Source organism: Listeria cossartiae subsp. cayugensis, assembly GCF_014229095.1.
GTDB lineage: Bacteria > Bacillota > Bacilli > Lactobacillales > Listeriaceae > Listeria > Listeria cayugensis.
The window spans coordinates 57,672-115,342 of the sequence record NZ_JAARZC010000004.1; the positions used below are offsets into that span (position 1 = coordinate 57,672).

The following is a 57,671-nucleotide window of genomic DNA, read 5'->3' on the forward strand; positions in this document are numbered from 1 at the left end:
ACATGTGATAAGATGGTCAATGTTATTAATATAAGAGCCCAAAAAATAGCTTGTTTTTAGCATAGGGATAGAAGACTGCGCTCAGTATTCACTACAATCCCGCCGACGCTAGGTTTGCGTTGACTGAATTGGAATTTATACGGGCACTCTATATCAAAATGCAGCTCACGACAAGTGAGTCCGGCTGTTTTTTCCGTTCTTTTTCTTGGGAAAAGAACTTTCGGTCGCGAAATTTGCGAATAATCGTATCGAATTCTTTTACCAATCATGGTAGAAGTTTTTTTATTTGTACGAAAGGAAGTTATTTTGGCCTTTTTTGTGAAATAGCACACGAATGGTCGGCTGGTTTTTCCAATGATTACGGAGGTGTTGGTTGCTGTTAAATGGACAAAAATAATTCTGGCGTGGCAATCTAGGAAACAGAACGATTTTGAAATCAAAAAAATCTCAGAAATAATAGGCTATTCTTTTATGGATGGGTCCGATTGTGTTACTATTAGTAGTAGATGTACGCACAATTTGTGAAAGTGTATTGACTTTTCTCTTTTGGCTGTTGTATGCTAAGAACTGACACGCTGATAAGGCTTTCATGTGTGTTTGGGATTGGGATGAATTGGGAAAAATGTGCTTGTTTTCACAAACTGAACTTACTCCCTGAGATTTCAAAATGGTCATCTGGAAAGAAAAATCTTTTGAAAAAGAAAGGATTGCGCCCCGAATGTTAGAATCGCTAATTGGCATGTATCATCGTCATCAAAAGTATATGGTTCTTTTTATCGCTGTTTGTCTTTGTGGATGGTTTTTAACCCCGTATATACATATTTTCTTGGGACTTAAGTTGGGTTTAATCGTCGGCTGGTTTAACTACTGGCTATTAATGAGGCGTACACAATCAATGACTAGAGCTTTGGCTGAAAATCGTTCTTTTTATGGTATGGGAATGCCATTTAGAATGGGGAGCGTGTTATTTGCTACTATTATAGCGACGCAACTGCCGGAATATTTTCATGTTTATAGCATGGTAATCGGACTTGGGCTTGCATATGCAATTATTTTTCTAGATTTTTTTGTGTATTCCATGTACCGCAGAAAAAAGTTTTTAAAAAGAGAGGGGTGAACCTAATTGGAAGAGGAATTTCCAACGATAAGCCTATTAGGAATCGACTTTAATCTATCTAACATTTTGATGATTACTGTGACTTGTGTCATCGTTCTTCTAATAGCCATTATCTGTACCAGAAATCTGCAACGCCGACCTACCGGAAAGCAGAACTTCATTGAATGGGTTATGGATTTTGTCAGAGGTATTATTAATAGTAATATGGATTGGAAAACCGGTGGGAGATTCCATGTGCTTGGTATTACGCTACTAATGTTTATTTTCGTAGCTAATATGCTAGGACTGCCATTTCAAATCGCGATTAACGATGAAGTATGGTGGCGTTCACCTACAGCGGATCCAATTGTCACATTAACACTTGCGATAATGGTTCTTGGCTTAACGCATTACTATGGTATTAAAATGCGTGGTTTCAAGCACTATTTTGTTGGTACTTACTTTAGTCCAATGAAATTTTTATTCCCACTTAAATTAGTAGAAGAATTTGCTAATACTTTAACGCTTGGTTTACGTCTTTACGGTAATATTTTCGCCGGCGAAGTTTTGTTAACCATCATTGCAACACAACTTGCTCATATGAACATATTTGTAGGTGTGCTAGCAATAATTCCTGCGTTACTATGGCAAGGATTCTCGATTTTTATTGGGGCAATTCAAGCGTACATTTTCACTATGCTGACCATGGTTTACATGTCGCATAAGGTAAGTGACGAACATTAAACTAACTTTCAAATAAGTCATTTATAAAAGTAATAAAAAATAATATTTAGAAAAATTAGGAGGATAATTATATGTCTTTAGGTGTTATTGCAGCTGCTATCGCTGTTGGATTAGGTGCATTAGGTGCGGGTATTGGTAACGGTCTTATCGTATCAAAAACTGTCGAGGGTGTTGCGCGTCAACCAGAAGCGCGTTCTATGCTACAAACAATCATGTTCATTGGTATCGGTCTTGTTGAGGCCCTTCCTATCATCGCTGTTGTTATTGCGTTCATGGTTCTTAATAAATAATTTGAAGGAAGTTGAGGAAATCAAACCTCATCTCTTTCGTTTTGAACGAATAATTCAAGCGAATGTATAGAAAGGAGTGAAACTGGCGTGTTACAACCACATTTAGTAATTGGTTCCGCATTTACGTTTGGTGATGCATTCTTTACGCTTTTTGCTTTTTCGATTTTGCTAGTTTTAATCCGAATTTATGCTTGGAAACCTCTTATGGGAATTATGAAAGAGCGTGAAGAGCATATTGGTTCTGAAATTGATGCGGCGGAAGAAAGTCGCGCTCAAGCAGAACAACTACTTGCTGAACAAAAAAGTGTTTTACAACAAGCGCGTATTGAATCTCAAACAATGATTGAGAACGCAAAACAGCTTGGTGAAAAAGAACGCGAAGAAATTGTCAAAACTGCTAGACGTGAATCAGAACGTATAAAAGAAGAAGCAAAATCCGATATTGCACGTGAAAAAGAAGATGCTATTTCTGCTCTTCGCGAACAAGTCGGTTCCTTATCTGTTCTTATTGCATCGAAAGTCATCGAAAAAAATCTGGATGAAAAAGAACAATCTAACCTTATCCAAGATTATATCGAAAGGCTAGGGGATGACAAATGAGTAAAGATTTGGAAGTTGCAGGTCGCTATGCCAATGCGCTTTTTCAAGTAGCTCAAGATAAAGATTTAGTAGACGTTTTTTCAGAAGAATTAACTGAATTAAAAGCGGCCTTGAAAGCTAATAAAGATTTTGTAAAACTACTTGAAAATCCTACTTTCACGACCGAGCAAAAGAAAAATCTTGCCAGCGCTGTTTTTGAAAAAATCAATCCGACATTAAGAGATTTTATTTATCTTTTAATCGACCGTAGCAGAGAAGATTATCTTTCTGTTATTGCGGACGTTTACCAAAAACGCGTAAATGACTTGCGAGGGGTTGCGGATGCAGATGTTTATTCTGTTGTCCCACTTTCCGAACAAGAACTTACGGCGCTCTCGAGAGTATTTGCTACGAAAATGAACAAAACAAAATTAAACATTCAAAATCACATTGATAAATCCCTTCTTGGTGGAGTCAAAGTGGTTATTGGAACCCGTATATATGATGACAGTCTAAAAACGAAATTAAAGGACATGGAACGGCAAATTAAAGCCTAGTTTCCGTTTAACGAGGGGTGAAATCAATGAGCATTAAGGCTGAAGAGATCAGCTCAATCATAAAACAGCAGATTGAAAATTATCATTCTGAACTAAAAGTGAGTGATGTTGGTACGGTTACCTACATTGGTGACGGTATTGCGCGTGCTCATGGACTCGATAATGCAATGGCTGGTGAATTGTTAGAGTTCTCAAATGGTGTAATGGGTATGGCCCAAAACTTAGAAACAAATGATGTTGGTATCATTATTCTAGGTCCTTACACTGAAATCCGTGAAGGCGATGAAGTTCGTCGTACCGGTAAAATCATGGAAGTTCCTGTTGGCGAAGCGCTTATTGGGCGTGTAGTTAACTCATTAGGTCAACCAGTTGATGGTTTAGGTCCAATTGAAACAACTGGAACTCGTCCGATTGAAGCAGTAGCACCTGGTGTTATGCAACGTCAATCGGTAAACGAACCATTACAAACAGGTATTAAAGCGATTGATGCACTTGTTCCTATTGGTCGTGGTCAACGTGAGTTAATCATTGGTGACCGCCAAACTGGTAAAACATCTGTAGCAATTGATACTATTCTAAACCAAGCTGACCAAGACATGATTTGTATTTATGTCGCTATCGGTCAAAAAGAATCTACAGTACGTAATGCCGTAGAAACTTTACGTCATCATGGTGCGTTAGATTACACAATCGTTGTAACTGCTGCTGCATCACAACCGGCGCCACTTCTTTACTTGGCTCCTTATGCTGGTGTTGCAATGGCCGAAGAATTCATGTATAACGGCAAACACGTTTTAGTTGTATATGATGATTTATCCAAACAAGCAGCTGCTTATCGTGAGCTGTCCCTATTACTTCGTCGTCCTCCAGGTCGTGAAGCATATCCAGGGGATGTTTTCTACTTGCACTCCCGTTTACTTGAACGTGCTGCAAAATTAAATGATAGCCTAGGTGGCGGATCCATTACGGCTCTTCCATTCGTAGAAACACAAGCCGGAGATATCTCTGCTTATATTCCTACAAACGTTATCTCTATTACAGACGGACAAATCTTCTTGCAATCTGATTTATTCTTCTCCGGAGTACGTCCAGCGATTAACGCCGGTCTTTCTGTATCCCGTGTAGGTGGATCAGCGCAAATTAAAGCAATGAAAACAGTTGCCGGAACACTTCGTCTAGACCTTGCCGCTTACCGTGAGCTAGAATCCTTCTCACAATTCGGTTCTGACCTAGATGCAGCTACTCGTGCGAAACTAGAACGTGGTAAACGTACAGTAGAAGTTCTAAAACAAGATTTGCACAAACCTTTGAAAGTTGAAAAACAAGTATTGATTCTTTATGCACTTGTTCATAAATATCTGGATGATGTACCAGTTCATGATGTACTGCGTTTTGAGTCCGAAATGAATACATGGTTTGATCATAATCACCCAGAGCTTTTGGAAGAAATTCGTACAACGAAAAAACTTCCTGACGAAGCGAAACTTGAAGCAGCATTAAAAGAATTTAAAAATACATTTGTTCCTTCTGAAGAAAAATAATTTAGACTCGGAATAAATTCAAAGGTGGTGAAAATCTTTGGCATCTTTAATAGATATTAAACAACGAATAACTTCTACGCGTAAAACAAGTCAAATTACAAAAGCAATGCAAATGGTATCAGCAGCAAAACTAGGTCGTGCAGAATCTAATGCTCGTGCATATGGGCCTTACGTATCTAAAATCAAGGACGTAGTAACACATGTTGCTGGCACTGGTAACAGTAGCGACCATCCAATGCTTGTATCTAGACCTGTTCACCGTACTGGTTATATCGTACTTACTTCTGATACTGGACTTGCAGGTTCTTACAACAGTTCCGTAATCAAAGAAGTATTTCAAGAAATTAATAAAAAGCATACGTCAAGTGATGAATATGCAATAATCACTGTAGGTAGATCTGCTCGTGACTTCTTCAAAGCGCGCCAAATGAACGTGGTTTTAGAAGTGCAAGGTATTACAGATCATCCGATATTTGCGGAAATTAAAGATATTGCTAGTAACACAGTTCAAATGTTTGAAGATGGTGTTTATGACGAGGTTTTCATTTATTATAATCACCATATCAATTCTATTTCCAGCGAACTGAGAAAAGAGCAATTATTGCCACTGACAGAATTTCACGAAAAAGGCCAAGAAACAGATGTAGATCTTACTACATATGAATTTGAGCCTTCCGAACAAGAAATTCTTGAAGTACTACTACCGCAATATGTGGAAAGCCTAATTTTCGGAGCACTTCTGGATGCCAAAGCCGCTGAACATGCTGCTCGTATGACTGCCATGAGAAGCGCGACAGACAATGCATCCGATTTAATCAGTGACTTATCACTACAATATAACCGTGCTCGCCAAGCTGCGATCACGCAAGAAATTACCGAAATCGTCGGAGGAGCAGCCGCACTCGAATAGAAGTCGGCGTTTCTTGTAACGTCCCTATAAATGGGAAGGTAAGTGAGGAGGAATCATTGCATGTCTAAAGGACAAGTAATCCAAGTTATGGGTCCAGTTGTAGACGTTAAATTTGAAGGTGGAAACTTACCTGAAATCTACAACGCCCTAGTTATTGAATATAAATCTGATGCAGAAGAAGCACCAACTAGCCAACTTACTTTAGAAGTAGCCATCCAATTAGGTGATGACGTTGTACGTACAATCGCAATGGCATCAACAGATGGAGTTCAAAGAGGTATGGAAGTTATTGATACTGGAAGCCCAATTACAGTTCCAGTTGGTACAGTAACTCTTGGTCGTGTATTTAATGTATTAGGAAATACCATCGATTTGGACGAACCACTTCCAAGCGATATTAAACGTAATAAAATTCACCGCGAAGCTCCAACTTTCGATCAATTAGCAACAACGACTGAAATTCTTGAAACAGGAATTAAAGTAGTTGACTTGCTAGCTCCTTACTTAAAAGGTGGTAAAATCGGATTGTTCGGTGGTGCCGGTGTTGGTAAAACCGTTCTAATTCAAGAGCTTATCCATAATATCGCACAAGAGCATGGTGGTATTTCAGTGTTCGCAGGCGTTGGAGAACGTACTCGTGAAGGAAACGATCTTTACTTTGAAATGAAAGATTCTGGCGTTATCGAAAAAACAGCCATGGTATTCGGCCAAATGAATGAGCCACCAGGTGCACGTATGCGTGTTGCCTTAACTGGTCTAACAATTGCTGAATATTTCCGTGATGAAGAACACCAAGATGTACTTCTTTTCATTGATAATATTTTCCGTTTCACACAAGCTGGTTCAGAGGTTTCGGCTTTACTAGGTCGTATGCCATCTGCAGTAGGTTACCAACCAACTCTAGCTACTGAAATGGGACAATTACAAGAACGTATTACATCTACTAACGTTGGATCTGTTACTTCTATCCAAGCGATTTATGTGCCAGCCGATGACTATACTGACCCGGCTCCGGCTACAACTTTCGCCCATTTAGATGCAACAACTAACTTGGAACGTAAATTAACTGAACAAGGTATTTATCCAGCGGTAGATCCACTTGCTTCTACATCTCGTGCGCTTTCTCCTGACATTGTTGGGGAAGAACACTATGCAGTAGCAACAGAAGTACAACGTTTATTACAAAGATATAAAGAATTACAAGATATCATCGCAATCTTAGGTATGGATGAGTTATCTGACGAAGATAAACAATCCGTTTCCCGTGCGCGTCGTGTCCAATTCTTCTTATCTCAAAATTTCCACGTTGCAGAACAATTTACAGGCCAAAAAGGTTCTTATGTCCCTGTTAAAGAAACAGTTAAAGGATTCAAAGACTTATTAGCCGGAAAATACGACCATATCCCAGAAGATGCATTCCGTTCAGTTGGACGCATTGAGGATGTTCTTGAAAAAGCAAAAGACATGGGCGTTGAAGTCTGATAAAAACAGGAGGAAATACGTATGGGTTCATTAAATGTTAGTATTGTTACTCCAGACGGCCCTGTTTATGAAGGCGTTGCTCAAATGGTTATTGCTAGAACAAAAGCAGGTGAACTCGGTATTTTACCTGGCCATGTTCCACTAGTTGCTCCACTTAAAATCGACATTGTTCGCTTAAAAGTAGAGTCTGGTGAAGAATGGGTCGCTGTCAATGGTGGCTTTATGGAAGTAAACGGCGAAGAAGTTAACATTCTCGCAGATACTGCTGAACGCGAACAAGATATCGATATCGATCGCGCTGAAAAGGCAAAAGAACGCGCAGAAGATGAACTTAGCCGAGCAAAAGAACAAAAAGTGGACGAAGTAATGGCTCGCCTTGCACTACAAAGAGCTATCAACAGAATTCACGCAAAAGAACACAATTAATAGTCATCTCACTTCCTGGCCACCGCGCCAGGAAGTTTTTTTATATACCAATAAGTGTATTAACTGTTTTTTCCTAGCGGTATTTGTTAAAATGAGTAGTAGCGAAATATGAGGAGCGAACGCATGTATAATATTATTATGGAATCACCATATGTCATCATCATTTCACATTTACTATTTATTGTAATTACTTTTTGGGCACTACAAGCTATTAATTATGAGAAATTCATCAAGAAAAACCATGTAACACAAGCTAGACTGTTATTCGTGATCATTTCGATTGTATTAGGTTATACATTAAGCAGTTTTTTCTTAGATTATTTGGCAGCTTCCAAACAGTTAATTAATTTTTTTAGTTAGAAAATGGTAGTATAGTAGTCAAAAATTAATAGAAGCTTATAACAACTTTAATATTACGTTAAAATCAGTTGATATTTTAGGGTGATAAGTGGTAGAATTACTTAGATATGTTTTAAATTTAAATTTTGATTAATAAAATTCGATAAATGATTTAGTTATTAGTAACGCGGAGGGGTTCTTTTTGGAAAAAATTATTGTACGCGGTGGAAAACAGTTAAATGGTTCTGTGAAAATGGAAGGTGCCAAAAATGCTGTATTACCGGTAATAGCTGCTACATTACTTGCGAGTAAAGGTACTAGCGTATTAAAAAATGTCCCAAATTTGTCTGATGTATTCACAATTAATGAAGTTCTTAAATATCTAAATGCAGATGTTTCTTTTGTAAATGATGAAGTGACAGTTGATGCAACAGGAGAAATCTCTTCTGATGCACCTTTTGAGTATGTTCGTAAAATGCGTGCTTCCATTGTTGTAATGGGGCCACTTTTAGCTCGTACAGGTTCTGCTCGTGTAGCTTTACCAGGCGGATGTGCAATTGGTTCAAGACCAGTTGATTTACATTTAAAAGGTTTCGAAGCAATGGGCGCAGTAGTGAAAATTGAAAATGGCTATATTGAAGCAACTGCTGAAAAATTAGTGGGCGCTAAAGTCTACTTAGATTTCCCTAGTGTGGGAGCAACCCAAAATATTATGATGGCTGCAACCTTAGCAGAAGGTACAACTGTAATTGAAAACGTTGCTCGTGAACCTGAAATTGTTGACTTAGCCAATTTCCTAAATCAAATGGGTGCTAGAGTAATTGGTGCGGGAACAGAAGTAATTAGAATTGAAGGCGTTAAAGAACTAACTGCTACTGAACATTCTATTATTCCTGACCGTATTGAAGCAGGTACATTTATGATTGCCGCTGCTATTACTGGTGGAAATGTTCTGATTGAAGACGCAGTTCCTGAACATATTAGTTCATTAATTGCTAAACTTGAAGAAATGGGCGTTCAAATCATTGAAGAAGAGAACGGTATTCGTGTTATTGGGCCTGATAAATTAAAAGCTGTAGACGTTAAGACTATGCCACACCCAGGTTTCCCAACTGATATGCAATCACAAATGATGGTAATTCAAATGCTAAGCGAAGGTACAAGCATTATGACAGAAACTGTCTTTGAAAATCGTTTCATGCATGTAGAAGAAATGCGCAGAATGAATGCTGATATGAAAATTGAAGGACACTCTGTTATTATTTCGGGGCCTGCTAAACTACAAGGAGCAGAAGTTGCAGCAACAGATTTACGTGCAGCAGCAGCACTTATTCTTGCAGGTTTAGTTGCAGATGGCTACACACAAGTAACTGAGTTGAAGTACCTTGATCGCGGCTATAATAATTTCCACGGAAAATTACAATCGCTTGGAGCGGATGTTGAACGTGTAGATGATTCCAAAATTGATGTAACAAACTTAGCATCTTTATTCTAAATTTAAATGTTAAAAACCGTATCTTTTTGATGCGGTTTTTTTATTTATTGTGAAAAAAACCATGTTGTTCTAAAATATACATTCCAGCCTTAGATAAATTATGCTATAATTCAAAATGAGATGTAAAATTAGGTGTACACCACGAAAGGAGTTAAAGTATAAATGGCAAAAGATGTTGGTATCGATTTAGGTACAGCCAATGTATTAATTCATGTTAAAGGAAGAGGAATCGTTGTAAACGAACCTGCAGTTGTCGCTGTGAACAATAAGACAGGGCAAGTTCTAGCCGTTGGGTCAGAAGCAAGAGATATGGTTGGTAGAACGCCAGGAGACATTACGGCAATTAAGCCTATGAAAGATGGGGTTATTGCTGATTTTGATATTGTTCAAGAGATGCTGCGTTTCTTTATACAAAAGTTAAATTTAAAAACCTTTTTTTCACGGCCACGTATTTTAATTTGTTGTCCAACGAATATTACTTCAGTCGAGCAAAAAGCCATTAGAGAAGTTGCTGAAAAAAGTGGTGGAAAACAAGTATTCCTAGAAGAAGAACCTAAAGTTGCGGCTATTGGTGCCGGCATGGATATTTTTGAACCTTCTGGTAACATGATTATTGATATTGGTGGAGGGACTGCAGATGTTGCTGTATTATCCATGGGTGATATCGTAACTAGTCAATCAGTAAAAGTTGCTGGTAACAAATGGGATGCCGATATTTTAAATTATGTTAAACGTAAATATAACGTACTTATTGGTGAAAGAACTGCTGAAAATATTAAAGTAACAATCGGTACTGCTTCCCAAGGTGCTAAAGAAGAAAAAATGGAAATTCGTGGTAGAGATTTAGTAAGTGGTTTACCTAAAACAATTTCGATTACAAGTTCTGAAGTAGAAGAAGCGATTCATGATTCGTTACACTTAATGGTACTAGCTGCTAGACAAGTATTGGAGCAAACACCTCCAGAACTTTCAGCAGATATTATTGACAGAGGAATTATCATGACTGGTGGCGGATCTTTACTACATGGTTTAGATGAATTAATGTCTGAACAATTAAAAGTTCCGGTCTTAATTACTGAGAATCCTTTAGATGTGGTAGCTCTTGGTACTGGCATTTTACTTGACTCACTTACAAATAAAAAACGTAATAAATTCTAAAGTTGAATTTGGGGGATGTATATGTTAGATATTAAAAAAATCAAAGAAATCTTACCTCATCGTTATCCATTTTTATTAGTAGATAGAGTTATTTCTGTTGAAGAAGGCAAAAAAGTTACTGCTATAAAGAATGTAACGGCAAACGAAGAATTCTTTAATGGGCATTTTCCAGAGTATCCGGTAATGCCGGGTGTACTAATTGTAGAAGCATTAGCCCAAACAAGTGGAATTGCAATGATGCAAAATGAAGCCAACAAAGGAAAAATTGGTTTGTTTGCTGGGATTGATGGTTGTCGTTTTAAACGTCAAGTTGTCCCAGGTGACCAATTATTACTTGAAGCTGAAATCACTCGCATGAGAGGCGCGATTGCAAAAGCGAAAGTGAAAGCAACCGTTGAAGGCGATTTGGTTTGTGAAGCTGAAATTATGTTTGCTTTATCAGATGTACCAAAATAAAAAGATTAGCACTGAAGCCCAAATGGGTTTTGGTGCTTTTTTCATGTACTCAGAATAGCATGGGTTTAAAAAAGTTACAAAGTACTAAAATGATATTTTAGAGCAAAATACCCCCTGGAAAACGTATTTTTCTGTTAGGTGAAAACATCCTTTTTGCTACTCTATACCTAGTGGAAATGCAGTTTTAGCTATTTTACAAAGAAATTTTTATCCAATATAATCGCTATACACCAAAAGAAAGAGGCGATTAGATGATTAATCAAGTAACTTTAGTAGGACGATTAACGAAGGAACCAGAATTGAAATGGACTACGGAAGATCGAGCTGTGTTGAACTTAACTCTCGCTTTGAACCGTTTCGGTAAAAATAAACGAGTAGAAAGTGATGCAGATTTTATTCAATGTGTTGTTTGGGGTAAAAGAGCAGAAGCAACGGCGGAATTTTGTAGTAAAGGTCAATTAGTAGGGATTGTCGGTGAACTTCAATCACGTAATTATTTAAATAAAGAAGAGCAAAAAATCTATATTACCGAGGTATTAGTTCATCAGATTAGATATTTATCAAGCCGTAATAAAGAAGAAAATGTAGTGAATATTCCTCAGGAAGATGAGGAATGATGTAATACTTTGTTATAAAGAGCCGTATTTCATCATGAATTTTAGAGGAAATGGATAAAAAAACCGCAAATAGAGACAATTTTAGTTTCTGTTTGTAATGGAAAAATTTTCCAATTCAGTGAAATAAAATTATTTTATTCACTTATTGAACTATCCTAAATAATGTTAGTGAGCTACTGAACCACAACTGCAAGCTAGGATAACTTGAACTCCCCAGAAATAGAGCCAGACGTAATAAAAATCAGACAATAATGGCAATTTACAAATATTGCAGGAAAACGGATACTATTTGAAGCCGTGTCATATATGCTTAATTTTTTAGTAACCAAGCTGCTAGTTTCGTATGGTACGATTGTTCTCGAAAGTTATCAAGGAGGGAAAATAAGTACATGAAAAAAACAGTAGTAGCCATTGCGGCTGGTTTAATTATTGCAGGATCTGGTTCAACTCAAGCTTTTGCGGCTGAGTATAAAGTACAAGATGGTGATTCGCTTTGGAAAATATCAAATGAAAATAATGTTTCTATAAAACAATTGAAAGAAGACAACAATTTGAGTTCTAACTTGATTTTTCCAAATCAAACACTACAAGTAAACAGTGGGGAAGAAAAAGCCACTGCTAGCAATGATTCCAAATATACAGTTGTTGCAGGAGACACACTTAGCCATATCGCTTTAGATTATGGCGTAACAGTTAACCAACTAAAATCATGGAATAATCTTTCTTCTGACTTAATTATAGTCGGTCAAAAATTATCTGTTGGTAATAAGGCTGTAGCGAGTGAAAATAACGCAACAGCGGATAATTCGGATAATAAAGTAACCGAGCAACCAAAAGAAGAAAAAGCAGCACCAGCAACTCAAAAATCAACCTCATCTAATGAAGCATCTTCAAACAGCTCTTCTAACTCTTCCGCAGCTCAAGGGAATGTTTCAAAAGAGATTACAGTAACGGCAACTGCATACAGTAAAGCTGAGCCTGGCTTGAGCCATATGACAGCAACTGGCATTGATTTGAATGATAATCCTCGTGTTATTGCGGTCGATCCATCTGTTATTCCTTTAGGTTCAAAAGTATATGTTGAAGGATACGGACAAGCAATTGCAGCCGATACTGGTGGCGCGATTAAAGGAAATAAAATTGATGTACATTTAAACTCAGTTCAAGAAGTTAACAACTGGGGTGTAAAACAAGTTAAAGTACAAATTTTAGATTAATTTGTTCCATATTGAGGGGCTGTAAATGGCATTATGCTGTTTACAGTCTTTTTTGTAGATTAAAAATAGGAAGCGTCCTTGTTTTATGATAAACTTATACATAATAAAGTTTTTTAGGAGATACATATGAAAAAGCAGGAAATTTCAATTTTAAATATACCTTTTTATAATACAACACAAGCGGGATTTGTGGAGGAACTGTATAAAGCAACGCAAAATGAGGAACGTCGATTTGTTGTTACGGCTAATCCAGAAATTGTTATGCATGCTCGGACGGATAAAGAGTTTGAGGCTATTTTACGGCAAGCTGATTATATTGTGCCTGATGGTATTGGGATTATAATGGCTTCTGAAAAACTTGGGGAGCCTTTAAAAGAACGCGTGACTGGTTATGACACAATGGTTGGGTTGTTGAATAAGCCGCTGCGTTGTTATTTTCTAGGTGCGAAACCGGAAGTTAGTGAATCGGTCGAAGCAAAAGTGCACGAAAAGTATCCACAAGCTATCGTTTGCGGTGTGCATCATGGTTATTTTGATGCGTTAGAAAGTGAAGCAATTGCGAAGGAAATAGTCGTTGCAGAGCCAGATGTAATCTTTGTTGCACTGGGATCTCCTGCACAAGAAAAGTGGATTTTGTCTCAGATAGCTAATTTCACTAAAGGGATTTTTATTGGTGTAGGAGGAAGCTTTGATGTTTTAACGGATAATGTGAAGCGCGCACCAAAAATATGGATAAAATTAAAACTAGAATGGGTATATAGATTACTTTCTAATCCTTCTCGCTGGAGACGTTTTTTCGCAATACCTCAATTTATGCTTGTTATTCGAAAAGAGCGCAAGCGTTTGAAAAAGGGTGAGTAAATGTATTTTCAAAAGGCAAGACTAATTCATGCAGAACTGCCGCTCATTGCCCCATTTAAAACAAGTTATGGGGAATTGAAAAGTAAAGATTTTTATATTATTGAGTTAGTGAGTGAGGATGGGATATGTGGATACGGGGAGTTGGAAGCTTTTCCAGTACCTGATTATACGGAGGAAACTTTAGACACTGCTATTTCTATCGTTAAGCAGCATTTGCTTCCACTCCTTGCTCAAAAAGAAATTCAAAATCCAGAAGAAGTGCATCAGCTGTTTAGTTGGATTCAAGGAAATGAAATGGCGAAAGCGGCTGTTGAGCTTGCTGTTTGGGATGCTTTTGCAAAGAGTGAGCAGCGTTCTTTAGCTGAAATGATTGGCGCGACAAACCGTTCGATTGCGGTTGGTGTGAGTGTTGGTTTGCAGCAGGATGTGGCGGAGTTAGTCCAATTAGTTGAGCGTTACGTGGATGAAGGTTATGAAAGAGTGAAATTAAAAATCGCGCCGCACAAAGATATTCCATTTGTAGCTGCTGTTCGTAAAAAATTTCCAAATCTAAGCTTGATGGCGGATGCGAATTCGGCGTATAATAGAGAAGATTTGTTTCTATTAAAGGAATTAGATCAATATGATTTAGAAATGATTGAGCAGCCATTTGGGACTAAAGATTTTGTGGATCACGCTTGGTTGCAAAAACAATTAAAAACGCGTATTTGTTTAGATGAAAATATTAGGTCGCTAGCGGATGTAAGACAGGCGCATATGTTAGGTAGCTGCCAGGCGGTTAATTTAAAATTAGCGCGTGTTGGAGGCATGTCTGAGGCGCTCAGGATAGCGAAATATTGTAAGGATAATCATTTACTTGTCTGGTGCGGCGGGATGCTCGAAGCCGGAATTGGTAGAGCGCATAATATCGCGTTAGCTGCTAGAGAAGAATTTGTTTTCCCAGGAGATATTTCAGCATCGGATCGGTATTTTAATGAAGATATTGTCTCGCCAGCTTTTACGTTAAAGCAAGGTAAGCTTAATGTGCCGGTTAATCAAGGCATTGGAGTGACTTTGGATTTTGATGTGTTACAAAAATATACTATTTCAACAGAAGAAATTTTGCTAAATAAAGGATGGAGCTGAAAAAATATTGCTAATATGGAGTATATTGATTAGCTTTGCAGTTGGTATCATTATGGTGCCGATAATAAGGAAATTTGCATTTCGAATTAATGCGGTTGATACGCCGCGTGAAAGGCATAAACATACGAAGACAACAGCCACTTTAGGTGGATTAGCTATTTTTATAAGTTTTTCGGTAGGAATGCTGTTGGCACCAATAGATAAATCTGGTTTTCTGCCCATTTATTTCGGGGCTTTAATTATTATCACTACAGGCTTTATTGATGATATATTTGATTTATCGCCAAAATGGAAAATGCTCGGACAGATTTTAGCTGCTCTATGCGTGACTGTTTGGGGAGATATTACTATTAATTTTATTAACGTTCCTTTTTATGGGCAATTAGATTTTGGCTATTTTGCGATTCCGTTATCAATTATTTGGATTGTGGCCATTGTAAATGCGCTAAACTTAATTGATGGCTTAGATGGCCTCGCAGGTGGAATTTCTATCATTGCTTTAATGACGATTGCGGGTATGGCTTTGCTTTTAAAAGATGCTTTTGTGGCGCCGGTTGCGCTAATTCTTGCGGCAGCAGTTGCGGCATTCTTAATCTATAATTTCCCTCCAGCTAGTATTTTTATGGGGGATACGGGAGCGCTGTTTCTCGGTTATATGATTGCGGTTTTATCGCTTATGGGCTTTAAAAATGTTACTTTCATTTCGCTATTAGTGCCACTGATTATTTTGGGAGTACCTTTATCAGATACTTTTTTTGCGATTGTAAGGCGTTTAAAAGAACGGATGCCAATTTCCTCAGCAGACAGGTCGCATATTCACCATAGGCTAATGGCGCTTGGGTTTACAGAGAAACAAACCGTGCTGTTAATTTATTGCATGGCACTGCTATTTTCAATGACAGGATTTGTCTTTTCGTTTTCCACAGCTTGGGGAGCGATGCTATTACTTTTATTATTAATCTTTAGTATTGAAATTATTGTTGAATTTATTGGGTTAATTGGTGAAGATTACCGGCCAATCCTCAATTTACTACAAAAAATACATCGAAAGCGCAAATAAAAAAACCAACAACTAATTATTAGTTGTTGGTTTTTGTTTTAGTTAGAACTGCTTGTTTTGCTAGAACTTTCATCGGCATATGGTGTTGCGCCAGGGAATGGTTGTTTAATCCCAAGTTCGTCAGCAAATTCGTTGGAAATACTTTGGACAGAGCTTTCATTAAGTTTATAGTAATAAATGCCGTCCATCGGGTTGCTATCCCCTTTTAAGTTGAGGGATTTAATATCGATTTTATTAGTCATTCCAAATTTTGCGATAGAGAGCATTTGATTGAAAGTTAAATTGGTTTTCATGTTATCGCCAACAACTTCAATGATATCGGAATACTTACTTACAGAAGAAACCGATGTTGCTTCGCTTACAATAGATTTAATGATTAATTGTTGTCGTTTACCGCGTTCGATATCGCTATCGATGTGTCTAGTACGAGCTAGTGCTAAAGCTTGCTCAGCGTTAAGGTGCTGTTGTCCTTTTTTCAGTGTGATTGCATTAGCGTTATCTTTAGAATCTTGTTCAGTGAAATTAACTGGAACATCTACATCGATACCATCTAGAGCGTCGATAATTTTAAGGAATGCATCAAAGTCGAAACGAACATAATAATCGATTGGAATTTTGAATTCTTCTTCTACGGTTTTCATCGTAAGTTCTGGGCCGCCGTAAGCATGTGCTGCATTGATTTTAGTGTACTTATCAATATTTTTAGCGGAGTCTTCCATATGAACATAGGAATCACGAGGGATACTTGTCATTTCTACACGTGCATCTTTGACATTAAAGGTTGCTAAAATCAATGAGTCACTACGGGGATTCCCGTTGGCTGCGCGCGTTGTACTTGTATCAACCCCAATAATTAAAATAGAAAAACTGTCTTTGATAGGTTCAACGTCATTTGTTCGAAGTGTGGAGGCTTTTCCGTTCCTCACATTATCATAAGAGTTGTCTGCTGCGAGTTTCGTCTTGCTAAAAAGGTAAGTGCCATATCCGACACCTGCAAGGACTAAACACATCACAGGAATTAGAATCCAGAATAAAATTTTTCTTCTACGTTTGTATTTCTTGCTGCTTCTTCGGCTATCATCAGTGCCTTTACTCATATATTAATTCTCCTTATAGTCACTTTTCTAAGTTTTATTGTAGCATTTGTTGAACTAAAGAATGTTACGCCCGATTTACGGTTTCTTTAATTTTTAAACTTTGATGTTATTATACAGAAATTATTTAGAAAAAAATACAAAAAAGATGATATCTTTCAAAAATGTAATATTTGTACTATTTTAGTAGCATTTGATAATTACTGATTTCACATACTTTACCGGAATGTAAATCTAATTCTTGCCCAGTGGTACTTAGCTCAAAACCTAGCTTTTTCAATAGTTTTATAGAAGCAATATTTTCGGGAAGAACTTTAGCTGTAATTATTTTATATGGAAGATGTGGTTTTATTGTGGTGAAAAAATGTGTCAAAATTTCAAACATAAAACCCTGACGCCAATGACTTTTTGCAAGTTCGTATCCAATTTCGACGGTTTGGTTCTTTTTATTAATATCATTAATTCCGAGTGAACCGATAGCATGCAAAGAATCATTCGCGGTGAAAATCGTATATCTACAAGCATTAGGTTCGTTTTCGATTGCTTGAATCATTTCCTCTGCTTGAAGAATGGTCGAAAACTTCTCGATGTTCATAAACTGAGCTACTTCGTCATCAGACCAAATATCAAATAAGGTAGAGGCATCAGCTAGCGATGTTTTTCTTAAAGTAGTTCGTTCTGTAGAAATGGTAGCTGGTAATTGGGAAAATATGTTTGTGGACATGCTAAGTGACATCCTTTTCTCTATATTTTTGTGGTCCTTCTTTATATTCAAGTTGACCATTAGCAATTTCGGTAATCCAGTGAAAGAAATCTTGTAAGTCTTCGTTGTCGACAAATACATGGAGCACGACTTTTTCAGTGAATTCTTTATGATCGATTTGATAGGCTTTTTGTTCAAGCGCGTTTTCGATTTTTCCGAGCAATGGGTAAGCGAAAGAGCATTCAACAATAGTGGCTAGTTTACATTCGACCATGCCGATTGTTTGGATGGCTTCGCTAACAGCACTACCGTAAGCGCGCACCAGACCACCAGCGCCTAGTTTCGTTCCACCGAAATAACGAGTTACTACGACAGCTACATTTTTTAAAGATTTCTTTTTTAAAACTTCTAGCATAGGAACGCCAGCTGTTCCACTTGGTTCGCCGTCATCATGTGCTTTTTGAAATTGGTCATTTTCTCCTATTATATAGGCAGAACAATTATGGGTAGCTTCGCGATGCTCTTTTTTGATTGCTTGAATAAATGTTTGTGCTTCAAATTCTGTTGTCACTCGCTTAATATGGCAAATAAAGCGAGATTTTTCAATAATTATTTCGTGTTTTCCATCGCTATGGATGGTTAAATAATGATCCAACATAAGGAACCTCCATAAGTTGATGCATTCAGCCTGCTTTTATTTTATCCGAAAGCAAAGCGATTGTATAGATATTTTTCTAAGTGCGGTGGGTGAAGTGACGGCAAATTCGTGTTATAATAAAAACTACTATTACTTTAGACTGGTTTTCAATTGTTTTTTATAGGCATATAGGAGTAATTTTCTGAGACTATGCAGTATAATTAAGATAAGGTTTGTATTGAAAATAGGTAAGTTTGAGTAAATAGTACTTAAAAGAGAAATGTTTATTTGCCAATTTGATGGCAGGGACTATAAGGTTAAGCGGTTTTGCTACTAAAAAAGGATGATGTTTTCGATTGCAAGAGGCTTGGTGAAATTAGATAAGTGAAGGAGGAGTAGTCATTATGGCACTCAAAATCATGATTGTAGATGATCATCAGTTGTTTCGCGAAGGTATCAAGCGAATTTTAGAGTTGGAAGATTCTTTTGAGGTCGTAGCGGAAGCTGAAAATGGTAAAAATATCGTAGCAAAAGTTCGCGAATATAAACCAGATATTGTTTTAATGGATATTAATATGCCCACTGTGAACGGACTTGACGCAACAGAAATGTTAGTACGTCAATTTCCTAGTATTAAAGTAATCGTTTTGACTATTCATGATACAGATGAATACGTAACAGAGGCACTTAGAGCTGGAGCAGTCGGCTACTTATTAAAAGAAATGGACGCGCATGAACTTGTAGAAGCAGTTAAAATTGTCGATAATGGAGGCGCGTATATTCACCCGCGTGTAGCGATTAAATTAATTCGCGAATATCGCCATTTAGCAAGCACTAACACTTCACAAGGCGTATACGGCTATCAACAACCAGAAGTGAAAATGCCATTACACATCTTAACACATAGAGAGTGCGAGGTATTACAACTTCTTACCGATGGAAAAAGTAACCGAGGAATTGGGGAAACACTTTTCATTAGTGAAAAAACCGTAAAAAACCATGTAAGTAGTATTTTACAAAAAATGAAAGTGAATGATAGGACTCAAGCGGTGGTAACGGCAATTAAGCACGGCTGGGTGTACATTCGCTAAAGAAATTTCAGGGGGACTATATGAACGAAAAAATAGCAGTGGTTACTGACAGCACAACTTATTTGCCAGATGAAGTGAAAGAGCAGCTACGAATTCATGTCGTGCCACTTTCTGTAATAATTGATGGGAAATCTTATCGCGAAGGTGAGGAGTTATCTGCGGCCGATTTTTACCAAAAAGTAAAAGAAGCCGAAAGTTTTCCAACGTCCTCTCAACCTGCCCCGGGAGAATTCATTCAATTATTTGAATCGCTGAAAGAACAAGGTTTTGATACAGTAGTCAGTATTCATCTATCAAGTGGAATTAGTGGTACTTTTCAAAATGCAGCTTCAGCGGGAGCACTAATTGAAGGGCTCAATGTAGTTGCTTATGATTCAGAACTTTCTTGTATGGCGCAAGGAATGTTTGCTGTGAAAGCAGCTGAAATGGCTTTAGCAAATAAACCATTAGATGAAATTATCCAAGAATTAGATAAAATAAAACAAGCGCAAAATGCTTATTTTATGGTAGATGATTTAAATAATCTCCAACGCGGAGGTCGTTTGAACGGAGCCCAAGCACTTGTTGGTAGCTTGCTTCAAATCAAACCGATTCTTCATTTTGATGATAAACAAATTGTTTTATTCGAAAAAGTAAGAACGCAAAAGAAAGCACTAAAACGTATTGAAGATATTCTACAAACAGCTATTCAAAACAAAACGGCAGAAAAAGCCTACGTCATTCACGGAAACGACCCAGAAAAAGGTGAAGCGTGGCTGGCCCATTTAGAAGCGAAATTTCCAGAAGTAATATTCGAATTGAGCTATTTTGGCCCAGTTATCGGAACTCACTTAGGTGAAGGTGCTCTTGGGTTAACTTGGTCAATAAAATAAAAAAATCTCCGGCTTTTAGCTGGAGATTTTTTTCGTATAGGGTAAAATTGCTTTTTCAGTAGTTTGAGGTGGTAGAAAGGTTAGTTTTTCTCTAGGAGGAAATGCCATTTTAATAGTGAGTACATGCTTGAAAATAAGAAATTCACTTCTGCAAGAAAAATCTAAACGGTGTATAACTAAGGGGAGGTGAATACAGATGGACATTTTCCCGGGTAGGTTATATCAAGAACGCGAAATAGAATCGACAGCAGGTTTAGCCGAGGTAGCGGCGATTTCAAACAATAAATGCTTTCGTTGTGGAAATACAAATCGGCATTTATTTGGTAAAATGTCCTGCGCATCATGCGAGAAAGATGATTGCATCTATTGTCGAAATTGTATTGTTATGGGACGAGTAAATAGTTGTCAAAAATTATATTATCAACAATCTAAACTATTACCAGAAACAGAAGATTCGTTGTTGAACTGGTCAGGGATTTTATCACCAGGACAACGAAAAGCATCTGATGCGGTCGTTACCAGTTTGATAGAAAAGAAGGATATGCTCTTGTGGGCAGTTGCTGGATCTGGGAAAACGGAAATGATGTTTGAGGGAATGGACTGGGCTTTGAGACAAGGATTTAGAATTTGTGTTGCTTCTCCCAGAGTCGATGTTTGCTTAGAACTTCATCCTCGCTTGCAAGAAGTTTTTCCAGCACAGAATGTTATTTGCTTGTATGGAGATTCGAACGACAATTATCAAGGAGAGCAATTTGTAATTGCCACGACACATCAGCTTATTCGGTTTTATGAAACGTTCCAAGTTGTTTTTATTGATGAAGTGGATGCTTTTCCTTATGCTAAAGATCTTTTTTTAGAATATGCTGTTAGGAAAGCTAGAACAAAAGAAGGCTCCACAGTAATAATTACAGCCACGCCAGAAAAGCAGTGGCAAGAAGAATGCGAAGCCGGTAAACGCAATTTCGTGAAAATCCCCGGACGTTATCATAGGAAGAAACTACCTGTGCCAAGAACTTGTTGGATTGGCCCGTGGAAAAAGAATTTAGCAAAAGGGAAAATCTCGCCCAAGCTAATTAACTGGATTAAAAATGTGGAAATGAAAAACCAGCCTGCTTTGATTTTCTTTCCAGAAATCGAGGCAATGAATCAATTTGCGGAGGCGCTTGAAGCAAATAGTTTTATTAGACCGGTGACAGTTCATTCGGCAGATGAACTCCGTAAAGAGAAAGTAGAATGGCTGCGCGAAGGAAAGATTAAGTTGCTTCTAACAACAACCATTTTAGAGAGAGGTGTTACTTTTACTGATGTACAAGTAGCTGTATTTGGCAGTGAAGGGCGAATTTTTACAGAAGCAGCCTTAGTTCAAATTTCGGGAAGAGCGGGGCGGAAAATATCGCATCCAACAGGTGATGTTTGTTTTTTTCATTATGGTCAAACGATGGAAATGAAACGTGCCATTGCCCATATTCGAAAAATGAACCGACTAGGCGTGCTGGAAGGGATGCTAGATGAATAATTGTTTACTCTGCGCGCAGCCAGTGAAACAGACCGCTAGTTGGGAATTAAGTTGGTTGTTCCGTAGTCCGCCTATTTGTTGCAAAACTTGCTTAGCGGGATTTGAAAAATTGACAGGCTCGCTCTGCACATTTTGTGGTAAGGAGTCAACAGAACCAGTTTGCGAAGATTGCCAAGACAGAGATCATTTTTTAGATAGTAATAAATCTATCTATCGCTACAATGATTTTGCCAAAGAATATATGAAAAAATTTAAATTTCAAGGTGATTATGCAATTGGAGCTATTTTCAAAAGCGAATTAAAAAAACATTTAGCGGGGAAAAACCAGAAAATAGTTCCTATTCCGGTAAGTAAAACTCGTAAATTAGAACGCGGATTTAATCAAACAAGTGCAATTTTAAAGCAATCTGATATTTTATATGAAGAAATCCTAGCCAAAAAACATACAGAAAAGCAATCTAAAAAAACCAAAAAAGAACGATTGGCGGCAGAACAAGTATTTTACTTTTTGGGAAAAGAAGTTGGCGAGGTATGTGAGATACTATTATTTGATGATATTTATACCACAGGAAGCACACTCAACTTGGCGGCGCAAATTTTAAAAGAAGCAGGAGTGGAAAAGGTAAGCGCTCTAACAATATTCAGATAGTCGATATTTATCTCCTAAAAGAGGTTTGCGGAAGCGGGATTAGTGGAATAAAATACTAAATAAAGATAAGTGAATGTAAGCTTCTTAGCTCTTTGTGCAAATGTTTGCAAAACACATCGTTTTCACGTAGACTAAGGGTAAGAAGAATACTCTTCTTTATCGTTATTTTGTTTTATTTCAAAGGAGGAATTGCTATGCTTAAGTACAACATTCGTGGTGAAAATATTGAAGTAACGGAACCGATTCGAGATTACGTTGAAAAGAAAATCGATAAATTAGAACGATACTTTACAGAAACCCCAGACGCTAACGTTCATGTTAATTTAAAAGTATATTCCGATAAAAATGCGAAAGTTGAAGTGACCATTCCGCTCCCAAATCTTGTGCTACGTGCAGAAGAAACAAGTGGAGATTTATATGCTAGCATCGACTTAATTGTAGATAAATTAGAAAGACAAATTCGCAAACATAAAACAAAAGTAAACCGCAAGTTCCGCGATAAAGGCGCTGAAAGAGACTATTTTGCTTATTCAGATGTGAACGGCAGCACGCCACCAGAAGAAAATGAAGGTGATTTTGATCTTGAAATTGTAAGAACAAAACAATTTTCATTGAAACCAATGGATAGTGAAGAAGCTGTTTTACAAATGAACTTGTTAGGACATAGTTTCTATGTGTATACGGATGCGGAAACAAACGGTACGAATATTGTTTATTCCCGTAAAGATGGCAAGTATGGTTTAATTGAAACAAACTAATTTAAAATTATAATTACAGGTGGGGGCCAATCTTGGCCTCCATTTTTTTACTCTTAGGTGAAGGATTTATGGTATTTTGATAATTTTATTGACTAAAAAGAGATAACCAGTTGTATATTTTAGTTAATAAGTGATAGAATTAGTTTGTATATTTAAGCGAAGATAATTCCTGAAAGTTATTATAGATGAAACTGCGCGATGACAGCGAAAACAGTAGAGGAGAATTTAAATGGCTGGACTATTGAAAAAGATTTTTGAATCAGGAAAAAAAGATGTTAAATATTTGGAGAGAAAAGCAGATGAAATTATTGCTTTAGCAGATGAAACTGCGGCTCTTTCGGATGATGCTCTACGTGAAAAAACAGTAGAGTTTAAAGAGCGTGTTCAAAAAGGTGAAACGCTAGATGACTTATTGGTAGAAGCTTTTGCGGTTGCCAGAGAAGGTGCGAAACGTGCACTTGGTCTATATCCATTTAAAGTTCAATTAATGGGTGGGATTGTTTTACATGAAGGTAACATTGCTGAAATGAAAACTGGGGAAGGTAAAACGTTAACAGCGACACTACCAGTTTATTTAAACGCGCTTTCTGGTGAAGGTGTGCATGTTGTTACCGTCAATGAATACTTGGCTCACCGTGATGCGGAAGAAATGGGAGTATTGTATAATTTCCTAGGACTTTCTGTAGGGCTTAACTTAAATGCTTTATCGAGCACAGAAAAACGTGAAGCTTATGCATGTGATATTACGTATAGCACAAATAATGAATTAGGATTTGATTATTTACGTGATAACATGGTCGTTTACAAAGAAGAAATGGTACAACGTCCACTAGCATTTGCGGTTATTGATGAAGTCGATTCCATTTTGGTCGATGAAGCGAGAACACCGTTAATTATTTCTGGAGAAGCTGAAAAATCCACTATTCTATACGTTCGCGCAAATACGTTTGTTCGCACGCTTACAGAAGAGGAAGATTATACAGTTGATATTAAGACCAAATCTGTACAACTAACCGAAGATGGTATGACAAAAGGAGAAAACTACTTTGATGTAGATAACCTTTTCGATTTAGAAAATACGGTTATTTTGCACCATATTGCACAAGCGTTGAAAGCTAACTACACAATGAGCTTGGACGTTGACTATGTGGCACAAGATGATGAAGTTTTAATCGTTGACCAATTTACTGGTCGTATCATGAAAGGCCGTCGTTTCAGTGAAGGTTTACACCAAGCGCTTGAAGCAAAAGAAGGCGTAACAATTCAAAATGAATCCAAAACAATGGCAACAATTACATTCCAAAACTATTTCCGTATGTATAAAAAACTTGCGGGGATGACTGGTACCGCGAAAACGGAAGAAGAAGAATTCCGTGACATTTACAATATGCGCGTAATTGAAATTCCAACAAATAAAGTGATTATTCGTGATGACCGTCCCGATTTAATTTTTACTACGATTGAAGCAAAATTCAATGCAGTAGTAGAAGATATTGCAGAGCGCCATGCGAAAGGTCAACCTGTACTTGTTGGTACTGTTGCAATTGAAACATCGGAACTTATTTCTAGCAAATTAAAACGCAAAGGAATTAAGCACGATGTATTGAACGCGAAACAACATGAACGCGAAGCTGATATCATTAAAAATGCTGGTGAACGTGGTGCGGTAACAATCGCAACCAATATGGCCGGTCGTGGTACGGATATCAAACTTGGTGAAGGTACGATTGAAGCTGGTGGTTTAGCCGTTATTGGTACGGAACGCCATGAATCTCGTCGTATTGATAATCAGTTGCGTGGTCGTTCTGGTCGTCAAGGGGATCCTGGTGTGACACAATTTTATCTTTCTATGGAAGATGAATTGATGCGCCGTTTTGGTTCTGATAACATGAAGTCGATGATGGAACGTTTTGGTATGGCAGAAGATGCTATCCAAAGTAAAATGGTTAGTCGTGCAGTTGAATCAGCACAAAGACGAGTGGAAGGAAATAACTTTGATTCCCGGAAACAAGTGTTACAATATGATGATGTACTTCGCCAACAACGGGAAGTTATCTATAAACAACGCTATGAAGTAATTAATGCAGAAAACAGCTTGCGTGAAATTATTGAACAAATGATTCAGCGTACAGTGAACTTTATTGTTTCAGGTAATGCTTCAAGTCATGAACCAGAAGAAGCTTGGAACTTACAAGGAATTGTTGATTATGTTGATGCGAATTTACTTCCAGAAGGCACAATCACACTAGAAGATTTACAAAATAGAACAAGCGAAGATATTCAAAACCTAATTTTAGATAAAATTAAAGCAGCGTACGACGAAAAAGAAACATTACTACCTCCAGAAGAGTTCAATGAATTTGAAAAAGTAGTTCTGCTTCGTGTTGTTGATACTAAATGGGTTGATCATATCGATGCAATGGATCATTTACGTGACGGTATTCATTTACGTGCCTACGGTCAAATTGATCCGCTTCGTGAGTATCAATCAGAAGGTTTCGAAATGTTCGAAGCGATGGTATCTTCCATTGATGAAGACGTGGCGCGCTATATCATGAAAGCAGAAATTCGCCAAAACCTTGAGCGTGAGCAAGTTGCAAAAGGAGAAGCGGTCAATCCTGCTGAAGGTAAACCAGAAGCGAAACGCCAACCAATCCGCAAAGATCAACACATTGGACGTAATGATCCATGTCCTTGTGGTAGCGGTAAAAAATATAAAAATTGTCATGGTAAAGAAGCATAGATTGAAACAATTTAAAAAGCGCCTGCAAGACGGCGCTTTTTGCTATGAAAGTTTGTAAGTAAATTCAAAAAAGGTGGAATTAGAATGGAATTAGCAGAAATTCGTAATGAACTAGAAAAAACAGCACAGCAAATCAAAGACTTTAGGGGGTCTCTTTGACTTAGACAGCATGGAAGTTCGAATTGCTGAGTTAGAAGACCAAATGTTGGATCCGAATTTTTGGAACGACCAACAAGCAGCACAAAAAGTAATTAATGAATCCAATGGATATAAAGAAACATACCAAGCGTTTCATGCACTGGAAGAAGAGCAAGAAAGCATGGAAATTAGTTTGGAACTTTTAAAAGAAGAAGCAGATGAAGACTTGCAAGCAGAGCTAGAAAAAGATATTAAAGCTTATATGGCAACAATTAGCGAGTTTGAATTAAAATTAATGCTAAGCGATCCATACGATAAAAATAATGCTATTTTAGAACTTCATCCAGGTGCTGGTGGTACAGAATCACAAGACTGGGGCTCAATGTTACTACGTATGTACCAACGCTGGTCTGAGAAAAAAGGCTTTAAAGTCGAAATGCTGGATTATCAAGCAGGAGACGAAGCTGGAATTAAGAGTGTGACACTACTCATCAAAGGGCACAATGCATATGGTTACTTAAAAGCGGAAAAAGGCGTACACCGTCTAGTCCGTATTTCGCCGTTTGACTCTTCGGGTAGACGTCATACATCGTTTGTTTCTGTGGATGTAATGCCAGAATTAGATGATGATATCGAAATCGAAGTTCGTACAGAAGACTTAAAAATTGATACGTACCGCGCAACAGGTGCTGGTGGACAGCATATTAATACAACTGACTCCGCTGTTCGGATGACACATATTCCGTCCGGGATTGTCGTAACGTGTCAATCAGAACGTTCGCAGCTTAAAAACCGTGAACAAGCAATGAAAATGTTAAAAACAAAGCTATATCAAAAAGAACAAGAAGAAAAAGAACGCGAGCTAGCAGAAATTCGTGGAGAACAAAAAGAAATTGGTTGGGGAAGCCAAATTCGTTCCTATGTTTTCCACCCTTACTCCATGGTGAAAGATCATCGCACAAATTACGAAACCGGTAATATTCAAGCGGTAATGGATGGAGATTTAGACGACTTTATCAATGCATATTTGCGTTCTAGGATTGGATAGAACTTATGGCAAATAAAAGAAAGAAACAGCCATTATCCCCAGTTGTTTCTAAATTAATTGAGTATGTTTATGTCATTATTGGTGCAGCGCTAATTGCACTAGCTTTCAACGTCCTACTTCTCCCAAATCATGTTGCTTCTGGCGGCGTGAGCGGGATAAGTACGATTATTAATTATTTAACTGGTTGGAACCCTGCTTTTATTCAGTGGGCATTTAATATCCCTTTATTCCTAGCAGGATTATTCTTTTTAGGTTATCAATTTGGTTTGAAAACGTTCGTCGGCACGATGCTTTTACCGTTTTTTGTGTACTTAACACAAGGGTTAGAACCGTGGACACATGAACCGTTAGTTGCTGCACTATTTGGCGGCGTACTCGTGGGAATGGGGCTCGGAATCGTTTTCCGCGGCAAAGCTTCCACTGGTGGTACCGATGTAGCGGCGCAAATTTTGCATAAATATTCCCATTTAACATTGGGGATTTGTGTAGCATTAATTGATGGTTTTGTTGTTATTTCGGCGATGTTTGTTTTTGATATCGAATCAGGACTATACGCGCTTGTTGGGCTTTTTGCAACTAGTAAAACGATTGATTTAGTACAAGTTGGTCTTAATCAGTCGAAAACGGTCTTTATCATTTCAGAAAATCAAGAATCAATTCGCCAAGCAATTTTATTTAAAATTGATCGTGGAATTACGCGCCTTTCCGCAAAAGGTGGCTACACGGAAGATGACAAGCAAATTTTGCTATGCGTCATCGCCCAAAGTGAGTTTTCAAGGTTAAAAGAAGTTATAAAAGAAATTGATCCCGATGCTTTTGTTGTCGTAATGAGCGCCAGTGAAGTAATGGGGGAAGGTTTCACATCATAAAAAAGTACCATTTCCGCACTTTTTAGTCAGGAAATGGTACTTTTTTTAAGGTTTTCGGGCTGGTTTTTGACAATTATATGACAAACAAGTTTAGCCTAGTTGTAGACTTTGGGCTATTTTAAGTGGATTGGTCTATTCCGGTAGCGCGAACTGTAATGATTTTTAATGTACCTGTAATGTTATTTAGGGTAAAAACAAGTTACAATGTTAGCAGTAGAAAAGACCAATGTGGTTCTTTTTTATTTTGTCTCAATAGGGACAAAACAAAAAGCAAATTTAAATTATAAATTAACGTAGAATTTGTATTTCCTATTACAATAATCGAGATATTGTCACACCCTGAAATATAATTGTAATGCAATTAACCTATAGATGAAAAACTGTCATGGTATAATTAAGCTTATGTTGTGAGTTTAAATTCGTACCTGCAAACAGCTCATCTTCATGGTTACCATGCATTACCTAAAATGTAACTCAGCAGAAAGGCATAGTAAGGTGATAAAATGATATTAATGGAAGATGTTTATAAGAAATACCCTAACGGCATAACAGCTGCTAACGGTCTTAACATTAGCATTGGCGAAGGGGAATTTGTTTATGTAGTAGGTCCGAGTGGTGCTGGTAAATCTACCTTCATCAAAATGATTTACAGAGAAGAACGAGCGACAAAAGGTAAAATCATCGTAGACAAATTTGATTTGATTAATATGAAAAATCGTGAAATCCCATATCTTCGTCGTAACGTAGGCGTGGTATTCCAAGATTACAAATTACTTCAAAGCAAAACAGTTTACGAAAACATTGCTTATGCGATGGAAGTGGTTGAAACAGAACCATCCATAATTAAAGAACGTGTTATGGAAGTTCTTGATTTAGTCAACCTTAAGCATAAAGTAAGAATGTTGCCGGATGAACTTTCCGGTGGTGAGCAACAGCGGATATCCATTGCCCGCTCGATTGCGAATATGCCTAAAGTATTAATAGCAGATGAACCGACCGGTAACCTGGATCCTGATACTTCATGGGAAATCATGAACATCCTTGAAGAAATAAGCAATCGCGGAACAACCATCGTGATGGCAACCCACAACAAAGAAATTGTTAACACCTTGAAACACCGGGTAGTCGCTATCGAGAATGGAAGAATTGTTCGAGATGAGCAGCAAGGAGAATATGGCTATGAAATTTAGGACTGTAGGAAGACATATAAGAGAAAGTTTTAAGAGCCTTTACCGGAATGGTTGGATGACCTTTGCAGCAGCGAGTGCAGTAACAGTAACACTTATCTTAGTCAGCGTGTTTTTTGCAATATTGATCAACATGAACAAGCTTGCAACTGATGTAGAAAACAATGTACAAATTAACGTACATATTTCTCTAAGCGCAGACAAGAAACAGCAGCAAGAACTTGAGAAAAACATTGAGAAGATTGATGGAGTTGATAGTGTCAGCTTTTCTTCTAAAGATGATGAATTGAAGAAATTAGTTGGCGCGTACGGCAAAAACTTCGAATTGTTTAAACAAGATAATCCACTATATGACGTCTTCGTTGTAGAAGCAAAAGAGCCGACACAAACGAAGGAAATTGCTAAAAAAATAGAAAAATTACAGTACGTAGATAATGTAGAGTATGGCGAGAAAACAGTCGACAAATTGTTTGATACCTTGAAATGGGGCCGATATGCTGGTATTATACTAAGCATTGGTTTATTACTAACAGCAATGTTCTTAATATCAAACACAATCAAGATTGCCATTTTCTCCCGTCGTAGAGAAATAGAAATAATGAAATTAGTAGGTGCGACCAACTGGTTCATACGCTGGCCTTTCGTTTTAGAAGGAGCTTGGCTAGGATTAATTGGCTCGATTGTACCAGTTGTGTTAACATTCATAGGTTATGTGAATATTTACAACTTAATCAATCCGAAGTTAGTGACTAGCTCACTATCACTTCTACCACCAACACCATTTGCCTATCAAATTAGTGGCTTGATTATTGCAATCGGCGTACTAATCGGGATTTGGGGAAGCGTAATATCTATCCGCAGATTCTTGAAAGTCTAACAAAGAAAATTACTAAAATCGAAATAAAAATAATCTAAAAGAAAAAGCTAGGGAGCTTTTTAGGAGGTAAACTTTTTGAAGAAGAATACGTTTATTGCGATTTCACTCGCAGCAGTTATCAGTTTAACACCGGCCTTTACCACAAATGTTTCTGCCGACGTGAATACAGACATTCAAAATCAAGATAAAAAAATCAACGACATCAAGTCTAAGAAAACAGATTTACAATCAGATCTTTCTGGTTTAGTAGCTGACCTTGAGAAAGCTCAAGAAAAAGCGAAAACTTTACAAGGAGAATTTGATCAAACTGGTAAAGAACTTAAAAAACTAAATGAAGATATTAAAAGTATCAATGAACGTATTAAAGAACGCGAAACAGTTTTAAAAGAACGTGCTCGCGCAATGCAAAAAACTTCTAATTCTAACGCTTATCTTGAAGTTATCTTAGATGCAGAAAACCTTTCCGATTTAGTTGGTCGTGTTTCTGCAGTTAACCAATTAGTTGAATCCGATAAAACTATTTTAGAAGATCAACAAAATGATGAAAAAGCTTTAAAATCAAAACAAACTGCTGTTAAGAAAAAACAAGAAGAACAAGCAACAGCAATTCACGAATACGAAGCAGAACAAAACAAAATCGAAGCACAAAAAGCTGAAAAAGAAGCAATCGTTGCTCAACTAGCTTCTGAACAAGCTACTGCTGAAAACGAAAAAGCTGGTCTTGTAAATGCAGCAAAAGCAGCGTCTGAACGCGCAACTGCTTTACGTGCAGCAACATCTTCAAACGTTGGAGAATCAAATAATTCTTCTTCTAGCAAAAATAATTCAACAACTATAGAAGCAGCTAGTAACGATGCAGCACCATCTAATGTAGCACCATCAACTGGTGGCGGATATGGTTCGATGATGTCTGCAGCAAGAGCGCAACTTGGAAAACCTTATAGCCTTGGAGCAAGCGGCCCAAGCGCGTTTGACTGTTCTGGATTTACTTCTTATGCATTCCGTGCAGCTGGCGTTTCTCTTCCAAGAACTTCTGGTGGACAATATGCAGCAGCTTCAAAAATCAGTGCTAGTCAAGCAAAACCAGGTGACTTAGTATTCTTTAACTACGGAAGCGGAATTGCTCACGTTGGAATTTACGTTGGTGGCGGTCAAATGATCAACGCGCAAAACAATGGCGTTAAATATGACAACATCACTAGCGGTTACTGGGCTAAATATCTTGTAGGATATGGCCGTGTAGCTAACTTCTAATCATTATTGAAAAGTTAAAAAGCACCTTTGTCATTTTAAACAAAGGTGCTTTTTTATATGGAACATTAAAGGGAATTATGAAGTTCCTAGTCAAATAGAGAATAGAAAAGGAGCTTAATATGTTAAAAAAATATGGGGTAGCAACAGCACTAAGCCTATTGATTATTGCCGCACCATTAAGCGGCGCACATGCGGAAAGTATTAATGACATGCAAAAACGCCAAAATGAAATTGAACAAAAGAAATCAGAACTCGATAAAAATTTAGATTCGAAAAATACAGAACTAAACCATTTAGAAAGCGCTGAAAAAGACGCTGCTAAAGAATTAGAATCACTTTTAAAAAGCATTGACGAAACAGATAAAAAATTAAAAGAACAAGAAGGCAAAGTGGATTCTGAAAATGAGAAACTCAAACAACTGAAAAAAGAAATGGAAAAATTACGTAATGACATTCGTGATCGTCAAAAAGTACTTGATAACAGAGCTCGTGCTATCCAAACAACTGGAACAGCAACTGCTTACTTAGATATGATTTTTGAAGCGAATGATTTTAAAGAACTTATCGACCGTGTGACAGTTGTATCCGCAATTGTAAAAGCGGACCAAGACATTATGCAAGACCAAAAAGATGACCAAGATAAACTAAAAGTAGCAGAAACTACTTCTGAGAAAAAACTAGAGAACTTGAAAGTACTTGCAGTTGAATTAGAAGTTTCGAAAAACAACATGGAGAGTCAAAAACAAGAAAAAAATGATTTAGTAATGGCTCTTGCGAATAAAAAAGACTTAACGAAGAGCGAACAAAGTCTTTTAGCTAGTGAACAAGGTGCGCTCACTGATGAAGAAAAACGACTTGCTTCCAGTATCGCTGGTGAAAAAGCAAAACAAGAAGCAGCAATCAAAGCTGCTGAGGAAAAACGTATGCAAGAAGCCGCATCAAGCGCCCACAACTCCACTGCTGTAAACAATTCAGGTTCAGGCTCAAGTGGATCAACCGAAACAGTTGGCTCCGGTGGCAGTGGTCTATTTATTAAACCAGCGTCGGGAATTTTAACGTCAGGATTTAGCGAACGAACCAACCCGGTAACTGGTAAATATGAATCTCATAAAGGACAAGATATTGCAGGTGGCGGTACAATCACAGTTTCTGCTGCAGCATCTGGAACCGTAGTATTTTCTGGTTTCGGTGCGTCAGGTAGTGGCTTTGGCGGCTATGGGTATGTTGTTAAAATTGACCACGGTAATGGTTACCAAACACTATACGGACACATGCGCGCAGGTAGTCTAAAAGTAGTTACTGGTCAACGCGTTTCCCAAGGTCAACCAATTGGTATTATGGGATCAACCGGCCAATCAACTGGTCAACATCTTCATTTTGAAATTCACAAAAATGGCGTTCCAGTCAATCCAGCACCATATCTTTAATTTTTAAAAACCATTGGCATCGGGTCAATGGTTTTTTTCTGGGATAGAAGCGAACTGGAATAGGCTAAACGCCGATTTTATGATATGATACTACTATCAGTTTGTGTAAGAAAAGGGGGAACACAATGGGGCTGTTGGCTTATCTATTAGTGATTTTGCTAATATTAAATGTATTCTTTGCGGCAGTGACGGTCTTCTTAGAAAGACGCGATACATCCGCCACTTGGGCTTGGTTACTAGTCTTAACTTTTGTTCCGATATTTGGTTTCATTATTTACTTGATTTTTGGAAGAAAATTATCTGGGAAAAAGATTTTTGATTGGAAGGGACAAGAAAAAATTGGAATTCAGGAATCTACTGCCAACCAAATAGAAATGATTCGGCAAAAAGAATTTCCTTTTAGCGATCCGAATGTGAAAAAGCACCGCGATTTAATTTATTTATTACTCGTTAATGATGGTGCTATTTTGACGCAAGATAATGAAGTAGAGCTTTTTGTGGATGGTCATGAAAAATTTGATGCTTTAATTGCTGATATTGAAAAAGCGAAAGATCACATACATCTAATTTATTATATATTCCATTCCGACGAACTTGGCAATCGCTTAATGCGCGTGCTCGAACGAAAAGCAGCAGAAGGCTTAAATGTTAAAATTATATATGATGCAATGGGGTCAAGGACGACGAAAAAATCTTTTTTCCGCACTTTTGAAAAAAATGGTGGTTTAGTTAGACCATTTTTCCCATCCAAATTGCCATTGATTAATTTCCGACTTAACTACCGAAATCACCGAAAATTAGCGATAATTGATGGAGATGTTGGTTATATTGGTGGCTTTAATATCGGGGATGAGTATCTTGGTGCGTCCAAGAAATTTGGTTACTGGCGCGATACGCATTTACGTGTGCATGGTAAGGCTGTTTACGCGATGCAAACTCGCTTTATTATGGACTGGAATTCGGCATCATCGACACATAAAATTGATTACAAAGCGCGATATTTCCCTACTTTTCATGGGAAAGGTCACACGAGTATGCAAATTGTTTCGAGTGGCCCAGATTCCGAATGGCAACAAATTAAAAATGGTTACATTAAAATGATTAATGCTGCCAAAAAAACAATTTATTTACAATCGCCTTATTTTATTCCAGATGCGAGCTTGCTTGAAGCAATCAAAATTGCCGCACTTTCTGGGGTGGATGTTCGAGTGATGATTCCAAATAAACCGGACCATGCTTTCGTTTACCGAGCAACAACGAATTACGCCGGGGAATTAATGGAAACAGGCGCGAAAATATTTATTTACGATAATGGCTTTATTCACGCAAAAACACTTGTTGTGGATGGGGAAATTGCTTCAGTCGGAACAGCTAACATGGACTTCCGCAGTTTCCGGCTTAATTTTGAAGTCAATGCTTTTATTTATGAAAAGCAAATGGTGCAGCAACTAGAAGATGCCTTTTTAGAAGATATTTTAAAATCGTATCAACTGACACCAGAATTATATGCAAAACGGTCCTTATGGATTAAATTTAAAGAAGCGGTAAGTCGACTTTTATCGCCTATATTATAGAAGTATTAAAGAAAGCTGGTGTAGAAAATGAATGTTTTTGTTGAAATACTAAATGGAATAGGTAGACTGCTTCTACAACCAGCATTGTATGTAGGAATTCTTTTAGTTATAATGGCTGGTTTCAACCGCGTAAAGTGGGAACGTAAGTCATTTAGTATCAGTATATACTCGCCTTGGTTAGAATTGAAAAATTTCTTCGGACTGAGTTTGTTATTTGGATTGGCTATTTCGGTCGTTACAGCGCTAATTGGTTTTGGTGTTATGATCGAATGGGTCGCCATTTTTAACGCAGTAGCATGTTTCTTATTGATTGCTGGGATGTTCCGATTAAGTTCGACTGCTTTTACAATCGGAATTACAAGTTTAATCTTTTATTTCTGCTATTATTTTGATATTGATTTAGCACCATTTAAGAATGTGGCCTTAACGTATGATGCGCTTTATATTGATAATTTTATGGTTTCGATGACATTTTTACTTGCGATATTGTTATTTATAGAAGCTTTCTTAATTCAATATACAAGTGCAAAAAATCCGTCACCATCACTACGAAAAAGTAAACGTGGTAAATTAGTAGGTTCTTATCAATTAAGAAAACTATGGTTTGTGCCAATCGTCATGTTTATACCAGGAGATGTATTTACGAAAATTTTCGAATGGTGGCCAGTTTTTGCAATTGGTTCGCACTCTTACTCGTTAATTATTTTGCCGCTGTTTATCGGGTTCCAACAGCAAGTACAAGGACAATTTCCAGAAGAAGCTAGTCGAAAAACCGCTATTCAAGTTACAACACTTGCGACAATCATTGCAGTAGCTGGTTTAGTTGGAATCGTGATGCCTGTGCTAACATTATTTGCTTTCATGTTTGCAGTTATTGGACGTTTTTGGATTTCTTACAGCCAATATCGCGCAGAAAAATTATTACCGAAAAAATTTGGTCCGCAGCCTGATGGACTCGTCATTCTAGGTGCTCGCGTGGCAACACCTTCTGCACGCTTAAACTTAAAAGCTGGTGAAAAAATCACAGAAGTGAACGGTCAGCCAGTGCATACGCGCGAAGAGTTATACGAAGCGCTTAACTTAAACCGTGCATTTTGTAAGCTAAAAGTAATTGATAATGACGGCGAACCACGTTTTGAACAAACTGCACTTTATGAGAATGAATCATTTGAACTTGGTTTGTTGTTAGTTGAACCGAGATAATTTTAAGGCACCAGTGTTGTTGGAAAGCAGCATTGGTGTTTTAAGTTTTTGTAAAGATAAGATTAATATAAAGGCATTTCTACCCGAAAAAGGTTAATTCATGCTATATTTTAGATAAAAGGGTTACATAAAGAAGGGATGGGAAGTACGTTGGTAAAAATTCTTGTAGTTGATGATGAGGCTTCTATTGTTACCTTGCTGCAATTTAATATTGAAAAAGCTGGATTTGATGTAGTGACAGCGGAGGATGGCAGAACTGGATATGAACTTGCTCTCTCTGAAAAACCAGATTTAATTGTGCTTGATTTAATGCTTCCTGAAATGGACGGAATCGAAGTAACGAAAAAACTTCGTCAAGATAAAGTAAACGTGCCAATTTTAATGTTAACAGCTAAAGATGAAGAGTTAGACAAAATTATCGGGCTTGAACTTGGGGCAGACGATTATATGACAAAACCATTTAGCCCAAGAGAAGTGGTCGCACGAATTAAAGCCATTTTACGCCGAACAGAAGGAAAAGCGGAAATCATCGAAGAATTAACAGAAGACGCGGAAGCAACAATACTAATTGGCGATTTGAAAATTTTGCCAGATAGTTATGAAGTGTATTTGCAAGATGATTTGTTGGATTTAACACCGAAAGAATTTGAGTTATTATTATTCCTTGCAAACCACCGCGGCAAAGTTTTCTCAAGAGATCAATTACTAGATACCGTATGGAATTATGATTACGTCGGCGAAACGCGAATTGTAGACGTTCATGTCAGTCATTTGCGCGATAAAATCGAAATAGACACCAAACAACCGAAATACATCAAAACCATCCGCGGCTTTGGTTATAAAATGGAGAATGTAAAATAATGAAGAAATTATGGCTGAAAATCGGATTATCCTTTATTATCTTATTTTTCGTTGTGATGGTGATTGTTGGCGTTTTTTCCGGGGAACTAATGAAATCAACCTATTTAAATATGAAAGAAAGTCAATTAGAAGATGACGCGAAAATCTTACTTCAAACAACTAATATTGAAAACTTAGACTTAGATAAAGATGCCGCTGCTATTCAAAAGAGCCTTAATCCACTCGGAGATGAAATTGATGCGCGCATTACTGTGATTGATAGTGAGGGTGACGTGGTAGCTGACACGAAAAAAGACCCGGAAAATCTGGATAATCATATGAATCGCCCTGAAGTAACAGATATCTTGGAAAAGGGAGAAAGCGTTGGTATTTCAATTCGTGAGAGTGATTCACTCGGTTACAGCATGCTTTATGTCGCTGTTCCAGTGAAACATCAAGATAAAACAGACGGTGTGCTAAGAATCTCGATTTCACTTGAATCTGTAGACGCCGCAGTTGCCAAACTTTGGGGAAACCTAGCGCTAATCTTCGGTATTGCCCTTGTTATTATCGCGGCAATCAGCGTATTCATCGCCCGAAAAATTACTAGACCAGTTCGCGAAATCATCGAAGTTTCGACGGACTTGGCTAATCATAAATACGATAGTCGCATTCACGGCAAAGTCAGCGGTGAACTTCAGGACCTTTCCATCAGCGTAAACACATTGGCAGAAAGTCTAGAAACGCAAATGTTTGAAATTAAGCAAAATGAACAACGACTCAATGCAATTGTCCAAAACTTAGTCAGCGGCGTTATGCTTATCAATATCGACAAACAAGTAATCATGACTAATCGAACAATGTATCAAATTTTAGGAGAAACAGAAATTACTGGCAAGCCATTTTATGAAGTTATTAAAAGTTTCGCGCTTAGTCAGTTAATTGAAGCAACTTTTGAAACAAAAACGATTCAACAAAAAGAAATAATTCTCTATTTCCCACGCGAAATGATTTTAGATGCAAGTGTTTCGCCGATTTTAGCTGAAAATGGGGAAATTACAGGGATTATCTTACTTTTACATGATATTACCCAGATTCGTCATTTAGAAAATGTTCGCTCTGAATTCGTAACAAACGTGTCGCACGAACTAAAAACACCAGTAACCGCACTGAAAGGCTTTGCAGAAACATTGCTTGATGGCGCGATGTACGACGAAATGTTGCTCAAAAAATTCTTAACGATTATTAAAGAAGAAAGTGACCGGTTGCATCGTTTAATTATGGATATCCTCGCGCTTTCCAGAATTGAACAAAATCCAGTCCCAGAAAATATCGAATTAGTTGATGTGGATGACGTTATCGAACAGTCAGCCCGTACTATTTTCGAAATGGCGACCGAAAAACATATCCATGTTATCATTCCAGAAAAAACTACTACATCCGTTACGATTGAAACCGATCGTGATAAATTGCAGCAAATTTTAATTAACCTGCTTTCTAACGCAATTAACTACACACCAGTAGATGGAAAAGTAGAAGTTAAATTAATAGAGCAAGAAGCAGAAGTTATAATAGAAGTAACTGATAACGGAATCGGAATCCCAGCTAAAGATATTGACCGCGTGTTTGAGCGTTTCTACCGGGTAGACAAAGCGCGTAGCAGGCATTCCGGCGGTACCGGCCTCGGACTTTCCATCGTCAAACATCTCGTCGAAAATTGCGGCGGACGAATCGAAGTGGAAAGCCAAGAAGAAGTCGGTTCGACATTCCGTGTTACTTTACCAAAAAAAGCCTAATTAATATCCTGTTTGAGAGAATGTAATCTTTCAGACAGGATATTTTTATTTTATTTACAAAACGAACAAAATTGGGGCGATAATTTACCAGTTTGCCTTCTGTTTGAAAGATATTCATAAAAAAGTTTACATTTCCGACAAAAAATGTGGTTATTTACAATTACTTAACATTAGCTACACACCACCTTAAATCTCAGGCGTTATAGTAATACTTGTAAGGAATAACAATTAAAAAAACAAGGTGGGAATAAGATAATGAAAAAGAAGTATTTGGGAATAGTAGCAATGTTAGCAGCAGTAATGCTTGTCTTCGCAGCATGTGGAAGTGACAGCAGTTCATCAGATAAAGCAAACGGATCAACAAAAGGGGATAAAGAAGTTTCTGGCTCATTAACAGCAGTCGGATCCACTGCACTTCAACCACTCGTTGAAGCAGCTTCCAAAGAATTTACAAACACTAACCCTAAAGCACAAATCAATGTGCAAGGCGGTGGTTCTGGAACTGGTTTAACACAAGTACAACAAGGCGCAGTAGAAATTGGTAACTCGGACGTATTCGCTGAAGAAAAAGACGGCGTAGATGCTTCGAAACTAGTTGATCACCGTGTAGCAGTTGTCGGAATGGCTCCAGTAGTAAACAAAGACGTAGGCGTTAAAAATATCACTAAACAACAATTAATCGATATCTTCACTGGTAAAACAACAAACTGGAAAGACGTTGGCGGTAAAGACGAAAAAATTACAATCATTAACCGTGCAGAAGGAAGCGGAACACGTGCTACTTTCGAAAAATGGGGACTTGATGGTAAAACACCAATTAAAGCACAAGAACAAGATTCATCTGGTACAGTTCGTAAAATCGTAAGCGAAACTCCAGGAGCAATCAGCTACCTAGCATTCTCTTACATCGACGCTTCCGTAGTTGGACTTTCATTAGATGGTGTTGAGCCAACTGAAGATAAAGTAGCAACAAACGACTGGAAAATCTGGTCTTATGAACATATGTATACAAATGGCGAACCAAAAGGTCTAACAAAAACTTTCTTAAAATACATGACTTCTGATGAAGTGCAAAACAATATCGTACCACAACTTGGTTACCAATCAATCAAATCCATGAAAGTGGAACGCGATGCATCTGGTAAACTAACTGACGTAAAATAAAAAGAATGAAATGGGCGTCTATCCTAGTAATACCGGGATAGACGTATACCCATGTTAGGAGTAAACATGGGAGGAGAAAGGAGCTTACGTGACTTGGAAGCGATAAAAGAAAAGAAGCTTACACAAACTTCTAAAAAGGCGCATCTAGAAACTAGAGGCAAAATAATTACATTCATCTGTATTTCCATCATGGTTATTGCCGCGGCGTCTATTTTATTTTTTGTTATATCAAAAGGTTTAGCTACATTTACGGTCAATAAAGTGTCTTTTGTTGATTTTATAACTGGGACAGACTGGAACCCTTCGCAAAAAGATGCAAATGGTAATCCGTTAGTTGGCGCTTTGCCGATGATTATTGGTTCCTTTGCAGTAACCCTTTTTGCTGCTTGTATTGCTGGACCACTTGCAATCGGTGCCGCAATTTTTATGGTGGAGATTTCACCTAAGTTTGGGAAAAAAGTTTTACAACCAGTTATGGAACTTTTAGTTGGTATTCCATCTGTTGTTTATGGATTCATTGGACTAAGTGTAGTCGTTCCGTTTATTCGTGACCATATTTCGGGAAGTGGGTTTGGTATTGCAGCTGCGACGGTCGTTTTAACAGTGATGATTTTGCCGACTGTTACTTCACTAAGCGTGGATGCGATTAAATCTGTGCCACGTCACTACCGAGAAGCTTCTTTGGCGCTTGGAGCAACACGTTTCCAGACGATTTGGAAAGTCGTACTTCGTAGTTCGCGCTCTGGGATTTTGACAGCGATTGTTTTTGGGATGGCCCGTGCATTCGGTGAAGCCCTTGCTGTACAAATGGTTATCGGGAACTCTGCGGTTATTCCAACATCTTTATTCGAGCCAGCCTCTACATTAACTAGTATTTTAACAATGGGCATGGGAAATACGGTTATGGGTACGCTTGATAATAATATCCTTTGGTCACTTGCAATGGTGCTACTTGCAATGTCACTATTCTTCATCATTGTGATCCGCTTCATCGGACGTAGGAGGAAAGTCAAATGAATGTAAAAACAAAAGATAAAATCGCGACAGGCGTGTTCTATGCTATTGCCGTATTAATTGTTGTTATCTTAGCTGGTTTATTAGGCTATATTTTAGTAAAAGGTGTTCCGCAACTCAGCTGGAAGTTTTTGACGACCCCACCACAGTCGTTCCAAGCTGGCGGCGGTATCGGTCCAGAAATCTGGAATTCATTTTATATGCTCATTATTACGATGATCATTTCTGTTCCTATCTCGCTCGGTGCGGGAATCTATATGGCAGAATATGCGCGTAAAAATTGGATTACAGATTTAATTCGTACAACAATTGAAGTGCTTTCCTCACTTCCGTCTATTGTTGTAGGGCTCTTCGGTTTCCTTGTTTTTGTTATTCAAATGGGGTGGAGTTTCTCGGTTATTTCCGGGGCGCTTACACTAACGATTTTCAATTTGCCATTATTAATTCGTGTTGTGGAAGAAGCACTTAATGCGATTCCAAACACGCAGCGTGAGGCGGGACTTGCTCTCGGTTTATCCAGATGGGAAACGATTACGCGAGTGCTTGTTCCAGCCGCGCTACCAGCAATTATTACAGGGGTTATTTTAGCAGCAGGACGGGTATTTGGTGAAGCAGCCGCGCTTATTTTCACAGCAGGGCAAAGTACGCCGATTCTTGATTTTACTGACTGGAATCCAATGAATCCAGCTTCACCACTAAATATTTTCCGCCCAGCAGAAACGTTAGCTGTTCACATTTGGAAAATTAATGGTGAAGGAATTATGCCGGATGCGCAAGCTGTTTCGGACGGAGCATCTGCTGTATTAATTCTTTCGGTATTACTTTTCAACGTCCTAGCTCGTTTGCTTGGAAAATTTGTTTATAAACGCATGACCTCGTCGTAAAAAGCCAGGAAAAGGAGATTAAAATGATGTTAACAAAGAAACCTGAAATCAATACAATTTTACAAGCAACACCAGATCCTCATTCACTTCCTGCTGCAATGGCGACCGAGGATTTGCATGTATACTACGGGGATAATCACGCAATCAAAGGTGTTGATTTAACTTTCCCAGAAAATAAAGTGACAGCTCTGATTGGACCATCTGGTTGCGGAAAATCCACTTATTTAAGAGCTTTAAACCGTATGAATGATGAAATTGACGGTTGCCGTATGGAAGGCCAAATTTTATACGATGGCATTAATATTAACCGCAAAGAAGTCGATTTGTATAATGTTCGTAAAGAAATCGGGATGGTATTCCAAAAACCAAACCCATTCACTAAATCTATTTATGAAAATGTTGCTTTTGGGCTAAAACGTCATGGTATGAAAAATAAAAAAGACATCATGGAGCGCGTAGAGAAAAGTTTGCGCCGTGCAGCTCTGTGGGATGAAGTAAAAGACGATTTAGGAAAAAGTGCGCTATCACTTTCCGGTGGGCAGCAACAACGACTTTGTATCGCTAGAGCTGTCGCAATGCAGCCAAAAGTGTTGTTACTTGATGAACCAGCATCTGCACTCGATCCGATTTCAACAAGTAAAATTGAAGATTTAATCAATGAGTTGAAAAATAAATATACAATTATTATCGTAACGCATAATATGCAACAAGCAGCTCGAGTTTCTGACTACACTTCTTTCTTCTATCTAGGCGAAGTTGTGGAATTCTCAGGAACATCCGAACTTTTCACAAATCCCCAACAAAAACAAACCGAAGACTATATTTCTGGTAACTTTGGCTAGAAAGGAGCTTTTTTATGACAACCGAAACTGCTGAAAAAGTAGAATATATCATTGAAACAAAAGATGTAGATTTATTTTATGGTTCCAAACAGGCACTACAAAAAATCGCGTTAAATATTAAGAAGAATCAAGTGACCGCTTTAATTGGTCCATCGGGTTGTGGGAAATCTACTTTCCTCAGAACGCTTAACCGAATGAATGATTTAATACCAAATGTGAAAACAACTGGTGAAATCCAGATTGGCGGCGAAAATGTCCAAAATCCTAAAATCGATATGGTTAATTTACGAAAAAAAGTGGGTATGGTTTTCCAACAAGCCAATCCGTTCCCTTTTTCGATTTATGATAATGTTGCTTATGGGCCGCGGATGCACGGTGTGAAAGATAAAAAAGTGTTAGATGAGATAGTAGAGAGAAGTTTGCGTCAAGCGGCTCTTTGGGAAGAAGTGCATGATAGGCTGGATCGTTCGGCGATTGGGATGTCAGGTGGACAACAGCAGCGACTATGTATTGCTCGCGTGCTGGCCGTTAAACCTGATGTTATCTTGATGGATGAGCCAACTTCGGCACTAGATCCAATTTCGACAGCAAAAGTGGAAGACTTGATTTTAGAATTAAAGAAAGATTATACGATTGTGATTGTGACGCATAATATGCAACAAGCTTCCCGAATTTCCGATGAAACTGCCTTTTTCCTTAACGGTCGCATCGTGGAATTTGCGGATACAACCAGTATTTTTACTAACCCAGCAGAAAAAGAAACCGAAGACTATATTTCAGGACGATTTGGATAAAGGAGTGTTATTATGGTAGTCAGAAAAATTTTTACGGAACAGTTAAACGACTTGCACCAACATCTAATGGAAATGGGAATGCTTGCGAATGAGGCGATTTTTAAAGCAGTGAAGTCACTCGTACACCGCGATACGGAACTTGCGAAACAAGTAGTTGCAGAAGATAAAGCTATCAATAATATGGAGCTTTCACTGGAACAACGCTCTTTTGAATTAATCGCTTTGCAACAACCAGTCGGCATGGACTTACGAAAAATTGTTACTGTGCTGAAAACAAGTTCTGATTTAGAACGGATTGGCGATCATGCAGTAAGTATTGCCAAAACAGCTATTTTAATTGGCGAAAGTAAAGTTTTAAAACCAATTCCGGAAATTCCAGAAATGGGTGAAATCGTAAAATCAATGTTACAAGACGTGTTAAAAGCATATCTTGCAGAGGATGACGTTGCTGCTCGAGAAATTGCAATGCGTGATAATGAGGTTGATAAGCTACACAAAATCGTTTATCAAAAATGTATTCATTTCATGCAAGAAGAGCCAGAGCATATTGAAGATGTTTCGCAATTGTTGTTAGTTTCTCAGTACATCGAACGCATTGGTGATTATGTAACAAATGTGTGCGAATGGATTGTTTACTTGAAGAGTGGCGAAATTGAAGATTTAAATAGATAAAAAAAGCCCGATTTTCCTTTCCACAGGTTAATCGGGCTCTTTTTGGTGTGTTAGGCGGTTTAAATAACTTCTCAAATATTTAAGACCTTTTTTATTCCCCAGCTCTCCTTCCATATTGATAAAAAAATTATAGCATTTAATCAACAAGAATCGTTTTTTTGCTCATATTTAATCATTTTTTAGTAGATGTGTTGTTAAACTTGCGGAATCATTCCTATTTAAGTATCATATGAGTATATGACCATATATGGAAAATGGAGTGATATTCAATGGAAAACGCAAAACAACCATTAGATGAAGAAACGCTATTTAGTGTCACGCAGATTTTTAAGGCGCTTTCTGATCCCACGCGTGTGCAGATTTTAAATTTGCTTCAAGACCGGGAATACTCTGTGAATGAAATTGCACGGACACTTGCGTTTAACCAAACAACTGTGTCACATCAGCTGCGGTTTTTAAAGAATTTAAGGCTTGTAAAATCGAGACGTGAAGGTACGACAATTTATTATATGCAAGATGATAATCATGTATTAGAGCTACTCACACAAGCAATCCGACATGTACATCATCATTAATTGGGAACGCTCAGAAAACCTTTTTAGGAATGACGGGTGTTTTTTATCCCAAATAAACAGAGATTATGGTAAAGTAAGTAACAAATAAAAGCTTGGAGGAAGTATTTTGAAGAAATTATCACCAATGCAAAAATTCATTGTTATTACGGGAATTATTGTGATGATTATTATTTCGATTTTAGCAGTAGTGTGGAATCGCAATCTTACGGTAGTCATCGGTTTATCCGTTGTTCAATTTATTTTGATTCAGTTAATTTGTTATGTGGGGATTTACTCACATATGAAAGTTGGAACGGCACGCGGGGCGAAGCTATTTAGCTGGGGAATATTAACCACATTTTTATTTTCAGCCATTATTTTTATTTTTGCTACCGATAACTTTAGAACGTATTCAGCTGCAATGATTGCGCTAATTGGTTACTGCGCGGCGCTGATGATGCGTGAAATCGAAAATACGAATCCAGCTAATAAAAAACAAAAACGCGAAGAATAAAACGAAGAATGGAGGGATACTATGGGAATTCATCAATATTTCCAAAGTTTATCAGATTTAGAAAACATTTATCGTTGCCCAGGAAAATTTAAATATCAAGAGCATTCTGTTGCAGAACATTCCTATAAAGTAACTTCGATTGCCCAATTTTTCGGTGCGGTAGAGGAAGAAGCTGGGAATGAAGTGAATTGGCGCGCATTATACGAAAAAGCGCTAAATCATGATTATTCTGAGCTTTTCATTGGGGACATCAAAACACCCGTGAAATACGCAACAACGGAACTGCGCGAAATGCTTTCAGAAGTAGAAGAAAGTATGACAAAAAACTTTATCGAGCGAGAAATCCCAAAAACGTTTCAACCGATTTATCGTCATTTGCTAAAAGAAGGTAAAGACAGTACGTTAGAAGGGAAAATCCTCGCTATTTCTGATAAAGTAGATTTGTTATACGAATCCTTTGGCGAAATTCAAAAAGGTAATCCAGAGAACATTTTTGTGGAAATTTATAGTGAAGCACTTGCGACCATTTACCAGTACAGGGAAATGGCTAGTGTGAAGTACTTTTTAAAAGAAATTTTGCCAGATATGCTTGCTGAAAAAGGTATCGAAAAAACAGAATTACCGCAGCTTACAACAGAAATAACGACAAAAGCATTACGAGATGCGTAAAAAAAGGGGAGGAAAGTAAGATGGATCAAATTATATCTGCGCTTATTTTCCCTTGTCTCCTTGTGATTCTTTTTGCGCGAATCACCTATAATCGTTATGTGGCGCTGCTTTTGATGGTGATTTTAATTGCTGCATCTGCCAAGTTAGGTTATACGAATTCGCTGTGGCTTATTGTGATTGATGCATTTTCAATGACGATTGGTTTTGTGCTTGCAACATATATGCTGCGCCGTTTGAAGAAGAGTGGCAGTGACTTTTAACAAAGCAAATATATAGGTAGAACTGCGTAAAAGTGATAAAATAGAGAAAAGCGTAATCAATAGGTTGCGTTTTTTATTTTTTAATAAATACGAAAATACGTTCGGTTTTTGCTAGGCTAATTAAAATATTTATGATAAAATAGATACATTAACGGATCTGAAAAAATCCGCTTTTTGCTTTGCTGGACTTTTCACAAGTAAAGCTTTTCAGATGCCAGAATCGGACCGATAAAGAATAGGGGGAATCCGAGTTGAAGGATAAATTTGAGTTAGTTTCTAAGTATAGTCCACAAGGAGACCAACCTAGAGCAATTGAACAATTAGTTGCGGGATTAAGAAAAGGCTTGAAACACCAAACTTTACTTGGGGCAACCGGTACAGGGAAAACTTTTACTGTATCCAATGTGATTCAAGAAGTAAATAAACCAACACTTGTCATGGCGCACAATAAGACGCTAGCAGGTCAGCTTTATAGTGAATTTAAAGAGTTTTTCCCAAATAATGCAGTAGAATATTTCGTTAGTTATTATGATTATTATCAACCAGAAGCCTATGTTCCACAAAGCGACACATATATCGAAAAAGATGCCAGTATCAATGATGAAATTGATAAGCTCCGTCACTCTGCTACGGCTGCTCTTTTCGAACGACGTGATGTCATTATAATCGCCAGTGTATCTTGTATTTATGGTTTAGGGTCGCCGATTGAATACGGAGAAATGCTCGTTTCGCTTCGTGTTGGCATGGAAATTAGCCGTGACGAGTTACTGCGCAAATTAGTAGATATTCAATATGATCGGAATGATATAGATTTCCAACGTGGACGCTTCCGTGTTCGCGGGGATGTAGTCGAAATTTTCCCAGCATCAAGAGATGAGCATTGTATGCGGATTGAATTTTTCGGTGATGAAATTGAACGAATTAGAGAAGTAGATGCACTTACTGGCGAGATTATCGGCGAAAGAGAACATGTATCGATTTTCCCAGCATCTCACTTTGTTACTAGACCAGATATTATGAAAAAAGCAGTTGTTAATATAAAGGCAGAACTAGAAGACCGCCTCAAAGTCTTGCGTGCAGATAATAAGTTACTCGAAGCACAAAGACTAGAACAACGGACGAATTATGATTTAGAAATGATGGAAGAAATGGGCTACTGCTCAGGTATCGAAAACTATTCCAGACATTTATCCTTACGTCCGGCGGGAGTTACACCATATACTTTATTAGACTACTTCCCAGATGATTTCCAAATGGTCATAGATGAGTCGCACGTGACAATGCCGCAAATTCGCGGAATGTTCAACGGGGACCAAGCAAGAAAGCAAATGCTTGTCGATCACGGTTTTAGATTGCCAAGTGCTTTAGATAACCGACCACTTCGACTAGAAGAATTTGAGAAACATATCAACCAAATCATGTTCATATCCGCCACACCAGGCCCATACGAACTAGAGAAAAATCCAGATGTCATCGAACAAATCATTCGACCAACTGGCTTGCTAGACCCAATCGTAGAAATCCGTCCAATTCAAGGGCAAATCGATGACTTAATGGATGAAATTAACGATCGTGTCGAGAAAAATGAACGCGTCTTAATTACAACGCTAACGAAAAAAATGTCCGAGGATTTAACTAACTATCTCAAAGAAGCTGGCGTCAAAGTTCAATATCTACACTCGGAAGTAAAAACGTTAGAACGAATTGAAATCATTCGCGATTTACGACTTGGCGTGTATGACGTTATCGTCGGAATTAACTTACTGCGTGAAGGAATCGATTTACCAGAAGTTTCTCTGGTAGCTATTTTAGATGCTGACAAAGAAGGATTCCTTCGTTCCGAACGTTCACTAATCCAAACAATGGGTCGAGCTGCGCGTAATGAAAACGGCCGAGTAATCATGTATGCAGATAAAATGACCGACTCGATGCGTAACTCTATTGGTGAAACAGAGCGTCGTCGTAAAATCCAAATCGAATATAATGAAAAACATGGCATTACGCCAAAAACAATCAAAAAAGAAATTCGTGGTATCATCGCAGCAACTTCTGCCGCAGATGAAAGAGAAGCAGTGAAGCAACATGATTTAAGTAAGATGTCTAAGAAAGAACGCGATGTATTCATTGAAGGTATGGAACATGAAATGAAAGAAGCAGCTAAAGCACTTGATTTCGAACGTGCTGCGGAACTTCGCGATGCTTTACTGGAAATAAAAGCGGAAGGATGAAGCGAAATTGGATAAAGAGAAAATAGTAATTCAGGGTGCAAGAGCCCATAACTTAAAAAACATTGATGTAGAGATTCCTAGAGACAAATTAGTAGTTATGACTGGACTTTCAGGTTCTGGTAAATCTTCGCTTGCTTTTGATACAATTTATGCAGAGGGACAAAGACGTTACGTAGAGTCTTTGTCCGCGTATGCGCGCCAATTTTTAGGGCAAATGGATAAACCAGATGTAGATTTAATTGAAGGTTTAAGCCCAGCTATTTCTATCGACCAAAAAACAACAAGCCGTAATCCGCGTTCCACAGTTGGTACCGTTACGGAAATCCATGACTATTTGCGTTTACTTTATGCTCGAGTTGGACACCCAGTTTGTCCTAATCACGGTATTGAAATTACGTCGCAAACAATCGAACAAATGGTAGATCGTGTTCTAGAATATCCAGAAAAAACTCGTATTCAAATAATGGCACCAATCGTTTCTGGCAAAAAAGGTACACATAAGAAAACGATTGAAGAAATCAAAAAAGAAGGTTACGTACGAATTCGTGTTGATGGCGAAATTTACGATATCAATGACGAAATCGAAATCGAAAAAAATAAAAAGCATTCCATCGAAATCATCATCGACCGTATTGTAATCAAAGAAGGCATCAATACGCGTCTATACGATTCAATTGAAGCGGCACTTCGCTTAGCAGATGGTTATGCCGTTGTCGATATAATGGGCGACAAAGAATTGCTATTTAGCGAGCACTACGCTTGTCCATATTGCGGCTTTTCCGTTGGCGAACTAGAACCAAGAATGTTCTCTTTCAACAGCCCATTTGGAGCTTGTCCTACATGTGATGGCCTTGGAACCAAACTAGAAGTAGATGTCGATACAGTTATCCCAGATCGAAGTCTATCTCTAAACGAAGGCGCTATTGTTCCTTGGCGTCCAATAAGTTCGCAATATTACCCGCAAATGCTAGCTTCCGCCTGTAAAGAATTCGGAATCGATATGGATACACCGCTTGAAAAACTAACTAAAGAAGAACTAGATATCATCTTAAATGGTTCCAAAGACAAAGAATTTTACTTTGAATACAAAAATGATTTCGGTATGACACGTGAAACTTGGATTCCATTTGAAGGGATACTTCCTAATATTGAACGACGCTACCGGGAAACAAATTCCGACTTCACGCGCGACCAAATGGCACAATATATGACCGATTTACCTTGCCCATCGTGTAAAGGCTATCGTCTCAAAGAAGAAACACTTTCCGTTAAAGTAAACGACCACCATATTGGTCAAATCAGCGAGTTTTCCATTAACGAAGCACTTGCTTTCTTTGATGGACTGGAACTTTCCGAAAAAGAAACGCAAATAGCGGCTCCGATTTTCAAAGAAGTTCGTGGTAGACTAGGCTTCCTAAAAAATGTTGGACTCGACTATCTCACAATGAGCCGTGCAGCTGGAACTTTATCTGGTGGAGAAGCACAGCGGATTCGATTAGCGACCCAAATCGGTTCAAGACTTACAGGGGTTCTCTATATCCTGGATGAGCCTTCCATTGGACTGCATCAGCGAGATAACGACCGTTTAATTAGTACACTCCAAAGCATGCGTGATATCGGAAATACGCTCATAGTCGTTGAGCACGATGAAGATACAATGATGGCCGCGGATTACCTGATCGATATCGGTCCGGGTGCTGGTGAACATGGTGGACGTATTGTCGCAGCCGGAACGCCAGAAGAAGTAGCTAAAAATAAAAATTCCATTACTGGGGATTATCTTTCTGGCAAAAAATTCATTCCTGTTCCAGCTAAACGAAGAAAAGGAAATGGCTTAGAATTAGAAATCATCGGCGCGAAAGCTAACAATCTAAAAAACGTAAACGCAAAAATTCCACTAGCCACTTTTTCATGTGTTACCGGAGTTTCTGGCTCAGGAAAAAGCTCGCTTGTAAATGAAGTACTACGCAAAGCCTTAGCAAGAAAACTAAATCGTAACCATGCAAAACCAGGTGAACACAAAGAAATAAAAGGTATCGGAAACTTAGAGAAAATCATCAATATTGACCAATCGCCAATTGGTAGAACACCACGGTCCAACCCAGCGACATATACGGGCGCTTTCGATGATATTCGTGACCTGTTCGCGAGTACCAACGAAGCAAAAGTACGTGGCTATAAAAAAGGTCGTTTTAGCTTCAACGTAAAAGGTGGCCGTTGTGAGGCTTGTAAAGGCGACGGAATTATCAAAATCGAAATGCATTTCTTGCCAGATGTGTATGTACCGTGCGAAGTGTGTCACGGGAAACGATATAATGGCGAAACATTAGACATTCGCTACAAAGGTAAAAATATCGCGGAAGTTTTAGAAATGACAGTTGAAGAAGGACTAGAATACTTCACGAATCAACCAAGAATTGCGCGCAAACTACAAACAATTGTAGACGTTGGTCTTGGCTATATTCGACTTGGACAGCCAGCAACAACCCTTTCCGGTGGAGAAGCGCAGCGTGTCAAATTAGCTTCTGAACTTCATAAACGCAGTAATGGTAAGTCGTTTTACATTCTCGACGAGCCAACTACAGGACTGCACGCAGACGATATCGGCCGTTTACTCAAAGTATTACAAAGACTGGTAGAAGAGAATGGCGACACAGTGCTTGTTATTGAGCATAATCTTGACGTTATCAAACAAGCCGATTACTTGATTGATTTAGGTCCAGAAGGTGGCGATGGCGGCGGTCAAATTATCGCAACTGGTACACCAGAAAAAATCGCTCGTTCTAAAAAGTCTTACACAGGCAAGTACTTAAAACCAATTTTAGAACGCGATAAAGAACGAACAGAAGAACGAATCGCAACAGCTAAGAAAAAATAATCCAAATTCCGCTTATAAAAATATAAGCGGAATTTTTTTAGTTTCCAATGCCAAACCACCCAAAGTCCAAACAAATAATCATCCTCTGGTTGTATGACAGAAATTATTTTTTCCTTCATAATAGAGACATAGTTAAAACAGATATCTCACTTGCATGTGAAAGCAAGCCTAAAATAGTTTAGCCTAAATTATAGGAGGAAATGAAAATGGAAAATGAACGTAAACGTATTCTCGAATTAGTAAAACAAGGTATTATTTCTACTGAAGAAGCCCTTACTCTACTTGAAAATATTTCCAAAAAAGAAGGTAAAACAGCAGCTAAAGAAAACATTCGTCGTTCTGCAGCCCCGAAAGAAGAAAAATTCGAAGAGCAAGAAGAACCTGCATATGATTATAGTAAAGGTTGGAACAACGAAGGCAATCCTTATACTGCACCTAAAAGCCGTAAAAGACGCCCTGAACCAAATCCAGAAAATCACGAAAGATACGAAGATGAAAGCGAAAATACTTCCAAAGATCGTGAAGAGTCCATGCGCAACATGGTCAACGATTTATCCCAAGCAGGCGAAAAAATCGGCTCTTTCCTAAACAATGCATTTAAACAAGTGAAAGATATGCCATTCCCGTTCCTAACATCCACAAAAATCGAACGCGACTTCGTTTACCATGATACAACACTTTCTATTTTAGAATTTGAAATTGCTAATGGTAACATTGAATTTAAACCATCTGATTCAAACGATATTAAAGTACACGCGATGATTAAACTATTTAAAGAATATCCAGAAGATGAAGCACTTAAAATCTTCTTTGATAAAACGACGTTACGTGTAGACGAAGAAACATTACGTTTTGAATCAACATCAAAACAAATCGTTACAAACTTAACTGTCTACTTGCCACGTCGTGAGTATGATTATGTTTCCGTTAAAATGCTGAATGGTAACTTCCATTTGGATGAATTATCTGGTCGTGATTTATTTGTCAAAACAACCAATGGTAATATCAGCCTAGGTACATTAAACGCCACTTTAGCCGAAATTGAATCCATTAATGGTAACGTTCGTATCCAAAACGGTGAAATTCGCGATGTTGCCCTTAAAACTTTCAACGGTAACGTAGCAGCCAAAGGTAATTACTACTCCACGAACTTGCAAACTAAAAATGGTAACGTTAATTATCAATTAACTGGAAATGAAGCTACTTTCTTAAAAGCAAAAACTGGTGCCGGAAATATTGAAGTGATTGTACCAGCAGCAATTGGCGTAGATGGCCGTTTCCACACGAACTTAGGTAAATTACTTTTAGATTTAAAAGATGCAGAAATCTTGGAATCTAAAACTGAATCTGTGAGTAAATCAATTATCTTCACTAAGTTACCTGATGCAGCTGATTCTTCATTGAAAATCGAAGCAGAAGCAACAACTGGGTCCGTAAAAATTCGCGATGTAAAATAATCAACTAAAATCTAGCGCTGTGAATGCGCGCTAGATTTTACATAGAAATAAGAAAGGAAGAACTAACATGGATAAAAAATTAAGAAGATCAAGAGTGGACCGGAAAGTCGGCGGTGTATTTGGCGGACTAGCTGAGTTTCTAGGGATAGATGCCACACTTCTGCGACTTATTTATATCATCATCACGATTGTTACGATGAAAACCGGTATTGCGATTATCGCTTATATAGTTGCCTTGTTTGTGATTCCTTCTTCTGATACAAGTAATGAGGAAGTCCTCGAACGGCATCGTCGCCGCGTGGAAGAAAAACGAAATCGCCACGCTGGACGAAATCAAGCTAGACAGGAAGTACGAGAAGCGATGAGAAATAGCCATCATCACAGAAGACAAAGATCAGAAAATGCTGAGCCAATTCATCACGGCGCCAGAAAAAAAGAAGCACGTCCTCGTCCAGTACGAGAATTCAATTTTGATAGTGCGACTTTCCGCTCATTTACGATTCGAGTGGCGACCGGGGATGTGATTATCCGTTCTTGGGACAAAGATCAAATGAAACTTCGCGCAGTTCTAGCTGTTCATGAAAAAGCGCGTTCAATTCGCCAATTAAGTGAAGAAAAACTGTGGGATTATTTCTTTAGCCAAACAATGCTGGATATTTCTCCAGATAGTTTCACTTTTGAATCAAAAAATGAACTATTAAAAACCGATTTAGTGATTACAATTCCAAAACGCTTATATGAGCAAGTAAAAATTCAATTACTAAATGGTAATCTGAAATATGACGATACTGCTGCAGAAGATGCGATTATTAAAACACGTCATGGTGATATTCGTTCTTCCGGAGCTAGTGGGAAATTCCTTAGTACCGAATCAGCGGATGGTGAAATCTTCTTTAAACGTAGCACAGTCGAAAATATAGATATGTCTACTGCAAAAGGTGATATTGCCCTTCAAGGAAACTTCCTTACATCCATTGCTAAAGCAGCTCAAGGTGATGTGGAATATATTCTCGAAAATGACAATTCTTCAGCGGCCGATTTAGACGCACCGAATGGCGATATTCGAATTCAAATTCCGCCAACTTGGAATGTCGATGGAACGCTTGGAACGAAGAAAGAAAAAATCTATTTTGACTTGAAAAATGCTAAAATTTGGGACGATGCAGAAAGAACTTTTGTTTTCACTCAAAATGCCGAAGAAATCAGCATGGCAACACTTCAAGCAAAAGTTGGAAATGGCATTATCAAGATTTCTGAACTTGAAACAAAAAACGTTTAATAAAATGAAAGGAAGGGAAAACAATGAAAAAGTTATATAAATCTTCTTCACAAAAAATGATTGGTGGTGTCTGCGGTGGGTTAGCAGAGTACTTTAATATTGAAGTTACGCTTGTACGTTTACTATGGGTGGTAGCTAGTTTATTCTTAGGCTCTGGTATTTTACTTTACATCATTGCTGCAATCATTATTCCGAAAAGAACACCTGAATCAGAATGGGAGTGAACTAAAACATGCGTTGGATTATAGGCGTAATTATTAACTCGGTGCTTTTCGTAGCTTTATCTGGATTCTTTACAAGTTTTCATGTAGATGGGTTCACGACAGCGCTACTAGCGAGTTTTATATTAGCAATTCTTAATATGCTAATTAGACCTATTTTACTCCTTTTGACTTTACCGATTAATATTTTCACACTTGGACTTTTCACCTTTGTTGTCAATGCAATTATGCTTGAAATGACAACCTTCTTTATTGGAGATTCTTTCCAAATTGACGGTTTCGGAACAGCATTAATTCTGGCGGCAATTATGGCTTTCGCTAACATGATTATTAATTCCGTTTTATGGGGTAATAAAGAAAATTAAACTTTCCAGCTACATTTTGAAGCTTAAAACAGCTTTTTAAATGTAGCTGGTTTCGCTATGTAGAGCCATTTAGAAAGAAAGAGGTAGCCTGATTCTCTCGAAAGTGCTAAAATGATAGGGAGCTTTCTAAATAATATTTTGTAGCGAACAGTAATGGACTTTTATAATTCATTTGGAGGTACTTGCATGACAAAATCGGTTACGGTAAAGGATTTAAAGGAACGACTTAATTTAGAACTAATTTGTTCGGAAACGGGACTTGAACGGCCAATTTTAACTAGTGATTTATCTCGGCCTGGACTGGAACTTACAGGGTTTTTCTCTTATTATCCAGAAGATCGTGTACAACTTTTTGGCATGACGGAAATATCGTTTTCAGAAGGTATGGAACCAGAAGAGCGTCTTAAAAGATATAAGCAAATGTGTACGAAGCGGACTCCTGCTTTTGTTATTTCTAGAAACTTAGAAGTGCCGAAAGAATTGGTGGCTGCGGCGAAAGAAGCGGATATTCCAGTACTACGTTCGCGACTTAAAACAACGCGTTTATCTGTCTATATTACGAATTACTTAGAAAGCAGACTTGCGCCAGTTATTTCGATGCATGGTGTTTTAGTGGATATATACGGCTTAGGTGTTTTAATTACAGGAAGCAGCGGCGTTGGTAAAAGTGAGACAGCTCTTGAACTTGTAAAACGTGGGCATAGACTTGTAGCAGATGATAACGTAGAAATTCGTCAAGAGGATGAAATGACATTAATTGGTTCCTCGCCAGCGATTATTGAACATTTACTAGAGATTCGCGGCCTGGGTATTATTAATGTAATGACATTGTTTGGAGCAGGAGCTGTTCGTTCCAGTAAAAAGATTACTATCGTTGTGCACCTTGAAAACTGGGATCCTGACAAGCATTATGATCGTGTCGGTTTAGACCAAGAAATGACAAAAATCTTTGACATGGACATTCCAAAAATTACTGTTCCAGTACGTCCGGGACGAAATTTATCTGTTATTATTGAAGTAGCGGCAATGAATTTCCGATTGAAGAACATGGGATACAATGCGGCAGAGCAATTTACACAAGACCTTAATAATTTAATAGGTCATAATAGCAGCATGAATGACTAAATAAATAGAGAAAGTACCTCCGCAGCCAAACTGACATTATTAGTATCTAGTTTTGGTTGCGGAGTTGTCTTTTTGAAAGTAGGGGAATTATGAGTAATGGTGTTCAGCCGCTGGATCCAGTGGCGATTCAAATTGGTAGTATTTCTGTAAAATGGTACGGAGTTATTATTGCTTCGGCTGTGGTGATTGCGCTACTTCTTGCTTTAAGTGAGGCAAATAAGCGCAAAATGGATAAAGAAATTATTGTGGATTTGCTAATTTGGGCAATTCCAATTTCAATTATTAGTGCGCGAATTTATTATGTTATTTTTGAGTGGGATTTTTATAAGAATAATCTCGGAGAAATAGTGAAGATTTGGCATGGTGGTATTGCGATTTATGGCGCGTTGATTGGGGCGGTTCTTACTGCTATTATTTTCTCGCGAATTAAGAAAATTTCGTTTTGGCAACTGGCAGATGTCGTTGCGCCAAGTTTGATTATTGCGCAGGCGATTGGTCGTTGGGGTAATTTTATGAACCAAGAAGCGCACGGGGCTGAAACAACTCGCGCTTTTCTGGAAGGGCTTCATTTGCCAGACTTTATTATCAACCAGATGTACATAGATGGTGCTTATTATCAGCCGACATTCTTGTATGAGAGTTTATGGAATGTGCTTGGATTTATCGTTTTACTAATTATTCGCCGCACAAAAATTCGCAGCGGGGAATTGTTTCTTAGTTATGTAATTTGGTATTCATTTGGAAGATTCTTTATTGAAGGAATGCGGACGGACAGCTTGATGTGGGGTGACTTTAGAGTTTCGCAAGTACTATCTTTACTACTAATTGTTCTGTCAATTGGCTTAATTATTTATCGTCGTTTGAAAATGAATCCGCCATATTATATGGAAGATAAATTTGGTAAAGTAGTTAAAAAGAAATAAAAAAGTTGGAGATTTTCGAGTTTGATTAAGAAAGGAAGAAATTATGACTGGGAAAATTACTACATTGTTGTTTGACTTAGATGGTACGCTTATAAATACGAATGAATTGATTATTAAAACGTTCCAAGTGACGTTGCAAGAGTTCTTGCCGGACCGGGTTTTTACGAGAGAGGATATTTTGCCGTTTATTGGGCCTTCTTTAATGGAAACTTTTCGGGAAATCAATCCAGCACATGCGGATGAAATGCGTGCTTTTTACCGCGAGTATAATTTGAAGCATCATGATGATTTGATTTTAGAGTATGATGGGGTTTATGAAGCGATTCGTGCGTTATATGAAGAAGATTATAAATTGGGGATTGTATCGACGAAAATGTACGATACGATTATGCGTGGTCTTAAAGTGACTGGTTTGGATAAATTTTTCCAAGTGGTGATTGGGTTAGATCAAGTGTCTAATGCAAAACCAGATCCAGAAGGTATTGAGATGGCACTTTCTTTGCTAAATGCGACGAAAGAAGAAGCAATTATGATTGGTGATAATTACCACGATATTGAAGCTGGGAAAAATGCGGAAACGTTAACTGCTGGTGTGGCATGGGCGATTAAAGGTCCAGAACATTTAGCAGAATTTCAACCAGACTTTATGTTAGAAAAAATGAGTGACTTACTCGCAATCGTTAGGGACGAGGAATAGATTTTGAGACGGCTGAATAGGTTTAAGGCGCCCGATGAAACAGTCAACACCCTTTTTCAATTGTATAAAACGATTTCTTTTTGGAAGGCGTTGAGAAATACACTTATTATTGAATTTGGTCGTTTTTTTCCTTGGATGGGCGGTAAACGTAACATTTATCGTGCCTGCCTTGGGATGGAAATAGGCGAAAAGACTGCCATTGCCTATAAAGTTATGCCGGACTTATTTTTCCCGGAAAAGATTACGATTGGTGAAAATACGATTATTGGTTATCATACGACTATTTTAACGCATGAATATTTGCTTTCTGAGTATCATGTGGGGGAAGTTGTGATTGGTCGGGATGTGATGGTTGGCGCGAATGTCACTATTCTTCCTGGTACCAAAATTGGAGACGGAGCGGTGGTTGCGGCTGGTGCGGTTGTCTCAAAGGATGTTCCGGCAGAGAGTTTTGCTTATGGGAATCCTTTAATCATTAAAGAAAAAGCTGCTTTGGAGTAAAAGCCAAAGTAGCTTTTTTGTCGCCCAAAGTGATAAATTCTATGATATACTCATTAGAATAAGGATAATGTTGGAGGTGGAAAAATGGAAAAAGACAAAAAAACACCCGCAAAAATCTATCCATTTTATCCAAATGGTCAGTTTTATTTTGAACGCGGTGTCGAAGCGTTTCGTGATCAAAGAATTAAAGAGGCAATCAGGTATTTAGTAAGGGCATCTGAACTGGAACCGGGAGAAGCTGTCATTCTTTGTCAGCTGGCAATATGCTATACAGAAATTGGGCAATTCCATAAATCGAATCAGCTACTTAGGGATATTCTTGAACAACGTGGTGGAAATATGGAATACTGCTATTATTTTATTGCTAATAATTTTGCGTATATGAAAGATTATCGGAGAGC

General features: G+C 38.0%; 59 protein-coding genes (1 of these 59 only partly in view). 56 read left to right on the top strand and 3 right to left on the bottom strand.

Annotated elements, in window-relative coordinates:
- Positions 1-354: 354 nt before the first annotated feature.
- The 19 genes from HCB49_RS12390 (at position 355) to HCB49_RS12480 (ending at position 15,953) form a co-directional block, all read left to right on the top strand.
- A complete protein-coding gene (locus tag HCB49_RS12390) occupies positions 355-525 on the top strand; it encodes a hypothetical protein (RefSeq protein WP_185605121.1) in 171 nt (56 codons plus the stop codon).
- A 193-nt stretch (positions 526-718) separates the two neighbouring features.
- Entirely contained in the window at positions 719-1,117 is a 399-nt protein-coding gene (locus HCB49_RS12395) for an ATP synthase subunit I (RefSeq protein WP_003729250.1), read from the top strand.
- 6 nt (positions 1,118-1,123) lie between these two features.
- On the top strand, positions 1,124-1,840 hold the full coding sequence (gene atpB, locus HCB49_RS12400; RefSeq protein WP_003723468.1) for a F0F1 ATP synthase subunit A: 717 nt from the start codon (positions 1,124-1,126) through the stop codon (positions 1,838-1,840).
- Between the two features lie 71 nt (positions 1,841-1,911).
- Positions 1,912-2,130: a F0F1 ATP synthase subunit C gene (gene atpE, locus HCB49_RS12405; protein ID WP_003723467.1), complete on the top strand. Its 219-nt coding sequence runs from the start codon at positions 1,912-1,914 to the stop codon at positions 2,128-2,130.
- An 87-nt stretch (positions 2,131-2,217) separates the two neighbouring features.
- Positions 2,218-2,730 (top strand): F0F1 ATP synthase subunit B, encoded by a 513-nt coding sequence (atpF, locus tag HCB49_RS12410; protein ID WP_185605122.1) that lies wholly within the window; start codon positions 2,218-2,220, stop codon positions 2,728-2,730.
- The gene (locus tag HCB49_RS12415) at positions 2,727-3,266 is read left to right on the top strand and encodes a F0F1 ATP synthase subunit delta (RefSeq protein WP_003732515.1); all 540 of its coding nucleotides are present in this window, start codon (positions 2,727-2,729) and stop codon (positions 3,264-3,266) included. The genes atpF and HCB49_RS12415 overlap by 4 nt, the downstream gene beginning before the upstream one ends.
- 26 nt (positions 3,267-3,292) lie before the next feature.
- On the top strand, positions 3,293-4,807 hold the full coding sequence (gene atpA, locus HCB49_RS12420) for a F0F1 ATP synthase subunit alpha (RefSeq protein WP_003723464.1): 1,515 nt from the start codon (positions 3,293-3,295) through the stop codon (positions 4,805-4,807).
- A gap of 37 nt (positions 4,808-4,844) precedes the next feature.
- Positions 4,845-5,717, top strand: coding sequence for a F0F1 ATP synthase subunit gamma (locus tag HCB49_RS12425; RefSeq protein ID WP_185605123.1), 873 nt, complete (start codon positions 4,845-4,847; stop codon positions 5,715-5,717).
- A 60-nt stretch (positions 5,718-5,777) separates the two neighbouring features.
- Entirely contained in the window at positions 5,778-7,199 is a 1,422-nt protein-coding gene (gene atpD / locus HCB49_RS12430; RefSeq protein WP_003723462.1) for a F0F1 ATP synthase subunit beta, read from the top strand.
- A 21-nt stretch (positions 7,200-7,220) separates the two neighbouring features.
- The gene (locus HCB49_RS12435; RefSeq protein ID WP_008948766.1) at positions 7,221-7,625 is read left to right on the top strand and encodes a F0F1 ATP synthase subunit epsilon; all 405 of its coding nucleotides are present in this window, start codon (positions 7,221-7,223) and stop codon (positions 7,623-7,625) included.
- Positions 7,626-7,748: 123 nt separating this feature from the next.
- The gene (locus HCB49_RS12440; RefSeq protein WP_008948765.1) at positions 7,749-7,985 is read left to right on the top strand and encodes a DUF1146 family protein; all 237 of its coding nucleotides are present in this window, start codon (positions 7,749-7,751) and stop codon (positions 7,983-7,985) included.
- Positions 7,986-8,166: 181 nt separating this feature from the next.
- A complete protein-coding gene (gene murA / locus HCB49_RS12445) occupies positions 8,167-9,459 on the top strand; it encodes a UDP-N-acetylglucosamine 1-carboxyvinyltransferase (protein ID WP_185403939.1) in 1,293 nt (430 codons plus the stop codon).
- 162 nt (positions 9,460-9,621) lie between these two features.
- A complete protein-coding gene (gene mreB, locus HCB49_RS12450) occupies positions 9,622-10,617 on the top strand; it encodes a rod shape-determining protein MreB (RefSeq protein ID WP_185392361.1) in 996 nt (331 codons plus the stop codon).
- 21 nt (positions 10,618-10,638) lie between these two features.
- A complete protein-coding gene (fabZ, locus tag HCB49_RS12455; protein WP_185481132.1) occupies positions 10,639-11,073 on the top strand; it encodes a 3-hydroxyacyl-ACP dehydratase FabZ in 435 nt (144 codons plus the stop codon).
- A gap of 251 nt (positions 11,074-11,324) precedes the next feature.
- On the top strand, positions 11,325-11,690 hold the full coding sequence (locus HCB49_RS12460) for a single-stranded DNA-binding protein (RefSeq protein ID WP_185481131.1): 366 nt from the start codon (positions 11,325-11,327) through the stop codon (positions 11,688-11,690).
- A 389-nt stretch (positions 11,691-12,079) separates the two neighbouring features.
- The gene (locus HCB49_RS12465) at positions 12,080-12,907 is read left to right on the top strand and encodes a 3D domain-containing protein (protein WP_185605124.1); all 828 of its coding nucleotides are present in this window, start codon (positions 12,080-12,082) and stop codon (positions 12,905-12,907) included.
- A 126-nt stretch (positions 12,908-13,033) separates the two neighbouring features.
- Positions 13,034-13,768, top strand: a complete 735-nt coding sequence (locus HCB49_RS12470) for a WecB/TagA/CpsF family glycosyltransferase (RefSeq protein WP_185605125.1) — start codon at positions 13,034-13,036, stop codon at positions 13,766-13,768.
- Complete coding sequence (gene menC, locus HCB49_RS12475) at positions 13,769-14,893, top strand: o-succinylbenzoate synthase (protein WP_185605126.1); 1,125 nt, start codon at positions 13,769-13,771, stop codon at positions 14,891-14,893.
- 7 nt (positions 14,894-14,900) lie between these two features.
- Entirely contained in the window at positions 14,901-15,953 is a 1,053-nt protein-coding gene (locus tag HCB49_RS12480) for a glycosyltransferase family 4 protein (protein ID WP_185392356.1), read from the top strand.
- Between the two features lie 38 nt (positions 15,954-15,991).
- On the opposite strand, the gene HCB49_RS12485 is transcribed toward HCB49_RS12480, so the two are convergent.
- The 3 genes from HCB49_RS12485 to HCB49_RS12495 form a co-directional block, all read right to left on the bottom strand.
- Positions 15,992-17,050, bottom strand: coding sequence for an LCP family protein (locus HCB49_RS12485; RefSeq protein ID WP_185605127.1), 1,059 nt, complete (start codon positions 17,048-17,050; stop codon positions 15,992-15,994).
- Between the two features lie 175 nt (positions 17,051-17,225).
- Positions 17,226-17,771, bottom strand: coding sequence for a GNAT family N-acetyltransferase (locus tag HCB49_RS12490; RefSeq protein WP_185605128.1), 546 nt, complete (start codon positions 17,769-17,771; stop codon positions 17,226-17,228).
- Between the two features lies 1 nt (position 17,772).
- Positions 17,773-18,408 carry a YigZ family protein gene (locus HCB49_RS12495; RefSeq protein WP_185605129.1) on the bottom strand — a complete coding sequence of 212 codons (636 nt, stop codon included), beginning with the start codon at positions 18,406-18,408 and terminating at the stop codon, positions 17,773-17,775.
- Positions 18,409-18,791: 383 nt separating this feature from the next.
- Between HCB49_RS12495 and degU the strand changes: the two genes are divergently transcribed.
- The 37 genes from degU to HCB49_RS12680 form a co-directional block, all read left to right on the top strand.
- Positions 18,792-19,478: a two-component system response regulator DegU gene (gene degU / locus HCB49_RS12500; RefSeq protein ID WP_003722647.1), complete on the top strand. Its 687-nt coding sequence runs from the start codon at positions 18,792-18,794 to the stop codon at positions 19,476-19,478.
- Positions 19,479-19,498: 20 nt separating this feature from the next.
- Positions 19,499-20,350 (top strand): fatty acid kinase binding subunit FakB, encoded by an 852-nt coding sequence (gene fakB / locus HCB49_RS12505; RefSeq protein ID WP_185397114.1) that lies wholly within the window; start codon positions 19,499-19,501, stop codon positions 20,348-20,350.
- A 196-nt stretch (positions 20,351-20,546) separates the two neighbouring features.
- Complete coding sequence (locus tag HCB49_RS12510; RefSeq protein WP_185605130.1) at positions 20,547-21,866, top strand: ATP-dependent helicase ComFA; 1,320 nt, start codon at positions 20,547-20,549, stop codon at positions 21,864-21,866.
- Entirely contained in the window at positions 21,859-22,515 is a 657-nt protein-coding gene (locus tag HCB49_RS12515; protein WP_185605131.1) for a ComF family protein, read from the top strand. The genes HCB49_RS12510 and HCB49_RS12515 overlap by 8 nt, the downstream gene beginning before the upstream one ends.
- A gap of 194 nt (positions 22,516-22,709) precedes the next feature.
- Entirely contained in the window at positions 22,710-23,273 is a 564-nt protein-coding gene (gene hpf / locus HCB49_RS12520; RefSeq protein ID WP_003722643.1) for a ribosome hibernation-promoting factor, HPF/YfiA family, read from the top strand.
- 229 nt (positions 23,274-23,502) lie between these two features.
- Entirely contained in the window at positions 23,503-26,016 is a 2,514-nt protein-coding gene (gene secA, locus HCB49_RS12525) for a preprotein translocase subunit SecA (protein WP_185392349.1), read from the top strand.
- 84 nt (positions 26,017-26,100) lie between these two features.
- Positions 26,101-27,202, top strand: a protein-coding gene (prfB, locus tag HCB49_RS12530; protein WP_115848561.1) for a peptide chain release factor 2 whose coding sequence is annotated in 2 segments (ribosomal slippage) — positions 26,101-26,172 and positions 26,174-27,202 — 1,101 coding nt in all. Because the reading frame shifts where the segments join, the coding sequence is not laid out codon by codon here.
- A gap of 5 nt (positions 27,203-27,207) precedes the next feature.
- A complete protein-coding gene (locus HCB49_RS12535) occupies positions 27,208-28,071 on the top strand; it encodes a YitT family protein (RefSeq protein WP_185481121.1) in 864 nt (287 codons plus the stop codon).
- Between the two features lie 503 nt (positions 28,072-28,574).
- Positions 28,575-29,261, top strand: a complete 687-nt coding sequence (gene ftsE, locus HCB49_RS12540) for a cell division ATP-binding protein FtsE (RefSeq protein ID WP_185392347.1) — start codon at positions 28,575-28,577, stop codon at positions 29,259-29,261.
- Positions 29,251-30,135: a permease-like cell division protein FtsX gene (gene ftsX / locus HCB49_RS12545; RefSeq protein ID WP_185392346.1), complete on the top strand. Its 885-nt coding sequence runs from the start codon at positions 29,251-29,253 to the stop codon at positions 30,133-30,135. The genes ftsE and ftsX overlap by 11 nt, the downstream gene beginning before the upstream one ends.
- Positions 30,136-30,210: 75 nt before the next feature.
- Positions 30,211-31,389: a C40 family peptidase gene (locus HCB49_RS12550; RefSeq protein WP_185605132.1), complete on the top strand. Its 1,179-nt coding sequence runs from the start codon at positions 30,211-30,213 to the stop codon at positions 31,387-31,389.
- Between the two features lie 119 nt (positions 31,390-31,508).
- Positions 31,509-32,816: a murein hydrolase activator EnvC family protein gene (locus HCB49_RS12555; protein WP_185573857.1), complete on the top strand. Its 1,308-nt coding sequence runs from the start codon at positions 31,509-31,511 to the stop codon at positions 32,814-32,816.
- Between the two features lie 125 nt (positions 32,817-32,941).
- Positions 32,942-34,390 (top strand): cardiolipin synthase, encoded by a 1,449-nt coding sequence (cls, locus tag HCB49_RS12560; protein WP_185392343.1) that lies wholly within the window; start codon positions 32,942-32,944, stop codon positions 34,388-34,390.
- Positions 34,391-34,417: 27 nt separating this feature from the next.
- Positions 34,418-35,593, top strand: coding sequence for a S1C family serine protease (locus HCB49_RS12565; protein ID WP_185605133.1), 1,176 nt, complete (start codon positions 34,418-34,420; stop codon positions 35,591-35,593).
- Between the two features lie 150 nt (positions 35,594-35,743).
- Positions 35,744-36,454 (top strand): response regulator transcription factor, encoded by a 711-nt coding sequence (locus tag HCB49_RS12570; protein WP_185392341.1) that lies wholly within the window; start codon positions 35,744-35,746, stop codon positions 36,452-36,454.
- A complete protein-coding gene (gene pnpS, locus HCB49_RS12575) occupies positions 36,454-38,229 on the top strand; it encodes a two-component system histidine kinase PnpS (RefSeq protein ID WP_185605134.1) in 1,776 nt (591 codons plus the stop codon). The genes HCB49_RS12570 and pnpS overlap by 1 nt, the downstream gene beginning before the upstream one ends.
- A gap of 255 nt (positions 38,230-38,484) precedes the next feature.
- Entirely contained in the window at positions 38,485-39,393 is a 909-nt protein-coding gene (locus tag HCB49_RS12580; protein WP_185392339.1) for a phosphate ABC transporter substrate-binding protein, read from the top strand.
- Between the two features lie 93 nt (positions 39,394-39,486).
- Positions 39,487-40,410 carry a phosphate ABC transporter permease subunit PstC gene (gene pstC / locus HCB49_RS12585; RefSeq protein ID WP_077949479.1) on the top strand — a complete coding sequence of 308 codons (924 nt, stop codon included), beginning with the start codon at positions 39,487-39,489 and terminating at the stop codon, positions 40,408-40,410.
- On the top strand, positions 40,407-41,291 hold the full coding sequence (gene pstA / locus HCB49_RS12590; protein WP_149045352.1) for a phosphate ABC transporter permease PstA: 885 nt from the start codon (positions 40,407-40,409) through the stop codon (positions 41,289-41,291). Before pstC ends, pstA begins: the two co-directional genes overlap by 4 nt.
- Before the next feature lie 26 nt (positions 41,292-41,317).
- Positions 41,318-42,133 carry a phosphate ABC transporter ATP-binding protein PstB gene (gene pstB, locus HCB49_RS12595; RefSeq protein WP_149045360.1) on the top strand — a complete coding sequence of 272 codons (816 nt, stop codon included), beginning with the start codon at positions 41,318-41,320 and terminating at the stop codon, positions 42,131-42,133.
- Positions 42,134-42,147: 14 nt separating this feature from the next.
- Positions 42,148-42,927 (top strand): phosphate ABC transporter ATP-binding protein PstB, encoded by a 780-nt coding sequence (pstB, locus tag HCB49_RS12600; RefSeq protein WP_185605135.1) that lies wholly within the window; start codon positions 42,148-42,150, stop codon positions 42,925-42,927.
- Positions 42,928-42,939: 12 nt separating this feature from the next.
- Positions 42,940-43,599, top strand: coding sequence for a phosphate signaling complex protein PhoU (gene phoU / locus HCB49_RS12605; RefSeq protein ID WP_008948735.1), 660 nt, complete (start codon positions 42,940-42,942; stop codon positions 43,597-43,599).
- Between the two features lie 269 nt (positions 43,600-43,868).
- On the top strand, positions 43,869-44,174 hold the full coding sequence (locus HCB49_RS12610; RefSeq protein WP_003722626.1) for an ArsR/SmtB family transcription factor: 306 nt from the start codon (positions 43,869-43,871) through the stop codon (positions 44,172-44,174).
- A gap of 106 nt (positions 44,175-44,280) precedes the next feature.
- On the top strand, positions 44,281-44,667 hold the full coding sequence (locus HCB49_RS12615) for a hypothetical protein (protein WP_185399423.1): 387 nt from the start codon (positions 44,281-44,283) through the stop codon (positions 44,665-44,667).
- A gap of 21 nt (positions 44,668-44,688) precedes the next feature.
- Positions 44,689-45,336, top strand: coding sequence for an HD domain-containing protein (locus tag HCB49_RS12620; protein ID WP_008948733.1), 648 nt, complete (start codon positions 44,689-44,691; stop codon positions 45,334-45,336).
- A 20-nt stretch (positions 45,337-45,356) separates the two neighbouring features.
- Positions 45,357-45,596 carry a CsbA family protein gene (locus tag HCB49_RS12625; RefSeq protein WP_185481114.1) on the top strand — a complete coding sequence of 80 codons (240 nt, stop codon included), beginning with the start codon at positions 45,357-45,359 and terminating at the stop codon, positions 45,594-45,596.
- Positions 45,597-45,847: 251 nt separating this feature from the next.
- Positions 45,848-47,824, top strand: a complete 1,977-nt coding sequence (gene uvrB / locus HCB49_RS12630; protein ID WP_185392336.1) for an excinuclease ABC subunit UvrB — start codon at positions 45,848-45,850, stop codon at positions 47,822-47,824.
- Positions 47,825-47,831: 7 nt separating this feature from the next.
- A complete protein-coding gene (gene uvrA / locus HCB49_RS12635) occupies positions 47,832-50,702 on the top strand; it encodes an excinuclease ABC subunit UvrA (protein ID WP_185605136.1) in 2,871 nt (956 codons plus the stop codon).
- Positions 50,703-50,908: 206 nt separating this feature from the next.
- The gene (locus HCB49_RS12640; protein ID WP_185481113.1) at positions 50,909-52,159 is read left to right on the top strand and encodes a DUF4097 family beta strand repeat-containing protein; all 1,251 of its coding nucleotides are present in this window, start codon (positions 50,909-50,911) and stop codon (positions 52,157-52,159) included.
- A 67-nt stretch (positions 52,160-52,226) separates the two neighbouring features.
- The gene (locus HCB49_RS12645) at positions 52,227-53,438 is read left to right on the top strand and encodes a DUF4097 family beta strand repeat-containing protein (RefSeq protein ID WP_185605137.1); all 1,212 of its coding nucleotides are present in this window, start codon (positions 52,227-52,229) and stop codon (positions 53,436-53,438) included.
- Positions 53,439-53,461: 23 nt separating this feature from the next.
- Positions 53,462-53,662, top strand: coding sequence for a PspC domain-containing protein (locus HCB49_RS12650; protein WP_185605138.1), 201 nt, complete (start codon positions 53,462-53,464; stop codon positions 53,660-53,662).
- Positions 53,663-53,670: 8 nt separating this feature from the next.
- Complete coding sequence (locus tag HCB49_RS12655) at positions 53,671-54,024, top strand: phage holin family protein (protein WP_003722616.1); 354 nt, start codon at positions 53,671-53,673, stop codon at positions 54,022-54,024.
- 186 nt (positions 54,025-54,210) lie between these two features.
- Positions 54,211-55,149: an HPr(Ser) kinase/phosphatase gene (gene hprK, locus HCB49_RS12660; RefSeq protein ID WP_008948726.1), complete on the top strand. Its 939-nt coding sequence runs from the start codon at positions 54,211-54,213 to the stop codon at positions 55,147-55,149.
- A gap of 89 nt (positions 55,150-55,238) precedes the next feature.
- Positions 55,239-56,072 carry a prolipoprotein diacylglyceryl transferase gene (gene lgt / locus HCB49_RS12665; RefSeq protein ID WP_185397104.1) on the top strand — a complete coding sequence of 278 codons (834 nt, stop codon included), beginning with the start codon at positions 55,239-55,241 and terminating at the stop codon, positions 56,070-56,072.
- 43 nt (positions 56,073-56,115) lie between these two features.
- Positions 56,116-56,769 carry a pyrophosphatase PpaX gene (gene ppaX / locus HCB49_RS12670; RefSeq protein ID WP_008948724.1) on the top strand — a complete coding sequence of 218 codons (654 nt, stop codon included), beginning with the start codon at positions 56,116-56,118 and terminating at the stop codon, positions 56,767-56,769.
- Positions 56,770-56,772: 3 nt separating this feature from the next.
- Positions 56,773-57,270, top strand: coding sequence for an acyltransferase (locus HCB49_RS12675; protein ID WP_185605139.1), 498 nt, complete (start codon positions 56,773-56,775; stop codon positions 57,268-57,270).
- An 84-nt stretch (positions 57,271-57,354) separates the two neighbouring features.
- Positions 57,355-57,671 carry the beginning of a tetratricopeptide repeat protein gene (locus HCB49_RS12680; protein ID WP_185605140.1) on the top strand. 1,159 nt of this gene lie beyond the right edge of the window, so only the first 317 of its 1,476 coding nucleotides appear in the window; it begins with the start codon at positions 57,355-57,357; its stop codon lies off the right edge, out of view.

What these genes read in the sequence shown, in the direction of transcription:
- HCB49_RS12390 (WP_185605121.1), top strand. Translation starts at nt 355, where the DNA reads ATGATTACGGAGGTGTTGGTTGCTGTTAAATGGACAAAAATAATTCTG.
- HCB49_RS12395 (WP_003729250.1), top strand. Translation starts at nt 719, where the DNA reads ATGTTAGAATCGCTAATTGGCATGTATCATCGTCATCAAAAGTATATG.
- atpE (WP_003723467.1), top strand. Translation starts at nt 1,912, where the DNA reads ATGTCTTTAGGTGTTATTGCAGCTGCTATCGCTGTTGGATTAGGTGCA.
- HCB49_RS12415 (WP_003732515.1), top strand. Translation starts at nt 2,727, where the DNA reads ATGAGTAAAGATTTGGAAGTTGCAGGTCGCTATGCCAATGCGCTTTTT.
- atpA (WP_003723464.1), top strand. Translation starts at nt 3,293, where the DNA reads ATGAGCATTAAGGCTGAAGAGATCAGCTCAATCATAAAACAGCAGATT.
- atpD (WP_003723462.1), top strand. Translation starts at nt 5,778, where the DNA reads ATGTCTAAAGGACAAGTAATCCAAGTTATGGGTCCAGTTGTAGACGTT.
- HCB49_RS12435 (WP_008948766.1), top strand. Translation starts at nt 7,221, where the DNA reads ATGGGTTCATTAAATGTTAGTATTGTTACTCCAGACGGCCCTGTTTAT.
- HCB49_RS12440 (WP_008948765.1), top strand. Translation starts at nt 7,749, where the DNA reads ATGTATAATATTATTATGGAATCACCATATGTCATCATCATTTCACAT.
- mreB (WP_185392361.1), top strand. Translation starts at nt 9,622, where the DNA reads ATGGCAAAAGATGTTGGTATCGATTTAGGTACAGCCAATGTATTAATT.
- fabZ (WP_185481132.1), top strand. Translation starts at nt 10,639, where the DNA reads ATGTTAGATATTAAAAAAATCAAAGAAATCTTACCTCATCGTTATCCA.
- HCB49_RS12460 (WP_185481131.1), top strand. Translation starts at nt 11,325, where the DNA reads ATGATTAATCAAGTAACTTTAGTAGGACGATTAACGAAGGAACCAGAA.
- HCB49_RS12465 (WP_185605124.1), top strand. Translation starts at nt 12,080, where the DNA reads ATGAAAAAAACAGTAGTAGCCATTGCGGCTGGTTTAATTATTGCAGGA.
- HCB49_RS12470 (WP_185605125.1), top strand. Translation starts at nt 13,034, where the DNA reads ATGAAAAAGCAGGAAATTTCAATTTTAAATATACCTTTTTATAATACA.
- menC (WP_185605126.1), top strand. Translation starts at nt 13,769, where the DNA reads ATGTATTTTCAAAAGGCAAGACTAATTCATGCAGAACTGCCGCTCATT.
- HCB49_RS12485 (WP_185605127.1), bottom strand. Translation starts at nt 17,050, where the DNA reads ATGAGTAAAGGCACTGATGATAGCCGAAGAAGCAGCAAGAAATACAAA.
- HCB49_RS12490 (WP_185605128.1), bottom strand. Translation starts at nt 17,771, where the DNA reads ATGTCCACAAACATATTTTCCCAATTACCAGCTACCATTTCTACAGAA.
- HCB49_RS12495 (WP_185605129.1), bottom strand. Translation starts at nt 18,408, where the DNA reads ATGTTGGATCATTATTTAACCATCCATAGCGATGGAAAACACGAAATA.
- degU (WP_003722647.1), top strand. Translation starts at nt 18,792, where the DNA reads ATGGCACTCAAAATCATGATTGTAGATGATCATCAGTTGTTTCGCGAA.
- fakB (WP_185397114.1), top strand. Translation starts at nt 19,499, where the DNA reads ATGAACGAAAAAATAGCAGTGGTTACTGACAGCACAACTTATTTGCCA.
- HCB49_RS12510 (WP_185605130.1), top strand. Translation starts at nt 20,547, where the DNA reads ATGGACATTTTCCCGGGTAGGTTATATCAAGAACGCGAAATAGAATCG.
- HCB49_RS12515 (WP_185605131.1), top strand. Translation starts at nt 21,859, where the DNA reads ATGAATAATTGTTTACTCTGCGCGCAGCCAGTGAAACAGACCGCTAGT.
- hpf (WP_003722643.1), top strand. Translation starts at nt 22,710, where the DNA reads ATGCTTAAGTACAACATTCGTGGTGAAAATATTGAAGTAACGGAACCG.
- secA (WP_185392349.1), top strand. Translation starts at nt 23,503, where the DNA reads ATGGCTGGACTATTGAAAAAGATTTTTGAATCAGGAAAAAAAGATGTT.
- HCB49_RS12535 (WP_185481121.1), top strand. Translation starts at nt 27,208, where the DNA reads ATGGCAAATAAAAGAAAGAAACAGCCATTATCCCCAGTTGTTTCTAAA.
- ftsE (WP_185392347.1), top strand. Translation starts at nt 28,575, where the DNA reads ATGATATTAATGGAAGATGTTTATAAGAAATACCCTAACGGCATAACA.
- ftsX (WP_185392346.1), top strand. Translation starts at nt 29,251, where the DNA reads ATGAAATTTAGGACTGTAGGAAGACATATAAGAGAAAGTTTTAAGAGC.
- HCB49_RS12555 (WP_185573857.1), top strand. Translation starts at nt 31,509, where the DNA reads ATGTTAAAAAAATATGGGGTAGCAACAGCACTAAGCCTATTGATTATT.
- cls (WP_185392343.1), top strand. Translation starts at nt 32,942, where the DNA reads ATGGGGCTGTTGGCTTATCTATTAGTGATTTTGCTAATATTAAATGTA.
- HCB49_RS12565 (WP_185605133.1), top strand. Translation starts at nt 34,418, where the DNA reads ATGAATGTTTTTGTTGAAATACTAAATGGAATAGGTAGACTGCTTCTA.
- pnpS (WP_185605134.1), top strand. Translation starts at nt 36,454, where the DNA reads ATGAAGAAATTATGGCTGAAAATCGGATTATCCTTTATTATCTTATTT.
- HCB49_RS12580 (WP_185392339.1), top strand. Translation starts at nt 38,485, where the DNA reads ATGAAAAAGAAGTATTTGGGAATAGTAGCAATGTTAGCAGCAGTAATG.
- pstA (WP_149045352.1), top strand. Translation starts at nt 40,407, where the DNA reads ATGAATGTAAAAACAAAAGATAAAATCGCGACAGGCGTGTTCTATGCT.
- pstB (WP_149045360.1), top strand. Translation starts at nt 41,318, where the DNA reads ATGTTAACAAAGAAACCTGAAATCAATACAATTTTACAAGCAACACCA.
- pstB (WP_185605135.1), top strand. Translation starts at nt 42,148, where the DNA reads ATGACAACCGAAACTGCTGAAAAAGTAGAATATATCATTGAAACAAAA.
- phoU (WP_008948735.1), top strand. Translation starts at nt 42,940, where the DNA reads ATGGTAGTCAGAAAAATTTTTACGGAACAGTTAAACGACTTGCACCAA.
- HCB49_RS12610 (WP_003722626.1), top strand. Translation starts at nt 43,869, where the DNA reads ATGGAAAACGCAAAACAACCATTAGATGAAGAAACGCTATTTAGTGTC.
- HCB49_RS12620 (WP_008948733.1), top strand. Translation starts at nt 44,689, where the DNA reads ATGGGAATTCATCAATATTTCCAAAGTTTATCAGATTTAGAAAACATT.
- HCB49_RS12625 (WP_185481114.1), top strand. Translation starts at nt 45,357, where the DNA reads ATGGATCAAATTATATCTGCGCTTATTTTCCCTTGTCTCCTTGTGATT.
- HCB49_RS12640 (WP_185481113.1), top strand. Translation starts at nt 50,909, where the DNA reads ATGGAAAATGAACGTAAACGTATTCTCGAATTAGTAAAACAAGGTATT.
- HCB49_RS12645 (WP_185605137.1), top strand. Translation starts at nt 52,227, where the DNA reads ATGGATAAAAAATTAAGAAGATCAAGAGTGGACCGGAAAGTCGGCGGT.
- HCB49_RS12650 (WP_185605138.1), top strand. Translation starts at nt 53,462, where the DNA reads ATGAAAAAGTTATATAAATCTTCTTCACAAAAAATGATTGGTGGTGTC.
- HCB49_RS12655 (WP_003722616.1), top strand. Translation starts at nt 53,671, where the DNA reads ATGCGTTGGATTATAGGCGTAATTATTAACTCGGTGCTTTTCGTAGCT.
- hprK (WP_008948726.1), top strand. Translation starts at nt 54,211, where the DNA reads ATGACAAAATCGGTTACGGTAAAGGATTTAAAGGAACGACTTAATTTA.
- lgt (WP_185397104.1), top strand. Translation starts at nt 55,239, where the DNA reads ATGAGTAATGGTGTTCAGCCGCTGGATCCAGTGGCGATTCAAATTGGT.
- ppaX (WP_008948724.1), top strand. Translation starts at nt 56,116, where the DNA reads ATGACTGGGAAAATTACTACATTGTTGTTTGACTTAGATGGTACGCTT.